Origin of the sequence: Sphingobium sp. ZW T5_29 (genome assembly GCF_044987515.1) — a bacterium.
Classification (GTDB): Bacteria; Pseudomonadota; Alphaproteobacteria; order Sphingomonadales; family Sphingomonadaceae; genus Sphingobium.
Genome location: NZ_JBJDRM010000004.1, coordinates 1 through 54,307, shown reverse-complemented (window position 1 = coordinate 54,307; position 54,307 = coordinate 1). Strand labels below are relative to the sequence as shown.

The 54,307-nt window shown below is 62.1% G+C and carries 55 protein-coding genes and 1 tRNA gene (1 of these 56 cut by a window edge); 26 read left to right on the top strand and 30 right to left on the bottom strand.

The window, feature by feature from the left end:
- Together ACI3KQ_RS04130 and ACI3KQ_RS04125 are read right to left on the bottom strand one after the other, a co-directional pair.
- Positions 1 to 1,217 carry the 5' portion of a M48 family metalloprotease gene (locus tag ACI3KQ_RS04130; RefSeq protein WP_404955458.1) on the bottom strand. 133 nt of this gene lie to the left of the window's left edge, so the window shows 1,217 of its 1,350 coding nt (coding positions 1–1,217); it begins with the start codon at positions 1,215 to 1,217; the stop codon falls past the left edge of the window.
- Between the two features lie 177 nt (positions 1,218 to 1,394).
- Positions 1,395 to 4,067, bottom strand: a complete 2,673-nt coding sequence (locus ACI3KQ_RS04125; protein WP_404955075.1) for a ribonuclease E/G — start codon at positions 4,065 to 4,067, stop codon at positions 1,395 to 1,397.
- 459 nt (positions 4,068 to 4,526) lie between these two features.
- Between ACI3KQ_RS04125 and ACI3KQ_RS04120 the strand changes: the two genes are divergently transcribed.
- The 5 genes from ACI3KQ_RS04120 (at position 4,527) to ACI3KQ_RS04100 (ending at position 10,452) form a co-directional block, all read left to right on the top strand.
- Positions 4,527 to 5,456 (top strand): N-acetylmuramoyl-L-alanine amidase, encoded by a 930-nt coding sequence (locus tag ACI3KQ_RS04120; RefSeq protein ID WP_404955456.1) that lies wholly within the window; start codon positions 4,527 to 4,529, stop codon positions 5,454 to 5,456.
- A 65-nt stretch (positions 5,457 to 5,521) separates the two neighbouring features.
- Positions 5,522 to 8,059 carry a penicillin-binding protein 1A gene (locus ACI3KQ_RS04115; RefSeq protein WP_404955073.1) on the top strand — a complete coding sequence of 846 codons (2,538 nt, stop codon included), beginning with the start codon at positions 5,522 to 5,524 and terminating at the stop codon, positions 8,057 to 8,059.
- A gap of 119 nt (positions 8,060 to 8,178) precedes the next feature.
- On the top strand, positions 8,179 to 9,306 hold the full coding sequence (prfB, locus tag ACI3KQ_RS04110) for a peptide chain release factor 2 (protein ID WP_404955071.1): 1,128 nt from the start codon (positions 8,179 to 8,181) through the stop codon (positions 9,304 to 9,306).
- The gene (locus ACI3KQ_RS04105; RefSeq protein ID WP_404955069.1) at positions 9,306 to 10,040 is read left to right on the top strand and encodes a class I SAM-dependent methyltransferase; all 735 of its coding nucleotides are present in this window, start codon (positions 9,306 to 9,308) and stop codon (positions 10,038 to 10,040) included. Before prfB ends, ACI3KQ_RS04105 begins: the two co-directional genes overlap by 1 nt.
- 100 nt (positions 10,041 to 10,140) lie before the next feature.
- A complete protein-coding gene (locus ACI3KQ_RS04100) occupies positions 10,141 to 10,452 on the top strand; it encodes a PilZ domain-containing protein (protein ID WP_404955067.1) in 312 nt (103 codons plus the stop codon).
- A 12-nt stretch (positions 10,453 to 10,464) separates the two neighbouring features.
- On the opposite strand, the gene ACI3KQ_RS04095 is transcribed toward ACI3KQ_RS04100, so the two are convergent.
- The 3 genes from ACI3KQ_RS04095 to ACI3KQ_RS04085 all read right to left on the bottom strand — a co-directional run bounded on the left by ACI3KQ_RS04095 (position 10,465) and on the right by ACI3KQ_RS04085 (position 12,621).
- Positions 10,465 to 10,620: a hypothetical protein gene (locus ACI3KQ_RS04095; RefSeq protein WP_404955066.1), complete on the bottom strand. Its 156-nt coding sequence runs from the start codon at positions 10,618 to 10,620 to the stop codon at positions 10,465 to 10,467.
- Positions 10,621 to 10,637: 17 nt separating this feature from the next.
- Positions 10,638 to 11,315 (bottom strand): hypothetical protein, encoded by a 678-nt coding sequence (locus tag ACI3KQ_RS04090; protein WP_404955064.1) that lies wholly within the window; start codon positions 11,313 to 11,315, stop codon positions 10,638 to 10,640.
- Positions 11,316 to 11,403: 88 nt separating this feature from the next.
- Entirely contained in the window at positions 11,404 to 12,621 is a 1,218-nt protein-coding gene (locus tag ACI3KQ_RS04085) for a toxic anion resistance protein (protein WP_404955062.1), read from the bottom strand.
- A gap of 199 nt (positions 12,622 to 12,820) precedes the next feature.
- On the opposite strand from ACI3KQ_RS04085, the gene typA reads away from it, so the two are divergent.
- Both typA and ACI3KQ_RS04075 read left to right on the top strand, forming a co-directional pair.
- Positions 12,821 to 14,638 carry a translational GTPase TypA gene (gene typA, locus ACI3KQ_RS04080; RefSeq protein ID WP_404955060.1) on the top strand — a complete coding sequence of 606 codons (1,818 nt, stop codon included), beginning with the start codon at positions 12,821 to 12,823 and terminating at the stop codon, positions 14,636 to 14,638.
- A 127-nt stretch (positions 14,639 to 14,765) separates the two neighbouring features.
- Positions 14,766 to 15,818: a DUF1176 domain-containing protein gene (locus tag ACI3KQ_RS04075; protein ID WP_404955058.1), complete on the top strand. Its 1,053-nt coding sequence runs from the start codon at positions 14,766 to 14,768 to the stop codon at positions 15,816 to 15,818.
- Between the two features lie 16 nt (positions 15,819 to 15,834).
- Here the strand turns inward: ACI3KQ_RS04075 and ACI3KQ_RS04070 are convergent, their stop codons facing one another.
- From ACI3KQ_RS04070 to gluQRS, 3 genes are read right to left on the bottom strand one after another with little or no spacing between them, the layout of a single operon-like run.
- Positions 15,835 to 16,404 carry a cob(I)yrinic acid a,c-diamide adenosyltransferase gene (locus tag ACI3KQ_RS04070; protein WP_404955056.1) on the bottom strand — a complete coding sequence of 190 codons (570 nt, stop codon included), beginning with the start codon at positions 16,402 to 16,404 and terminating at the stop codon, positions 15,835 to 15,837.
- A 28-nt stretch (positions 16,405 to 16,432) separates the two neighbouring features.
- Entirely contained in the window at positions 16,433 to 16,666 is a 234-nt protein-coding gene (locus tag ACI3KQ_RS04065) for a twin transmembrane helix small protein (RefSeq protein ID WP_404955054.1), read from the bottom strand.
- 9 nt (positions 16,667 to 16,675) lie between these two features.
- Complete coding sequence (gene gluQRS / locus ACI3KQ_RS04060; protein ID WP_404955454.1) at positions 16,676 to 17,554, bottom strand: tRNA glutamyl-Q(34) synthetase GluQRS; 879 nt, start codon at positions 17,552 to 17,554, stop codon at positions 16,676 to 16,678.
- A 122-nt stretch (positions 17,555 to 17,676) separates the two neighbouring features.
- Here gluQRS and ACI3KQ_RS04055 point away from each other — a divergent pair, with 122 nt between their 5' ends.
- A complete protein-coding gene (locus tag ACI3KQ_RS04055; protein WP_404955052.1) occupies positions 17,677 to 18,243 on the top strand; it encodes an HNH endonuclease in 567 nt (188 codons plus the stop codon).
- Positions 18,244 to 18,260: 17 nt separating this feature from the next.
- On the opposite strand, the gene ACI3KQ_RS04050 is transcribed toward ACI3KQ_RS04055, so the two are convergent.
- The gene (locus tag ACI3KQ_RS04050) at positions 18,261 to 18,995 is read right to left on the bottom strand and encodes a Crp/Fnr family transcriptional regulator (RefSeq protein WP_404955050.1); all 735 of its coding nucleotides are present in this window, start codon (positions 18,993 to 18,995) and stop codon (positions 18,261 to 18,263) included.
- Between the two features lie 209 nt (positions 18,996 to 19,204).
- Here ACI3KQ_RS04050 and murA point away from each other — a divergent pair, with 209 nt between their 5' ends.
- Positions 19,205 to 20,488, top strand: a complete 1,284-nt coding sequence (gene murA / locus ACI3KQ_RS04045; RefSeq protein WP_404955048.1) for a UDP-N-acetylglucosamine 1-carboxyvinyltransferase — start codon at positions 19,205 to 19,207, stop codon at positions 20,486 to 20,488.
- Complete coding sequence (locus tag ACI3KQ_RS04040) at positions 20,481 to 22,007, top strand: sensor histidine kinase (protein WP_404955046.1); 1,527 nt, start codon at positions 20,481 to 20,483, stop codon at positions 22,005 to 22,007. Before murA ends, ACI3KQ_RS04040 begins: the two co-directional genes overlap by 8 nt.
- Here the strand turns inward: ACI3KQ_RS04040 and ACI3KQ_RS04035 are convergent.
- From ACI3KQ_RS04035 to ACI3KQ_RS04025, 3 genes are all read right to left on the bottom strand, one after another.
- Positions 21,952 to 22,389: a response regulator gene (locus ACI3KQ_RS04035; protein WP_404955044.1), complete on the bottom strand. Its 438-nt coding sequence runs from the start codon at positions 22,387 to 22,389 to the stop codon at positions 21,952 to 21,954. The genes ACI3KQ_RS04040 and ACI3KQ_RS04035 overlap by 56 nt on opposite strands.
- 94 nt (positions 22,390 to 22,483) lie before the next feature.
- Positions 22,484 to 22,711 (bottom strand): DUF2188 domain-containing protein, encoded by a 228-nt coding sequence (locus ACI3KQ_RS04030; protein WP_404955042.1) that lies wholly within the window; start codon positions 22,709 to 22,711, stop codon positions 22,484 to 22,486.
- A gap of 3 nt (positions 22,712 to 22,714) precedes the next feature.
- Positions 22,715 to 23,332: a DNA-3-methyladenine glycosylase family protein gene (locus ACI3KQ_RS04025; protein WP_404955040.1), complete on the bottom strand. Its 618-nt coding sequence runs from the start codon at positions 23,330 to 23,332 to the stop codon at positions 22,715 to 22,717.
- 77 nt (positions 23,333 to 23,409) lie between these two features.
- On the opposite strand from ACI3KQ_RS04025, the gene ACI3KQ_RS04020 reads away from it, so the two are divergent.
- A complete protein-coding gene (locus ACI3KQ_RS04020) occupies positions 23,410 to 23,727 on the top strand; it encodes a 2Fe-2S iron-sulfur cluster-binding protein (RefSeq protein WP_404955038.1) in 318 nt (105 codons plus the stop codon).
- An 18-nt stretch (positions 23,728 to 23,745) separates the two neighbouring features.
- Here ACI3KQ_RS04020 and ACI3KQ_RS04015 read toward each other — a convergent pair whose 3' ends face one another.
- Together ACI3KQ_RS04015 and ACI3KQ_RS04010 are read right to left on the bottom strand one after the other, a co-directional pair.
- Positions 23,746 to 24,480, bottom strand: a complete 735-nt coding sequence (locus ACI3KQ_RS04015) for a hypothetical protein (protein WP_404955036.1) — start codon at positions 24,478 to 24,480, stop codon at positions 23,746 to 23,748.
- Between the two features lie 122 nt (positions 24,481 to 24,602).
- A complete protein-coding gene (locus ACI3KQ_RS04010) occupies positions 24,603 to 25,343 on the bottom strand; it encodes a TrmH family RNA methyltransferase (RefSeq protein ID WP_404955034.1) in 741 nt (246 codons plus the stop codon).
- Positions 25,344 to 25,447: 104 nt separating this feature from the next.
- On the opposite strand from ACI3KQ_RS04010, the gene ACI3KQ_RS04005 reads away from it, so the two are divergent.
- The 3 genes from ACI3KQ_RS04005 (at position 25,448) to ACI3KQ_RS03995 (ending at position 27,870) form a co-directional block, all read left to right on the top strand.
- Positions 25,448 to 25,534, top strand: a tRNA-Tyr gene (locus ACI3KQ_RS04005).
- An 80-nt stretch (positions 25,535 to 25,614) separates the two neighbouring features.
- Entirely contained in the window at positions 25,615 to 25,935 is a 321-nt protein-coding gene (locus ACI3KQ_RS04000) for a DMT family transporter (RefSeq protein WP_404955032.1), read from the top strand.
- Positions 25,936 to 25,998: 63 nt separating this feature from the next.
- On the top strand, positions 25,999 to 27,870 hold the full coding sequence (locus ACI3KQ_RS03995) for an ABC-F family ATP-binding cassette domain-containing protein (RefSeq protein ID WP_404955030.1): 1,872 nt from the start codon (positions 25,999 to 26,001) through the stop codon (positions 27,868 to 27,870).
- A gap of 24 nt (positions 27,871 to 27,894) precedes the next feature.
- Here the strand turns inward: ACI3KQ_RS03995 and ACI3KQ_RS03990 are convergent, their stop codons facing one another.
- Both ACI3KQ_RS03990 and ACI3KQ_RS03985 read right to left on the bottom strand, forming a co-directional pair.
- A complete protein-coding gene (locus ACI3KQ_RS03990; RefSeq protein WP_404955028.1) occupies positions 27,895 to 29,040 on the bottom strand; it encodes an AI-2E family transporter in 1,146 nt (381 codons plus the stop codon).
- Between the two features lie 48 nt (positions 29,041 to 29,088).
- A complete protein-coding gene (locus tag ACI3KQ_RS03985) occupies positions 29,089 to 30,324 on the bottom strand; it encodes a YceI family protein (RefSeq protein ID WP_404955026.1) in 1,236 nt (411 codons plus the stop codon).
- 209 nt (positions 30,325 to 30,533) lie between these two features.
- Here ACI3KQ_RS03985 and ACI3KQ_RS03980 point away from each other — a divergent pair, with 209 nt between their 5' ends.
- Complete coding sequence (locus ACI3KQ_RS03980; RefSeq protein WP_404955024.1) at positions 30,534 to 30,971, top strand: acyl-CoA thioesterase; 438 nt, start codon at positions 30,534 to 30,536, stop codon at positions 30,969 to 30,971.
- Positions 30,972 to 30,982: 11 nt separating this feature from the next.
- Here ACI3KQ_RS03980 and ACI3KQ_RS03975 read toward each other — a convergent pair whose 3' ends face one another.
- Positions 30,983 to 31,366 (bottom strand): DUF983 domain-containing protein, encoded by a 384-nt coding sequence (locus ACI3KQ_RS03975; protein WP_404955022.1) that lies wholly within the window; start codon positions 31,364 to 31,366, stop codon positions 30,983 to 30,985.
- A gap of 97 nt (positions 31,367 to 31,463) precedes the next feature.
- Here ACI3KQ_RS03975 and pabB point away from each other — a divergent pair, with 97 nt between their 5' ends.
- From pabB to msrA, 5 genes are all read left to right on the top strand, one after another.
- Complete coding sequence (gene pabB / locus ACI3KQ_RS03970; RefSeq protein ID WP_404955021.1) at positions 31,464 to 32,639, top strand: aminodeoxychorismate synthase component I; 1,176 nt, start codon at positions 31,464 to 31,466, stop codon at positions 32,637 to 32,639.
- Positions 32,640 to 32,670: 31 nt separating this feature from the next.
- Positions 32,671 to 33,294 (top strand): aminotransferase class IV, encoded by a 624-nt coding sequence (locus ACI3KQ_RS03965; protein WP_404955019.1) that lies wholly within the window; start codon positions 32,671 to 32,673, stop codon positions 33,292 to 33,294.
- Between the two features lie 121 nt (positions 33,295 to 33,415).
- Complete coding sequence (locus ACI3KQ_RS03960; protein WP_404955017.1) at positions 33,416 to 34,618, top strand: pyridoxal phosphate-dependent aminotransferase; 1,203 nt, start codon at positions 33,416 to 33,418, stop codon at positions 34,616 to 34,618.
- Between the two features lie 266 nt (positions 34,619 to 34,884).
- Positions 34,885 to 35,058, top strand: a complete 174-nt coding sequence (locus tag ACI3KQ_RS03955; protein ID WP_404955015.1) for a hypothetical protein — start codon at positions 34,885 to 34,887, stop codon at positions 35,056 to 35,058.
- A complete protein-coding gene (msrA, locus tag ACI3KQ_RS03950; RefSeq protein WP_404955013.1) occupies positions 35,045 to 35,716 on the top strand; it encodes a peptide-methionine (S)-S-oxide reductase MsrA in 672 nt (223 codons plus the stop codon). The genes ACI3KQ_RS03955 and msrA overlap by 14 nt, the downstream gene beginning before the upstream one ends.
- Before the next feature lie 12 nt (positions 35,717 to 35,728).
- Here the strand turns inward: msrA and ACI3KQ_RS03945 are convergent, their stop codons facing one another.
- From ACI3KQ_RS03945 to ACI3KQ_RS03905, 9 genes are all read right to left on the bottom strand, one after another.
- Positions 35,729 to 36,226: a protein tyrosine phosphatase family protein gene (locus tag ACI3KQ_RS03945; protein WP_404955011.1), complete on the bottom strand. Its 498-nt coding sequence runs from the start codon at positions 36,224 to 36,226 to the stop codon at positions 35,729 to 35,731.
- Between the two features lie 139 nt (positions 36,227 to 36,365).
- Complete coding sequence (gene infC, locus ACI3KQ_RS03940; protein ID WP_167304001.1) at positions 36,366 to 36,899, bottom strand: translation initiation factor IF-3; 534 nt, start codon at positions 36,897 to 36,899, stop codon at positions 36,366 to 36,368.
- A gap of 126 nt (positions 36,900 to 37,025) precedes the next feature.
- Entirely contained in the window at positions 37,026 to 39,008 is a 1,983-nt protein-coding gene (gene thrS, locus ACI3KQ_RS03935; protein WP_404955452.1) for a threonine--tRNA ligase, read from the bottom strand.
- A gap of 127 nt (positions 39,009 to 39,135) precedes the next feature.
- Positions 39,136 to 39,501, bottom strand: coding sequence for a peroxiredoxin (locus tag ACI3KQ_RS03930; RefSeq protein ID WP_404955450.1), 366 nt, complete (start codon positions 39,499 to 39,501; stop codon positions 39,136 to 39,138).
- Positions 39,489 to 40,271 carry a HesA/MoeB/ThiF family protein gene (locus ACI3KQ_RS03925; RefSeq protein ID WP_404955009.1) on the bottom strand — a complete coding sequence of 261 codons (783 nt, stop codon included), beginning with the start codon at positions 40,269 to 40,271 and terminating at the stop codon, positions 39,489 to 39,491. Before ACI3KQ_RS03925 ends, ACI3KQ_RS03930 begins: the two co-directional genes overlap by 13 nt.
- Complete coding sequence (gene dut / locus ACI3KQ_RS03920) at positions 40,268 to 40,732, bottom strand: dUTP diphosphatase (RefSeq protein WP_404955007.1); 465 nt, start codon at positions 40,730 to 40,732, stop codon at positions 40,268 to 40,270. Before dut ends, ACI3KQ_RS03925 begins: the two co-directional genes overlap by 4 nt.
- Positions 40,707 to 41,909 carry a bifunctional phosphopantothenoylcysteine decarboxylase/phosphopantothenate--cysteine ligase CoaBC gene (coaBC, locus tag ACI3KQ_RS03915; RefSeq protein WP_404955005.1) on the bottom strand — a complete coding sequence of 401 codons (1,203 nt, stop codon included), beginning with the start codon at positions 41,907 to 41,909 and terminating at the stop codon, positions 40,707 to 40,709. Before coaBC ends, dut begins: the two co-directional genes overlap by 26 nt.
- Entirely contained in the window at positions 41,906 to 43,447 is a 1,542-nt protein-coding gene (ubiB, locus tag ACI3KQ_RS03910) for a 2-polyprenylphenol 6-hydroxylase (protein WP_404955003.1), read from the bottom strand. The genes coaBC and ubiB overlap by 4 nt, the downstream gene beginning before the upstream one ends.
- A gap of 6 nt (positions 43,448 to 43,453) precedes the next feature.
- Positions 43,454 to 44,185, bottom strand: a complete 732-nt coding sequence (locus ACI3KQ_RS03905) for a class I SAM-dependent methyltransferase (protein WP_404955001.1) — start codon at positions 44,183 to 44,185, stop codon at positions 43,454 to 43,456.
- Positions 44,186 to 44,277: 92 nt separating this feature from the next.
- Between ACI3KQ_RS03905 and mutM the strand changes: the two genes are divergently transcribed.
- The 4 genes from mutM (at position 44,278) to ACI3KQ_RS03885 (ending at position 47,960) form a co-directional block, all read left to right on the top strand.
- Entirely contained in the window at positions 44,278 to 45,090 is an 813-nt protein-coding gene (mutM, locus tag ACI3KQ_RS03900) for a bifunctional DNA-formamidopyrimidine glycosylase/DNA-(apurinic or apyrimidinic site) lyase (RefSeq protein WP_404954999.1), read from the top strand.
- Between the two features lie 118 nt (positions 45,091 to 45,208).
- Positions 45,209 to 45,472, top strand: a complete 264-nt coding sequence (gene rpsT, locus ACI3KQ_RS03895) for a 30S ribosomal protein S20 (protein ID WP_167303993.1) — start codon at positions 45,209 to 45,211, stop codon at positions 45,470 to 45,472.
- A gap of 428 nt (positions 45,473 to 45,900) precedes the next feature.
- Entirely contained in the window at positions 45,901 to 47,316 is a 1,416-nt protein-coding gene (gene dnaA / locus ACI3KQ_RS03890) for a chromosomal replication initiator protein DnaA (RefSeq protein ID WP_404954997.1), read from the top strand.
- A gap of 38 nt (positions 47,317 to 47,354) precedes the next feature.
- A complete protein-coding gene (locus ACI3KQ_RS03885; protein ID WP_404954995.1) occupies positions 47,355 to 47,960 on the top strand; it encodes a peptidylprolyl isomerase in 606 nt (201 codons plus the stop codon).
- Positions 47,961 to 48,022: 62 nt separating this feature from the next.
- Here the strand turns inward: ACI3KQ_RS03885 and ACI3KQ_RS03880 are convergent, their stop codons facing one another.
- The 4 genes from ACI3KQ_RS03880 to secB form a co-directional block, all read right to left on the bottom strand.
- Entirely contained in the window at positions 48,023 to 48,667 is a 645-nt protein-coding gene (locus tag ACI3KQ_RS03880) for a DUF4136 domain-containing protein (RefSeq protein ID WP_404954993.1), read from the bottom strand.
- Between the two features lie 155 nt (positions 48,668 to 48,822).
- Positions 48,823 to 49,827 carry a tryptophan--tRNA ligase gene (trpS, locus tag ACI3KQ_RS03875; protein WP_404954991.1) on the bottom strand — a complete coding sequence of 335 codons (1,005 nt, stop codon included), beginning with the start codon at positions 49,825 to 49,827 and terminating at the stop codon, positions 48,823 to 48,825.
- 3 nt (positions 49,828 to 49,830) lie between these two features.
- Positions 49,831 to 51,423: a murein biosynthesis integral membrane protein MurJ gene (murJ, locus tag ACI3KQ_RS03870; protein ID WP_404954989.1), complete on the bottom strand. Its 1,593-nt coding sequence runs from the start codon at positions 51,421 to 51,423 to the stop codon at positions 49,831 to 49,833.
- A 112-nt stretch (positions 51,424 to 51,535) separates the two neighbouring features.
- Complete coding sequence (secB, locus tag ACI3KQ_RS03865) at positions 51,536 to 52,039, bottom strand: protein-export chaperone SecB (RefSeq protein WP_404954987.1); 504 nt, start codon at positions 52,037 to 52,039, stop codon at positions 51,536 to 51,538.
- Positions 52,040 to 52,227: 188 nt separating this feature from the next.
- Here secB and ACI3KQ_RS03860 point away from each other — a divergent pair, with 188 nt between their 5' ends.
- Positions 52,228 to 52,884: a Tim44/TimA family putative adaptor protein gene (locus ACI3KQ_RS03860; RefSeq protein WP_404954985.1), complete on the top strand. Its 657-nt coding sequence runs from the start codon at positions 52,228 to 52,230 to the stop codon at positions 52,882 to 52,884.
- On the top strand, positions 52,881 to 54,143 hold the full coding sequence (locus ACI3KQ_RS03855; RefSeq protein WP_404954983.1) for a murein transglycosylase A: 1,263 nt from the start codon (positions 52,881 to 52,883) through the stop codon (positions 54,141 to 54,143). Before ACI3KQ_RS03860 ends, ACI3KQ_RS03855 begins: the two co-directional genes overlap by 4 nt.
- Positions 54,144 to 54,307: the final 164 nt, after the last annotated feature.

The window sequence follows — 54,307 nt, the reverse complement described above, 5'->3', positions numbered from 1 at the left end:
TCACCCATCATCGCATAGCGTTCGGCGGTCGCCAGCGCGGCGCGTGGGATGTCGCCGCGCCGTTCATAGACAATGCCCAACTGATACCAGGCGAACGGATTTTCCCGATCCCGCGCCACGGCAATACGCAGGACCTGCTCGGCCTCAGCGAAATTCCGTTCATCTTCGGTCGCGATCAGGGCGTGGGCCAGCAATGTCCCGATCAGCGGCTGGTTGGTCGCCTTCACCGCTTCGCGCAAAGGCGGGATCGCGTCGGCGGGCTTGCCGCTTTCCAGCAATATCTGGCCCTTCAGCTCCAGAAAATAGGGATCATGCGGCGCCGCCCGCAGCAATGCCGCCACTTCGGCCATCGCCTTGTCAGGGTAGGCGCTCTTGTGCCAGGCATAGGCGCGGGCATAATGCGCCGGGATCGACTGGTCGCTTTCAGGATATTTGATCAAAGTCTGCCTGGGTTCGGACACATAGCCGACCAGTTTGGCCCTGATCCGTTCGAACCGCGCCTCCAGTCCAGGGTCGACAGGCCTGTCCCACGCCGGATCGACCGTGTAGACTTCCCGCAGCACATTGATGCGCTCGCCCGATAGCGGATGGGTGCGCCCGTAACTGTCATCCTGCGGGATGGCGAGCCGATATTCCTGGTTCTGCAGCTTCTTGAAAAATTCCAGGCTGCCCTTGCCCGACACGCCTGCCGTGCTCAGATAGCGCGCTCCGGCAAGGTCCGCCGAACTTTCCTGCGCGCGCGAAAAGGCAAGGAATTTGCTCATCGCCGCCTGCTGGCCCATGCCCAAGATGCCCATGCCCGCTTCCGCCCCGCCAGCGGCGATCGCCGCCGCGCCCAGCACCAGGCTGAGCAGGGTTATGCCGGTGGCCGCCTTCATTCCTTCGGACGACCGGATGACGTGCCCGCCCTCGATATGGCCCAGCTCGTGCGCGACGACGCCCTGCAACTGGTTCACATTGTCGGCAGCGGCGATCAGGCCGCTATGCACCCAGACATATTGACCGCCCGCAACGAACGCGTTGATTTCCGGGTCGCTGATGACCAGCACTTCGACATTGCGAGGGGACATGCCCGCCGCTTTCACCAGCGGCGCGGACATGTCGGCCATGAAGGCTTCGGTTTCCGCGTCGCGTAATATCTGCTGCGCCATGGCCGGGCGCACGGTCAGCGCCACGCACATAGCGGCGATCGCGCCCATGCGGAGCCAGCGCCGCATCATCAAGGGATGCTCCGATATGGCATGGGGTTCAGCATCGGCGGCAACCGATGCCTGCTTCGGCATGAACTTGGCCTGAAGCAGCAGCGCCGCCACTTCCCGGCGAAATCCGGTGAAATGGCGGCGCTGCTCCACATGGTCCTGACTCTTCTTACTGGTCGATCTTATCGACCGATCTTACTGGCCGAAAGTGCGCTGCCACCATCCACGACGGGGGGTGGATCCGTCATCTTCGGTCTGGACGTCGCTGCTTTCGGCGCTGTCCACCACCACTGGCGCGGCGACACTGGCGCTCATGTCCTTGGGCGCCGGAGCGACGTCGGCAATGGGCGTAGCGGCAGCGGGCGCGGCGGCGACGGGTTCGGCATCCGCCTTCTTGCGACGCGTCCGCTTGGGCTTGGCAGGCGCTTCGGCTTCAGTTTCGACCGGGGCAGGGGTCGGCGTTGCCGCCTCAGCCTCTATATCGGCCTTTTTCCGGCGGGTCCGCTTCGGCTTGACCGGTGCTTCTTCGACGGCCGCTTCAGCGGGCGCTTCGACAGGTGCTGCTTCAGCGATTTCGGCTGCGGGGCTTTCCTTTGCCTTGCGCGCTCGCGGGCGGCGACGCGTCTTGGGTGCGTCCTCCTCGACTGGCGCTTCGGCGACGGTATCGGCCACAGGCGCGGCTTCTACAGGCTGCTCGTCCGAAACCGGTTCGACTGCGGCTTGCCCGGCATCGGCCAGAGCTTCCTCCGCCACGCCTTCGCCACCTTCGCGCCGACGACGGCCACCGCGACGCCCGCGACGTCCGCGACGACGGCCCGGCTCATCGCCTTCGTCGCCATTGTCGGCAGCCGCCTGAACCTCATCGGTTTCGGCTTCAGCGTCGCCTTCCTCCGCCGGTTCGGCACCCTCGGCCTGGACGTCATGTTCGCCCTCACCTTCGGCACGGTCGGCACCGCCGCGACGGCGACGGCGACGGCGACGGCGGCGGCCACCTTCGCGCTCTTCGCCACGGTCGCCACGGTCGTCGCGTTCGGTTGCGGCTTCGACCTCTTCGATCTCTTCTTCGTCCAGTTCCTCGACGACGTCGATGTCGTCATCATCCTCGACCAGCGGGGCATAGGTGACGACGCGTTCGGGGCGCGGCCCGCTGGCCTCGACCGACATGCGCGCGCCTTCGACTTCGCCATCGGGCAGGATCGCGATGGTCACGCCATAACGCTGCTCGATCTCGTCCAGTTCGCGGCGCTTGTTGTTGAGGACGTAGAAAGCCGCTTCCTGGCTGGCGCGCAGGGTGACCATGTCGCCCCGGCCCCGTGCCGCTTCTTCTTCCAGCATGCGCAGCGCCGACAATCCCGCCGACGACGCGGTGCGGACCAGGCCCGTGCCTTCGCAATGCGGGCATTGGCGGGTCGATGCTTCCAGCACACCGGTGCGCAGGCGCTGGCGGCTCATTTCCATCAGGCCAAAGCCCGATATGCGGCCGACCTGGATGCGGGCGCGATCGTCCTTCAACGCCTCCTTCATCGCCTTCTCGACCTTACGGATGTTGGAGTTCATCTCCATGTCGATGAAGTCGATGACGACCAGGCCCGCCATGTCGCGCAGGCGCAGCTGCCGGGCGATTTCGCGCGCGGCTTCCAGATTGGTGGCGACGGCGGTCTGTTCGATGCCATGTTCGCGGGTCGAACGGCCAGAGTTGATGTCGATCGACACCAGCGCCTCGGTCGGGTTGATGACCAGATAGCCGCCCGATTTCAGCTGCACGACCGGATTATACATCGCCGCCAGCTGATCCTCGACGCTCGCGCGCTGGAACAGCGACACCGCATCGGCATATTGCTTCACCCGGCGCGCATGGCTGGGCATCAACAGCCGCATGAAGTCCTTGGCGGCCTTATAGCCTTCCTCGCCCTCGACGATGACCTCGTCGATATCCTTGTTGTAGATATCGCGGATCGCGCGCTTGATCAGGTCGCTGTCATTGTGGATCAGCGCGGGCGCGGCGGATTGCAGAGTCTTTTCGCGGATCTCGTCCCACAGGCGGGCGAGATAGTCGAAATCGCGCTTGATCTCCGGCTTGGTGCGCTGAAGACCTGCGGTGCGCACGATGCAGCCCATGCTGGACGGCAGCGCCATTTCGGCGATGATCGTCTTCAACCGCTTGCGGTCCGCCGCGTTGCTGATCTTGCGCGAAATGCCGCCGCCATGCGACGTGTTGGGCATCAATACGCAATAACGGCCCGCCAGCGACAGGTAAGTGGTCAGCGCCGCACCCTTGTTGCCGCGTTCTTCCTTGACGACCTGCACCAACAATACCTGACGGCGCTTGATGACGTCCTGAATCTTGTAACGGCGGCGCAGCGCCATGCGCTTGCGGCGCAGTTCCTCGGCGGCATCATCGCCTTTTCCACGACGTCCGCGACCATTGCGGCCATTTTCCGCCGCTTCGCCGCCTGGGGCCTCGCCTTCATGCTCCTCATCGTCATGATGATGCGTGGCTTCGACCAGTTCCAGCCCGTCGTCCGCGCCATGTTCCTCGTCATCGTCGAAATCGGCGCGCAGCGCGGCCTCTTCCTCGGCATGCTCGCGTTCTTCGCGCAGCAACGCCTCGCGGTCCTCGCGCGGGATCTGATAATAATCAGGATGGATTTCGCTGAACGCCAGGAAACCGTGGCGGTTGCCACCATAATCAACGAAGGCCGCCTGCAGGGACGGTTCTACGCGGGTGACCTTGGCCAGGTAGATATTGCCTTTGAGCTGTTTGTGCTCGGCCGATTCGAAGTCAAATTCCTCGATCCGGTTTCCCTTGACGACCGCGACCCGGGTCTCTTCCCGGTGGCGCGCATCGATCAGCATACGCATTGTCATTTATGTTTCTCCGGCGATGACCGCCAACGGCGCCAGGCCGGGCAGTCATGCGATAAAATAGGGACGACAGCGATTGCGCCGCCAGCGGCGTGGATCGCGGCATCGTCCGGTTCTGTTGGATAATATGCGCGTCTGCTGCTTTGGCAGGGCCGGGCAATTCGCCGGTCCGAACCATCCACGCCGCATCGCCCGGGATCGGGTCAAGCGGGGGATGGAAATCATGCCTCATGCAGCGTCAACCTGTTGCGACATCGAATTCGGGCGTCGTTCGCCCGCCGATGCGATCTTGAAATCTTCCTGAGCGCCTTGTCGAAATTTGGTTGCCGAAATTTGGACAGGCTTTCAGGAATATGAATGGGTAGCAGTCAAAATGCGCCCTAGCAACGTCTGGCCGAAATAATGTTTCATGTGGGGGCAGTCCTTTGACACGGATCGAAGGTCGAACGCTGCGCCGCTCATATTTGGCTGGACGATTGCGGGTCCGCGCGGCACAAGCGCGCGATGTTCCACGCTCTTGTCCTGGTCGGCGCGATTTTTTCCGCTGCGCCCGGCAATGACGGCGGCGCCGCGCTCGACCCGGTCGCGCAGATGGCGCCTCGTCCTGCAAAGCGGGTGCACAGCATCACCGTTCCCATCCCTCCCGCGGGGCGCGGCCTGGAATTGCCCCGTGTGGACGGCCCCCGCGACGCATCGCGTCCTCTAGTCGTCATCGACGCTGGTCATGGCGGCCATGATCCCGGCGCGATCAATGCAAAGCTTGGAAAGCAGGAAAAGGACCTGACGCTCGCCATTGCGCAGGCGATCCGCGACGCGCTGGTAAAGGCCGGACGCCTTCGCGTGGCGATGACGCGGGACGACGACCGCTTTCTCGTCCTGCAGGAACGCTATGACATTGCGCGGCGGCTGAACGCGGACCTGTTCATCTCCGTCCACGCCGATTCCGCCGATAATGAACAGGCGCATGGGGCCACCGTCTACACTTTGTCGGAAATCGCGTCCGACCGCGAAGCCGCGCGCCTCGCCGCTCGTGAAAACAAGGCGGACATCTTGCACGGCGTCAATCTGGGCGGCCAGCCGGATGATATATCATCTATTCTTATCGACCTGACGCAACGCGAAACCATGACTGTTTCAGCGACCTTCGCGCGCGTCCTGAAACGGGAAGCCTCCCCCTACATGGATTTCCGAACCCCCTATCATCGCTTTGCTTCACTCATGGTTTTAAAGGCCCCCGACACACCATCGGTGCTGTTCGAAACCGGCTATCTCAGCAACAGCGACGATGCCGCTTTCCTTTCCTCCCGCGAAGGCCAGGCACGCATCGCACGCGGGGTAACGCGCGCTATCGAAGTGCATTTCGCCCGCAATGTAGCGCTGACGCCGCGTTAGGCGCAGCGCATCCCGTCGATCCGCTCTGGCGCTGCGCCTATTTTGACCCTAGAGCCTCGTTCGTCATGGAAGAGGCTCGCCCCGATACCGCATCATCGTCCTCCACCCGCCGGTTACGCGACCGCGTGGGCAATTTGCGGGAACGACTTGCCCCGCACTGGGACCGACGATGGGTGCGGTGGATCGCTATCGGCCTTGGCGGTCTTATGGCGGCGTTTTTCCTCTTCTGGCTGATTTTCGCGCGCGGCCTTCCCGATGCCGCGACGCTGCTGGAATATGAACCGCCGCTGCCCACCATCGTGCGCGACATCAACGGTCAGCCGGTGCATAGCTATGCCCGCGAACGTCGGGTCCAGCTGCAATATAGCGATTATCCACCGCTTCTGATCCGCACCTACCTGTCGGCGGAGGACAAGACTTTCTTCGACCATCACGGAGTCGATGTTCCGGGTTTTTTCGGCGCGGTGTTCGACTATGTGACGAAGATCGGATCGGGCCAGCGTGCCAGGGGCGGGTCCACGATCACCCAGCAGGTGGCCAAGAATCTGCTGATCGGCGATGAATATTCGCCCACCCGCAAGGTGAAGGAGATGATCCTCGCCTACCGCATGGAAGACGTGCTGACCAAGCAGCAGATCTTGGAACTGTATCTCAACCAGATATTCCTGGGTCGCAACGCCTATGGCGTCCAGGCGGCCTCACGCGCCTATTTTGACAAGGATGTGGCTGACCTCAAATTGCACGAAATGGCCTATCTTGCCATCCTGCCGAAGGGGCCGGCCAATTACCGCCCGGAAAGCCCGACCGGCCATGAGCGTGCTTTGGAGCGCCGTAACTGGGCTCTGGGTGAGATGGTCAAGAATGGCTGGATCACCGACGCGCAGCGGAACGAGGCGCAGGCGCAACCGCTGGGCACCGTGCAGGCGCACGGATCCGGCTACGACGCGCGAGCTGGCGGCTATTATATGGAAGAGGTGCGCCGCCGCCTGATCGAACGCTTTGGCGAAAAGGCAGAGGATGGCCCCAACAGTGTCTATGCTGGCGGTCTTTGGGTGCGCAGTCCCTATGATCCCAAGATGCAGGACCTGACCGCCACAGCGTTGCGCAACGGCCTTCTGCGCTTCGATGCGGGCAAGGGCTGGTCCGGGCCAGTGGGCAAAATCGACATCGGACGGGGATGGCGACGCGAATTGGCTGCCAGCTATGTCGGGGTTGATTATGCGTCGTGGCGCGTAGCGGTGGTGATCAGCCGCAATTCGTCTTCTGCAGAAATCGGTTTTTCGGATGGTTCCACCGGCACGCTGCCCGCAGGCGCCGCGCAAATGCCATACCGCCGCGCGGGCGGCCCTGCGTTCAACAGCATGAAGCCGGGCGACCTAATCGTGGTGACAGGCAACGGGTCCAGCTGGGCCTTGCGCAATGTGCCTGAAGTTTCCGGCGGCATGGTCGTCGAAGAAACTCATTCCGGCCGCATCCGCGCGATGCAGGGCGGGTTCGACAGCCGTCTTTCCTCCTATAATCGCGCCACGCAGGCGATGCGCCAGCCCGGGTCGACCATCAAGCCTTTCGTCTATGCCGCAGCACTGGACAGCGGCATGACGCCTGCTTCGATTATCGTTGATGGGCCGCTGTGCGTCTATCAAGGCGCAGGGCTGGGACAAAAATGCTTCCGCAATTTCTCCGGCGGCAGCGCAGGACCGCAGACCATGCGGTGGGGTGTGGAACAGTCACGCAACCTCATGACCGTCCGCGCCGCAAGCCAGACGGGCATGGATCGGGTCGTGCGCACGATCAAGGCGATGGGTATCGGCGATTACCAACCTTATCTTTCCTTCGCGCTGGGGGCGGGCGAAACCACGGTGGAGCGGATGGTGAATGCCTATGCAACACTCGCCAATCACGGGCGGCAAATGTCGCCCAAGGTCATGGATTATGTTCAGGACCGGCATGGCAAGGTTATCTGGCCTCTGAGATGGCGGCCTTGTGAGGGGTGCAACATGGCCAACTGGGATGGCAAGCCCATGCCCCGGTTCGGCTTTGAAGGGCGGCAGGTCATGAACCCCATGACTGCCTACCAGGTCGTGCACATTACCGAAGGGGTGATCCAGCGCGGCACCGCGACCGTGCTTGCTGACCTGAAGCGCCCGCTTTTCGGCAAGACGGGCACCACAAACGGTCCGACCAATGTGTGGTTCGTGGGCGGCTCTCCCGACCTCGTTGCGGGCGTTTATATCGGCTATGATCAGCCGCGCAGTCTAGGCGGCTGGGCGCAGGGTGGTCGCATCGCCGCGCCGATATGGAAGGCGGCTATGAAGCCCGTGCTTGAAACCATGCCCAAGACGCCGTTCGTTGCTCCGGCTGGCATCCGTATGGTCACGATAGACCGCCGATCGGGCAAGCGTGTCTATGGCGTCTGGCCTACCGACGAGCCAAAGCCTGCCATCATATGGGAAGCGTTCAAACCCGAATCCGAACCCCGCCGATCGATCCGCAAGGAAGAAGTCGCGGCCCAGGAAAAAGCCGCTGCCCAGCGGAACGCGGTGCGCCAGGGTGCTCAGCGAACGGATAGCGACTTCCTGCAGGATCAGGGCGGGATCTATTAAAGGCCATACTCCGCGACAGGATTGAATCTTCCCAAATCGGCCACCCTCGGATAGGGGCAGCGGTTTAGTGCGTTTTCGTCCTGGCGAGCGGAAGCGCCCGATATTTTTGGAGAGTTCCCATGCGCGCCGAAGCGCAGCAACATATCGACCGTATTGACGCCGCGCTGGACCTGCTGCGCCGTTTCCTCGACTGGGATCGCGCCTTGCGCCGTCTGGACGAACTAAACGCGCGCGTCGAGGATCCGACGCTGTGGGACAACCAGAAACTCGCGCAGGAAGTGATGCGCGAACGCACCCGGCTTGACGCTGCGATCGGCGCAACGCGCGCGATCGAAAGCGAAAAGACCGACACCGCCGAACTCATCGAAATGGCTGAGGCTGAGGGTGATGAGGATATGGTCAACGAAGCCATTGCGTCGCTGAAGGCGCTGGCGGACCGCGCTGATGAGGATAAGATCAAGGCGCTGCTGGCGGGCGAAGCTGATGCGAGCGACACCTATCTGGAAATCCACGCTGGCGCAGGTGGCACGGAAAGCCAGGACTGGGCCGAAATGCTCAGCCGCATGTACCGCCGCTGGGGCGAGCGACGCGGCTACAAGGTGGAACTGGTCGACTATCAGGCGGGTGACCAGGCGGGCATCAAATCCGCGACTTTTCTGTTCAAGGGCGAAAATGCCTATGGCTACGCCAAGACGGAAAGCGGCGTGCATCGCCTTGTGCGGATCAGTCCCTATGACAGTTCGGCACGGCGGCACACCAGCTTCTCATCCGTTTGGGTCTATCCCGTGATCGACGACAATATCGAGATTGAGGTGAATGAAGGCGACCTCAAGATCGATACCTATCGCGCGTCCGGCGCGGGCGGGCAGCACGTCAACACCACGGACTCGGCGGTCCGCATCACCCACATTCCGTCAGGCATAATCGTGGCCTCGCAGAATGACCGGTCGCAGCACAAGAACCGCGCGACTGCGATGAACATGCTGAAAGCCCGCCTTTACGAAGCGGAGCTGCAAAAGCGCGAGGCAGTGGCTTCGGGTGAATATCAGGCCAAGACCGAAATCGGCTGGGGACATCAGATCCGCTCCTACGTCCTCCAGCCCTATCAGCTGGTGAAGGACCTGCGCACTGGTGTCACTTCCACTTCGCCCGACGACGTCCTCGACGGGGCGCTTGACCCCTTCATGGCCGCTGCCTTGTCGCAAAAGGTCACGGGCGAAAAGGTTGATGTGGAGGACGTCGATTAATGAAGCCTCTGCCGGTGACAGGGGTGGCGCTGGCGGGAGTGGCGCTCCTGCTAACGGCATGCGGACCTTTTTCATCGAGCCAGCAGAAGGACCGCCCCGCGGCGGCGAAGGAGTTTCCACGTGCTGACCGCCCGGTCGCGCCCGTCGTGTCGACGCGCTGGTCCAGCGAAGAGGCGCGCGATCGGGTCAATGAAGCGGATGACATCATGGATAAGGCTGGCATTCGGCCCGGAATGACCGTGGCCGACATCGGCGCGGGCGAGGGCTATTATACCGTGCGGCTCGCCGATCGCGTGGGGCCGAAAGGACGGGTCCTCGCCGAAGATATCATGCCAGAGGTGATTGAGGCGCTGTCGCGGCGTATTACGCGGGAAGACTGGCGCAATGTCAGCGTTCGACTGGGGGCGCCCGAAGACCCGAAACTGCCTACGAACAGCTTCGACCGCATCTTCATGGTCCATATGTATCACGAGATTGCGGAACCCTATGCCTTTCTGTGGCACCTTAGCCCGGCGCTTAAGCCTGATGGTGAATTGATCGTCGTCGATGCCAACCGCCCAACCGACCAGCACGGCACTCCGCCAAGGTTGCTGGCCTGCGAACTGGCGGCCATGGGCTTTCGGATGGAGGAACTGATTCCCAAGCCGACGGCGGGAGGGTATTTCGCCCGTTTTCGTCGGATCGCCGCTCGTCCCTCACCCGGTTCAATCGTCCCCTGCGCGCTGCGATTTTAATCGCGCGACCGCTCGGAAAGCTGCTTGGTCGACTGTTAACCATAATATTGGTGACGAAATTGATCTTTTGATGATTGAATAGCGGAAGGGAGGGGCTGGCATGACCGACCCATATGATTCTCCGATCACCGGTGCCGCGCAACGGCGGCACGCTCCGCGGCATAAAATGTTCGAACCGGTGGCGCTCACCCTGAGGGGCGCCGAGCTGCGCGCTCATTTCCTGGACTTGTCATCTACCGGCGCTTTGGTCCATTGCGAAGTCCCGCCAAATGCCGGCAGCTACGTCATTATTCACGCGCTCGACCTCGAAACGAGCGGAAGGGTGAAATGGGCAAAGGGAAAGCGTTTTGGCATACAATTCAGCCAGCCCCTGACGCAGGCGATGATGGATGTTCTGATCCGTCAGGGCTAAAAGGATCGGCGTCTAATCGCGACGCCGCCATTTCCTGAAAATCGACAGCCCCAGCACGCCACCGCCCAGCAGCGCAGCGATTGCCCCGCCTGCCGATGCCAGTGCCCATGCACCCGCGACGAGCAGGCCGGTCAAAAAATCGACGATGATGAGCGTGAGATGGATCATGGGGAAAGGACGGGGGACTAATGCCCCAGTTGCCTTGCCTCCTGATATTTCATTTCAAGGAAACGGTTTTGGATGGCCAGCCGGTTCAGGTCACCGCTGGCCAGGCCTTCGCTCATCCTTGTTATTTCCGCATCAATGACACTCAACCCTTCGATGAGCTGTTGTTCGGGGACCCGACCGTTGCGCTCTTCGCGCCTCAGCGGCTGTGGGATTGACTGGTAGCCGGTGACGAGTTCGGGCAGATGGTCTGCCAGCAGCTTGCGCACCTCTTGGGCGGCAGGTTCCTGATCGGTCAGCCGTTCAAGCTGCGGAGCAAGGGTTTCCAGCTTGACCCCAATACTGTCGACAAGCGCTGCTGCTGGTGTCGGAAGTCCCTTTCGCTGGTTTTCCAGCCAAATTTCGGTTTGCAGTGGCAAAGCGCTGAGCGAGGTTCTCGAAAGGGCTTCAACCTTCACGGAACGCTCAGGCGGCATGGCGATGATCAGCAGCACCGCCGCCAGCATCACCCCCAGCGTGACCATCACGCCTGTAATGCCCAGCGGAATGAAGAACCCCGCCACGATGCTCGCTACCAGCACGGCCAGGATCGTCCAGACGGCATATCTCAGCTTACGCATCGCAGCGGCAATGCGCCGCTGGCGAGCACGGGCGGGCAGGCTCTGTCGCCGCTTTCCCTGGCGGTCGAACCGGTTCATCACCGGACGCTGCCCTTGTTGTCAGATCGCCAAAGCAATCCATCCAGATCCGATATTCCGACAAGAGAACAAGCGGCATCGATCAATGTCACGCCTCCAGCGAGCTTAGCAGCGGATTGTCCGGGCGGGCCTCTTGCGCGGCCTGTGCCTGACCTTCGGCACGCGCGATATAGCCTTTGGATTTTTCCACCTCGTCAGACAGCGTGTTCACAGTCGTCTTCATATTTTCCAAGGCCTTGGCTTTGAAGGTGTCGATGCTGTCCATCGTGTCGTAGATATTCTGAAATGCCCGGCGGAGGGTTTCGATCGGGATGGTGCTGGCCGCAGCCTGTTCGTGAATCGCGGCGGTCTGGCTCTTTAGCATCTCCCCGGTCGAATCGATCATGTTGGCCGTTGTCGTGTTGAGCGCCGTGATCTGTTCCAGCACCAGCTTCTGTCCGGCGAGCGCCTGGGCGACGGTCACTGCCGTCCGCAGGGCCGCAACGGTCGTGGTGCTGGCGCGATCCACACCCTTGACCAGCTCGACATTGTTCTTTTTGACGAGGTCGAGCGCCAGATAACCCTGCACCGTCACAGCCATCTGCGTCAGCAGGTCCTGGCTGCGCTGACGAACATAGAAAAGCGCGCTGTCGCGGATCGCCTTGGCCTTCGCCGGATCGGTCGAATCCAACTCCAGTGTCTTTGCCTCAAGCTGGGCGTCAAGTGTTTTGGAGATGTGGATCATCTGCTCAAGCCGACCCATCGTTGCCCACATATTCTGCCGCTCGACATCGATCGCGGCATTGTCCTTGATCAGGACGTCCTTTCCGCTGGCGAGCGATCCCAAAATGGAGTTGATGTGGCCCTGCGCGCTTTTATAGCCGTCGAAATAGTCGCGCAGACGATTGCCGAAAGGAATGATGCCGAACAACTTTCGGGGCGCGAGGAGGTTGCCGCGCTTGCCGGGGTCGAGGTCCTTGACCGTGCGGCGCAGTTCGGCCAGATCGACGCCGACCTTGTTATCGCTGTCCATAGCTCGCACCGGCCGGTCGAGGAATCGGTTGGAGTGGCCTGCCGCCTCCGCGATTTCCTTGCGTCCCATGCTCGTCAACTGATCGACGCGCACGCCGAATTCCGGGGAATTGGCGTCCTGCGCCACCAGATCGGCAACGAAAGCGCCGACCTTTTCGTCCAGCTTTGACCGCTTCTCATCATCCAGCGGCACGAGACCGGCGGCCTTGTCGCGCGCGACTGGTGGCACTGGGTCTGGAGGAGTCAGATTTAGCGTGTCTGTTGCCGTGGCCGTAATGGGGGAGGTGCTTGCCATATTGTCTCCTCGAACTGCCATATGCGACTATAACAGCGATCTTCGATGTGGAATATGGTCTCGCTAGGCCGTGGATGCAAACGTGAGGGGACAAGTCGCCGCCCTTGCCGCAACGCGTCATTTCCTGTAGGGGCGCGCCCGATACTCTGGTCAGGCGCGGTGCCGGCCGGGAAAACGAAAAATCCCAAAGGCATTATCCATGTCCCTGCGTAACATCGCCATCATCGCGCACGTCGACCATGGCAAGACCACTCTTGTCGATCAATTGTTCCGCCAGTCCGGCACTTTCCGAGACAATCAGCGGGTCGAGGAACGGGCGATGGATTCCAACGACCTGGAAAAGGAGCGGGGGATCACGATCCTGGCGAAGCCGACCTCCATCGAATGGAACGGCACCCGCATCAATATTGTCGATACGCCCGGCCACGCCGATTTCGGCGGCGAGGTGGAACGCATTCTCTCGATGGTGGACGGCGTGATCCTGCTGGTCGATTCGTCGGAAGGCGCGATGCCGCAGACGAAGTTCGTGACCGGCAAGGCGCTGGCGCTGGGCTTGCGCCCGATCGTCGTCGTCAACAAGGTCGATCGCCCCGACGAACGCATCCAGGAAGTGCTGGATGAAGTGTTCGACCTGTTCGTGACGTTGGAAGCGACCGATGAGCAGCTCGACTTCCCCGTGCTCTACGCGTCGGGCCGTAACGGTTATGCGAGCGATAATCCCAGCCGCCGCGAAGGTACGCTGGAACCGATGTTTCAGAAAATCGTCGATCATGTGCCGCCGCCATCGCTGGATCAGGACGCCCCGTTCAGCTTCCTGGTGACGTTGCTCGACCGTGACAATTTCCTGGGCCGTATCCTGACCGGCCGCGTTCAGTCGGGGACGGTCAAGGTCAACCAGCCGATCCACGCACTGGACATGGATGGCAATGTCATCGAAACCGGCCGCGCGTCGAAGATCATGTCCTTCCGTGGCCTTGATCGCGTCCCGGTTGATGAAGCAAAGGCGGGTGACATCATTTCGCTCGCCGGTCTCACGGTCGCGACCGTCGCCAACACGATCTGCGACACGTCGGTCACTGAACCGATCCAGGCGCAGCCGATCGACCCGCCGACCCTGTCGATGCGTTTTGCCGTCAATGATTCGCCCATGGCTGGCCGCGAGGGCAGCAAGGTGACGAGCCGAATGATCCGCGACCGTCTGGCACGTGAAGCCGAATCGAACGTCGCCATCAAGGTCACCGAAAGCGAAGACAAGGATAGCTTCGAAGTCGCCGGTCGTGGTGAATTGCAGCTGGGCGTTCTTATCGAGACCATGCGCCGCGAAGGCTTTGAACTGGGTATCTCACGTCCGCGCGTTCTGTTCGGTGAGGACGAGGCTGGTAACAAGACCGAGCCTTATGAAATCGTCGTCATTGATGTGGATGATGAATTTTCCGGCACGGTCGTCGATAAGATGAACATCCGCAAGGCGGAGCTTACCGATATGCGTCCGTCTGGCGGCGGCAAGACCCGCATCACCTTCTCCGCGCCCTCGCGCGGCCTGATTGGTTATCATGGCGAATTCCTGTCCGACACGCGCGGCACTGGCATCATGAACCGCCTGTTTGAAAAATATGGCCCCCACAAGGGCAAGATCGAAGGCCGCAAGAATGGCGTGCTGATCTCCAACGGCTCGGGCGAGGCCAATGCCTATGCTCTGGGTCCGCTCGAAGAGCGCGGCATTCTGATGGTCGGCGTTGGCGAGGCGCTCTACGAAGGCATGATCATTGGTGAGAACGCCAAGCCCGAAGATCTTGAAGTCAACCCGATGAAGTCGAAGGCGCTGACCAACTTCCGCGCTTCGGGCAAGGACGATGCCGTTCGCCTGAGCCCGCCGCGCAAGCTCACGCTGGAACAGGCGATTGCCTATATCGACGACGACGAAATGGTCGAAGTCACGCCGAAAAATATTCGCCTGCGCAAGCGCTACCTCGACCCGAACGAGCGTAAACGCATGTCGCGCGCCAAGGCGGCCTGATTTCAGACCGACAAAGAGGAGCCTGATCCACCCGGATCGGGCTCTTTTTTTGTGCAGGCTTGCGGATCATTTTGCTCGCGCAATGATGCCACTACACCCCAGACGCAAATTGCGTTATGGTTAAGGCATGGGGGCGAAACGCATATTCACGCTGGCAGCTATGCTGTCGGCGATCATAGGTCTGGCACCTGCATTGGGGGGAACGCCAAGGCCCGGATCACTCGAAACCTACAAGGACTGGACCATCGGCTGCGACAATCGCGGACGATGTGAAGCTGTGTCCCTTATGCCCGAAGGCGGCGACTGGCCCGACGATCCGGTGACCGTCGGCATCGTGCGGGAAGCAGGCGGATCGAGTGAGCCGGAAATCTGGATCAGTCGCGACGGCAAGGGCCGGGAGCAGCTTGGACTGGTCATCGACGACCGCAAGGTCGCCACTGCAATCAGCGAGGAAGGCGAGGCAAAGCTGCAAGGTGCCCAAGCCGCGACGTTGGCCATGGCTATCGCCCGTGGCAATCGGATGGATGTGCGGGTCGGCGCGAAGCTGGTCGGGCAACCCTCGCTGGCCGGCGCGGCGGCGGCGCTGCGCTATATGGACGCGCGACAGGGTACGGCTGGCACTCGTGCCGCTCTGGTGGCGAGGGGGCCGCTGGCGCGCAGCGTTGTGCGGTCAGCGCCTCCGTCGATCATTATCCGTCGAGCAGACATCCCCCCAGGCCCAGCCCCGCAGCCCCTGTGGCGGGAGGAGCGAGCGGCATTGGGCAGGCTGACGGGCTGCGCTGATGAGATGCGCGATGCTTCCCCGCCGGAACTTCATCGCCTGTCCAGGACCGAGTCCCTGGTCCTGACGCCATGCGGGGCAGGGGCCTATAATTTCACTTCGGTGCCTGTCATCGCTAGCGGCATTGCCGGTCGGCGGACCTTCCGCTTTGCAAGCTTCGACCATCCGCCGGGATGGAGCGAAAACGCCAATCATCCCATGCTGGTCAACGCGGCATGGTTGGCGGACACCGCGACGCTGGAAAGCTATGCAAAGGGGCGTGGATTGGGCGACTGTGGCGGCAGCGAATCCTATGTGTGGGATGGGACACAATTCCGCCTGGCCCAAGCCAGCGCGATGGGGGAATGCCGTGGCGCGCGGCAATGGATCAAAGTCTTCACGGCCGATGTGGTGAAGTAGCACTCCCTTCAGGGGTTCAGCGGGACGCGCCGGGCACCCATTTTACGTCGGCGGCGCCGTTGTCGTTCACGCGGCGGGCCAGGACGAACAGCAGATCGGAAAGCCGGTTGAGATAGGCCAGCGCCTGTGGGTTGAGGGCGGTCTCTACCGCGGCTGCGGTGGCGCTGCGTTCGGCGCGTCGCGTGATGGCGCGGGCCAGATGCACTGCCGCCGCTGCGGGCGATCCTCCCGGCAGGATGAAGCTGTCGAGCGGGGCAAGATGCGTATTCATGGCGTCGATCTGATCTTCCAGCCGCTTGACCTGCGAAGCGACGATGCGGAGCGCCCAGGGTTCATCATCGCCATCCGGGATCGGGGTAGCGAGGTCCGCGCCCAGATCGAACAGATCATTCTGGATCGTGGTCAGCCATGCCCCTTCGGGCGTATTGCCGATCGCCAGAACGGCAAGGCCAATGGCGCTGTTCGCTTCATCCACATCGCCCACAGCCTGCATGCGCGGCGCGTGTTTGGGCAGGCGCGATCCGTCGACAAGACCCGTCGTGCCCGCATCACCCGTGCGGGTATAAATCTTGTTGAGCTTCACCATGCCGCGCGCACCTTAACAGGTTTCAAGGTCAGCCATTGCCCTTCATCAGAAGCAGGATGGCGACGATGATGACGGCGGCTGCCTGGAACAGGATACGGTTCATCATCATCTTGTTCTGTTTCAGGCTGGATCGGCTGGGTCCGCTTTCGGGCGAGTTCAACTGTTCCTTCGTAGCCTGAAGGAAGGCGATGATCCCCCGCACCAGCGCGAAAAGGGTGGCGCCCATCGCAAGGATGAGGACGATGACGAGGACTGTGTTCATCCACCGAAACTAGGCGCTGGCCAGCGAAATGCCAACCGGAAAGCGCGCCGCGTGCAAATCCTGCGCAAGCTGGCGAGGGTCCATGCCCTGAGCGCGCAGATCCGCCAATGCGATGGACCCGTCCCGCTTCGCCAGCCTTTTCCTGTCTGCCCCCACCAGCAGTGGATGATGGCAATAGACGGGGGACGGCAGGCCGAGCAGGGCCTGGATCAAACGGTGGACATCGGTGGCGGCGCGCAGGTCTTCGCCCCGCAGGACATGACTGACCCCCATATCGGCATCATCCAGTGTGCAGGACAGGTGGTAGGAGGCGGGCGCATCCTTGCGGGCGAGAACCACGTCCCCCGCCGCCAGCGGTTCAGCGTTCACGCGTCTGGCCTGAGCGCCAGGGTCGGGAGGGAAGGGCAGGGCGTCCCACGTCAACGGACCGCTTCTATCCACAGCGGAAACCATGTTGATGCGCCAGGCGTGTGCCTGTCCTGCGGCCATTCGCCGGGCGCCCTCGCTTTTGGATATGGCGCGACAGGTTCCGGGATAGATCGGGCCTTCCGGTCCATGCGGTGCACTTGCGCTGGCGGCTATGTCAGCACGGGTGCAGAAGCATGGATAGAGCAGCCCCATGCTGCGTAACCGTTGCAGCGCTGCCTCATAATGATCGAGCCGCGCGGACTGGAAGATGATGTCTTCGTCCCACTCGACGCCCAGCCATTGAAGGTCGCGAATGATGCCATCGACATGTTCGGGGCGGCTGCGGGTGCCATCAATGTCTTCAATCCGAAGACGAAACAAGCCGCCATTCCGGCGTGCCATCGTCATTGCCAGCAGCGCCGACCATCCATGCCCCACATGGAGCCGACCGGTTGGGCTGGGCGCGAAGCGCGTCACCATATGCTGTGGCGTAAACGGTGGAGTCACACTCGGCCTTGACGGACTGGGGTCGTTAATGCTGTCATGCTCACGTCACGTTCCTGGTCGATCAGAGCGTCGGCAAAGGGGGATAGAGGGTTCTTATGTACCATCCCGACCTGATACGGCATCCGGAAAACTGTCCGGCGCTGGTTTTGAACGCCGACTATACGCCGTTAAGCTATTATCCGTTGAGCTTGTGGCCTTGGCAAACCGCTATCAAGGCGGTTTTTCTGGACCGGGTGGACATCGTTTCCAGCTATGAACGGGAAGTCCACAGTCCCAGCCTGCAGATGAAAATCCCGTCCGTAATCGCGCTTAAACAATATGTGCGCCCGTCGGAACATCCGGCCTTCACCCGTTTCAACCTGTTCCTGCGCGACCGGTTCGCCTGTCAATATTGCGGGTCGGGGAATGACCTGACATTCGACCATGTCATCCCGCGCCGGGCGGGTGGCCGCACCACCTGGGAAAATGTCGCGACTGCATGTTCTCCCTGCAACTTGCGGAAGGGCGGGCGCACGCCACAGGAGGCGCGGATGCGCCTGCACGTCACGCCGATCCGCCCGACCAACTGGCAGTTGCAGGAACATGGTCGCGCCTTCCCGCCCAACTATCTTCATGAAAGCTGGCACGACTGGCTTTACTGGGACGTGGAACTGCTTGCCTGACGGCTGCCGCGCGTGGCTCACGGTTGGTTCGGAAACCAGTCGAAATCCATGTCCTTGTGGCGATTGGTATAATGGCCGATTTCTTCCAGCCTCTCCATGTCGAGCAGGGTAATGCGCCCATTGGTTCGGCTGATCAGCCGTTCCTGCTCCATCTGCCTCACCATTCGATTCACATGAACCGACGTGAGGCCGATAGCGTCGCCGATTTCCTCTTGAGTAAGCTTAAGGTCGAAACTGTCGATAATGCCGTCGTCCGTCACCCGTAGCCGATCGAAGATGTCGAGCAGGAACGACGCGACGCGAGCCTTGGCCGACGTGCGGCCCAGTGAAGCCAGCCTATCGGTAAGCGCTACCCTTTCGGCATTTGACAACAGGAACAGCAGCGCTGCAACGCGCGGATGTTCTTCCAGCAACCGGCGAAGCGCATGCTTGTCGAAAGGGCAAATCACCACGTCCGTCAAGGCCACCAGGGACTCCGGCGCCTTGCTGTAGATCGTGCTGGCCGACCCGATGAAGTCTCCGGGAAAATAGACCCGCAGAATCTGGCGGCTGCCGTCGGGCAGGAGGACGTAACTCATCGCCCGCCCTTCGCGCAGGACGAATAGTTCCGTGATCGTTTCGTTAATGCGCTGGATCATCGCGCCTCGTTTCACCTTGCGCGGATTTTCCTCTAGCCTGGAAAGCGCATTCTTTTCCGCATCGGACAGGGACACATGTTTGCCTACCCTTTCCGCGAAGCAACTTGTTGCCACTCCACACACCTTCTACTGAACATTGTCGTTACGGTGACAGAACGCCCCGCCTGCCTTTTGGCTGCATTTGCAGCGCGTGCACTAAACTCGATCAATATCGTGCGCAGGATCGTACAAATGTTTCCGGGGACGGCAGCAACGGCGCGTTGTCGGCCCTGGCGAGCGTGTCGCGCCTTGCGCGTGGCGCAATTAACGTTAAGACCCAGCCGATGGATCGTATTCATATTCGCGGCTGCAATCCGCTCAACGGCCGTCTTCCCATCTCCGGCGCGAAAAACGCTGCGCTGACCCTGTTGCCTTGCGCATTGCTGACGGACGAGCCGGTAACGCTGCGCAACCTGCCTCGCCTTGCCGACGTGGACAGTTTTGGTCATCTGCTGAACCAGTTGGGCGTGTCGACGATGATCGAAGGCGCGCGGCCAGAGGATTTCGGCCGCGTCATGACGCTGCGCGCGGGCCGGGTCACGTCAACGGAAGCGCCCTATGACATTGTGCGCAAGATGCGGGCATCGATCCTGGTTCTGGGACCGCTGCTCGCCCGCGCGGGCGAAGCGCGCGTGTCGCTGCCGGGTGGCTGCGCCATTGGCAACCGACCGATCGACCTGCACCTGAAAGCGCTTGAAGCATTTGGAGCGGTGATTGAGATCAGCGCGGGCTATGTCCGCGCGAGTGCGCCGGATGGCGGGCTGCCAGGCGGCATGTTCACTTTCCCGGTGGTGTCGGTCGGCGCGACGGAAAATGCGTTGATGGCGGCGGTGCTGGCAAAGGGCACCTGCATCCTGGAAAACGCCGCGCGCGAACCGGAAATCGTCGATCTGTGCAAACTGCTCGTCGCGATGGGCGCTGATATAGAAGGGATCGGCAGCGACAAGCTGACCATATATGGCCGGGACCGGCTGCACGGCGCGACCTACAGCGTCATGCCCGACCGGATCGAAGCGGGCAGCTATGCCTGCGCGGCGGCGATTGCCGGCGGGTCGCTGGAACTGGCCGGCGCGAATGCGGACGACATGCATGCGATTCTGGCCGCGCTCCGCGATGCGGGCGTCGATGTGCAGGAAAGGAAGGGCGGCATCACCGTGTCGTCTGATGGGAAGCTAAAGCCTCTCAACTTGTCCACGGCGCCTTTTCCGGCTTTCCCCACGGACATGCAGGCCCAGTTCATGGCGATGCTGACCAAGGCCGATGGCGCGTCGGTATTGACGGAAACTATCTTCGAAAATCGCTACATGCACGTTCCCGAACTGGCCCGCATGGGTGCAGACATCAGCGTCAACGGTCGCACTGCCGTGGTGCGGGGCGTCGATCGCCTGGTTGGTGCGCCAGTGATGGCGACCGACTTGCGGGCGTCGATGAGCCTGATCCTGGCCGGTCTGGCGGCGGAAGGGGAAACGCAGGTAAACCGCGTCTATCATCTTGACCGCGGCTATGAGCGGCTGGAGGAAAAGCTGTCGGCTGTGGGCGCCGACATTGAACGGGTCAGCGATGGCTGACGGCGGCGGCGGGCTGGAGACTGATCGTGCTGCGTTGCTGGCGGGATACGATCTGGATGCCGGCGGGTTTATTGCGTTGGACCAGATCACGGACTTCGCGGCTGCCCTCTGCGCTTCGCCGATCGCCCTGGTAAGCATCGTCGAGGATCAGCGGCAGCGTTTTCTGGCGCGCACCGGGTTGGACGCCGAAGAAACGCCGCGCGACCTGTCCTTTTGCGCCCATGCGATGCTGGACGACGCAATATTCGTCGTTCCCGACGCCACGCGGGACGCGCGCTTTCAGGATAATGCGCTGGTCACGGGGCCGCCATTCATTCGCTTTTACGCTGGCGCGCCCTTGGTGGGCAGGGAGGGCGTGCCGTTGGGCGCGCTGTGTGTGATCGATGATCAGCCACGTCAGGATCTGACCCCGCTTCAGCGTCAGGGGCTTGCCCTGCTGGCCCGCCATGTGATGGTCGAACTGGAAGGACGCAGGCGGGATCAGGATGTGATCGCCCGGCAGATCAAGGACGCCGAAGTGGTGGCGCAAAGCGACCGGCTGTTTCGCACCCTGGCCGATACGATGCCGCAAATGGTCTGGTCCACGTTGGCGGACGGCTATCATGACTATTACAATGCGCGCTGGTACGAATATACCGGCGTGCCGGATGGATCGACGGATGGCGACGGTTGGAATGGCATGTTCCATGTAGATGACCGGGAACGAGCCTGGGCATGCTGGCGTCACTCGCTTGAGACAGGCGAGCCCTATGATGTCGAATATCGGTTGAGGCATCGCAGCGGTGAATATCGCTGGACGCTGGGACGCGCCCTGCCGATCCTGGATGCGGAAGGCCGGGTCACGCGATGGATCGGCACCTGCACCGAAATTCACGAACAGAAGCTGATGTTGGAAGAGCGTGAGATCATTGCGCATGAACTGTCCCATCGCATCAAGAATATCTTTTCGGTGATTTCCGGCCTGATTGGCCTGTCGGCCCGCGCTCATCCGCAGATTAGCGATGTTGCCGATGATCTGCGTGACCGGATCATGGCGCTTGGCCGCGCCCATGATTTCGTGCGGCCTCATGGCAATGACGGTGGAGCCACCGCGCTGGAGGGCGGGCTGCGCGGCATATTGGATCAGATTTTCGCGCCTTATCAGGATCCGGCTCGGACCCGCATTATCTTTTCGGGCGAAGACCCGGCAATCGACGATCGGTCTGCGACCCCGCTGGCGCTATTGTTCCACGAACTTGCCACCAATGCGGCAAAATATGGCGCTTTGTCCGTCCCGGAGGGGCGCGTCGATATCGTCGTTGAACGCCAGGACGGCGACGTTCATATCATCTGGCGAGAGAAAGGCGGCCCGTCCGTCACACCCGCCAGTGCCGAAGGCTTTGGCAGCCGCTTGATGCAGCTTAGCGTCGAACGTCAGTTGGGCGGTGATATGGTGCGGGACTGGCGACCGGAAGGTTTGACGATCAGGCTGCGGATCCCGTTCCATTCCATGAGCCGGGCAGCGGCCGGAAAGGCGTAAAGCCGACAATCTCTGCGGCTTCCAGCGCTGCGCTGTCATCGGCGATAAGCTGCAGCGTGGCGGTGATGCTGTCGGCGCGGAAAGGTTTGGCGATGACGCCCAGCGCCGCTTCCGCTGCAGCGCCGATCTGTGCGGGATTGGCGGTTATGTAGATGACTTGGACGCCGAACTGGCTGGCCAGTTCCATGCCTATGCCAGGGCCGGTCGGGCCATCACGCAGGTTCAGGTCGACGAGCGCGATGTCGCAGCCCGCCGCCGCCGCCAGGGCAGCTTCCCGGTCGGCAGCGATGGCGCCTACCTTGAACCCAGCATCTTCAACGATCTGTTCGATTTCCAGTGCGACGAAAATTTCGTCTTCGATGATCAGGACAGTCTTGTTCATGTCTTTGCCAGAGGCCCCCGGAGGCGTTAAATGCGCAAGGACAGCTCTGGTTCCCCGCTTGATCCAGAATGCCGCCTTCGGTTGTGCCATTGGGCTAGGGTGCTGGATTGGAATCGGTAGTCCACAGGGTTTCGAATTTTGTCCCCTGCATCAACAGGACGCTCGCGGGATAGCCGTCCTCACCAGCTTTGCGGGCGGTCCCGGTCGCACTGTCGACAGCGGCCTGCTGAGTGGCGAAGGGGCCATAATAGCGATTGTCGAGATTGATCTTCCATTCGCCCTCATGTTCAAGGACGATGTAACGTGCATGGGGTAGGGACATGGGTCAAATAACCTCCGTATTATAATGGTGCCAAGCCAGGATGGCGGCCGCGCCGCGATGGGGTCGCCATCTTTCCGCGACCTCGCGGGTCTGGCGTTCACTGGGCCGGCCCGGCAAGCCCAGGATGCGACCGACCTCGATCTGCACCGCCAGGTCGCCGGCTGGCCAGATGTCCGGTCGTCCTTCGGCGAATAGCAGGTAGATTTCCGCTGACCAGCGCCCAATACCCTTGATGCGTGTCAGCAACTCAATCGCTTCCTCATCATCTTCGGGCAGGGCGTGAAGGTCGATAGCGCCGCTGGTCACCATTTCGGCAAGGCTGCGGGCATAGCCCTGCTTCTGCCGCGACAGGCCGCAGCTTCGCAACGCGTCGAAATCCCGTTCCAGCAGGACGTCCGGCACGCAGCCTTCGCCCAGTTCCGCTTCCAGCTTGCGCCATACGGCGGCGGCGGCGGCGACGCTGACCTGTTGCCCGACGATGGTGCGCAGCAATGTTTCATATCCTGGTTCCCGCACCCTGGGCTGGGGATAGCCCACGCGCCCTATGGCCGCGGCAAAACCGGGTTCGAGCGCCGCGATTGCGTCCAGGCTTTCACGCAACCTTTCTGCTGTCGTCACCATCGCACTGACCTTCCCGCTCTTGATTTATTGGCGACCCAGCCTATGAGCGGCGAGGAAGTTTTAGGGGATTTGAGTACATGCCCAAGCTGATTGTGGTCAACCGATCAGGTGAAGAACAGGCCGTTGAGGGCGACACTGGCCTGTCCGTGATGGAGGTCATTCGCGACAATGGCTTTGACGAGTTGTTGGCGCTCTGCGGTGGCTGCTGTTCCTGCGCGACCTGCCATGTCTATGTCGATCCCGCATTTGCAGGCAAGCTGCCGGAAATCGGTGAGGATGAAAATGATCTGCTGGACAGTTCCGACCATCGCAACGAAACCAGCCGCCTGTCCTGTCAGCTCACGCTGAACGATGATCTGGATGGCCTGCGCGTCACCATCGCGCCGGAAGACTGATACCGCCTGCAAAAGCGCCTATCGGCTGACGCGCAGCGTCGCCGTTGGCGCTTCGGTGGTCAGTGGCGTGATCTTCCACAATATCCGCTTTCCTTGAGCCACGGTCTGCGCGCCGTCTTCCTGATTCTGGCTGACAATCTCTGCGTCGGTCGTCAGGGTAAAGACGCCGTCCAACGCCTTCGCCGCGTCGTTGCCAGACCCGCCTTGCGCCATGGGCGGTGCGCTTTGGTCGAAATCGCTGGAATATCCCGGTGCCTTCACACGCACCCGGTCGTCGCCGCGCAGTTCGACGGCGACAAATGGCAAAATGATCTTTGCATCGCTGTTGAATGGGAACAGGAAGCTGTGGGTTAATCGCCCGCTGATCGCATAATCGATCTCGAAACGGTTGCGCCCCATATAGCGCACCGAACGAAATCCCTTTTCCTTTGAAAGGGCAGTGGCGATTCCCTGCATCTGCCTTTCGTCGCCATGCACATTGCTGGCGTCAAACCGCTCTTCCTGCCCCGCGGTGAACGCGGTTTTTGTATAAGCGCTGTCTTTCGGTTGGGGCTCTGTTTCTTCCACCGGGGTGGCAGGAGAGGGTTCCAGACCCTTCATGTCCGACGCGAGTATCTCACCTTTGTAGGTGAAGCTGAACTGGCGATCGGCCCGGATGTCCAGCGTCGATTCGAACTTGCCCGGCGTCACCAGGCAGGCGGACAGCGCCAGAAGAGCAGCCATTGCGCCCAAGGAGCGGAAAAGAACAGCCATTGAAAACCCCCATCTCCATGGTCCCGGCGGCGTCGCGCGCCAATCGCCCGCGCCGCTGCCAGAACCAGCCTATTGTTGTTAGTGCGTTTTCGAAGCCGGGGGAATCACCTAGTGGAGTGGCTCTATCGACTGGCCGTCGCATAAAGTGCGATGGCCGCGGCATTGGATACGTTCAGGCTTTCCATGCGTGGGCTGATCGGCAGCTTTGCCAATATATCGCAGTGGTTCATACTGTTATGGCGAAGCCCTTCACCCTCTGCGCCGAGCACCAGCGCTACCCGCGATTCGCCGATCGCCTCGCCCAGGGTCGTGTCTGCCTCTCCATCTAGGCCGATGCGCCAATAGCCAGCTTCCGCGATTTCATCCAGCGCGCGGGCCAGGTTCACGACACGCACCCATGGCATGATTTCCAGCGCGCCAGAGGCCGCGCGCGCGAGCACCCCCGATTCGGGCGGTGCATGCCGATCCTGAGTCACGATGCAGAGCGCGTCAAAGGCGGCGGCCGAACGCAATATCGCCCCGACATTATGAGGATCGGTCACCTGGTCGAGCACCAGAACCGGGCGACGGTCATCCTGCCCTGCCTCCAGCGCGTCGCCCAGCCAGACGTCGTCCAACGGCTCGACTTCCGCCACAATGCCCTGATGTGGCGCGTCGGATGGCACCATGCGCCCCAGGTCAGCGACATCGGCATAGACGATGGGCAGCACCGGCGGCAGGTCCAGCGCGTTCAGCGCCTCACGCGTGCCCCAGATCTTGCGAACGGTGCGGTTGGGATTGGCAAGCGCCGCGATCACGGCATGGCGACCGTAAAAGCGGGGGAAGTTGCCCTTGGGCTTGGATGTTCGATGTCCTTTTTTCATGGACCGCTCTTTTCACATCGGACCATTGACAGGCAAGCGTCCTTTCGCCATTGAGCGCGCCTCCAGCGCGGTGACATCATCTTTGTCCACCGTGTCAGGGCACTGGACAGGTGGCCGAGTGGTTAAAGGCAGCAGACTGTAAATCTGCCGGGGTTTCCCCTACGTTGGTTCGAACCCAACCCTGTCCACCACCCTTGCGGATGCGCCGCCTCTTTCGGGTTTCCGGCTTGCGCATCCTTCTTTCGAGCCCGCCTGAAAAAGGAACGCTGATATGGCGTGGCTCATCCTTGGCATCGCTGTGATATCCGAAATCTGCTGGGCGCTCAGCCTTAAATGGGCGGCCACGATCGCGACGTGGCAGGCGTCGGTGGTGCCGATCAGCCTCAGTTTCCTCAACATGGGCTTGCTGGCGTTGGCGATGAGGGGCCTGCCCGCTGGCACGGCCTATGCCGTGTGGACCGGCCTGGGCGCTGTGGGTGTCATCATTGGCGGGGTGATTCTGTTCGGCGACAGGGTAACGGCGGTTCAGGCCGCTTTCATGGCGCTGACGGTCGTGGGCGTCGTTGGGACCAAGTTGTTCGCCTCTGCATAAGTGGTCATGCCGCACGTGCAGCAAAGGGCTGACCCTGCGCTGTTCTCCTGCTAAGGGCCCCGCATGTTGAACCTGAAAGACATCACCGTGCGCCTGGGTGGCCGCACCATTCTCGACCGCGCGAGCGCCGCTTTGCCGCCGCGCAGCCGCGTGGGGCTGATCGGCCGCAATGGCGCGGGCAAATCGACGCTGATGAAGGTGATGATCGGCCAACTCGACCCGGATGAGGGCAGTTGCGACATGCCCCGCGATACACGGCTTGGCTATATTGCGCAGGAAGCGCCCACCGGCACCGCCACACCATTCGACACGGTGCTTGCCGCCGATGGTGAGCGCGCGACCTTGCTGGCCGAATCGGAACATACCGAGGACCCGGATCGGCTGGGACATATCTATGAGCGGCTGAATGCCATTGACGCTTATACCGCCCCGGCGCGGGCGGCGCGCATTCTGGTCGGCCTGGGCTTTGACGAGGAAATGCAGGGGCGACCCCTCGACAGCTATTCGGGCGGTTGGAAGATGCGGGTCGCGCTTGCCGCGTTGCTCTTTTCGGAACCTGACCTGCTGCTGCTTGACGAACCTTCCAACCATCTCGACCTGGAAGCGACGCTGTGGCTTGAAAATTTCCTGAAGGCCTATCGTGGCACGGTCGTCGTGATCAGTCACGAACGGGACCTGCTCAACAATGTCGTCGATTATATCCTGCACCTGGAAGGGGGGAAGATCACGCTTTACCCCGGCGGCTATGACGCATTCGAACGGCAACGCGCCGAACGGCTGGCCCAGCTGGAATCCGCGCGCGTCAAGCAGCAGGCAGAGCGGGAAAAGCTGCAGGACTATGTCGCCCGCAACTCGGCGCGCGCATCGACCGCAAAGCAGGCCCAGTCCCGCGCCAAGGCGCTGGCCCGGATGCAACCGATCGCCGCCGCAATCGAAGACCCCAGCCTGGCTTTTGCTTTCCCCAGCCCGCCCGAATTGCGCCCGCCGCTGATCACCATGGACATGGCGTCGGTCGGCTATGGCGACACGCCCGTGCTGAAGCGAGTGAATCTCCGCATCGATCCAGACGACCGGCTGGCGCTGCTAGGTCGCAACGGTAACGGCAAGACGACGCTCGCCCGGCTGATCGCCGCCCAACTCGCACCCATGGAAGGGGCGATGGCCAGTTCGTCCAAGATGAACGTCGGTTATTTCACCCAATATCAGGTGGAGGAACTGGACATCACGGACACGCCGCTGGACCATATGACGCGGGTGATGAAGGGCGCGACCCCCGGCGCGGTGCGCGCGCAACTGGGCCGCTTCGGCTTTTCGGGCGAGCGCGCGACGCAGAAGGTGGGCAGCCTTTCAGGGGGAGAGCGGGCGCGGCTTGCGCTGGCGCTGATCACCCGCGACGCGCCGCACCTCCTGATCCTGGACGAACCGACCAACCATCTGGACGTCGATAGTCGGGAGGCGCTGGTCCACGCGCTGAACGATTATTCAGGCGCGGTGGTGATCGTCAGCCACGACCGCCACATGATCGAACTTGTGGCCGACCGGCTGGTGCTGGTCGATGGCGGAACGGCGCAGGAATTTGCGGGCAGCCTGGACGATTACACCAGCATCGTGCTGCGCAAGGCGGACGGCAATGGTGGTGGGGGAGGCGACGCGCCCAAGGCCGACCGGAAGGCGGAAAAGCGCAATGCGGCGGAATGGCGCGAAAAGCAGAAGGGCCTGAAGGCTGCGGTCAGCAAGGCGGAAAAGGAGATGGCGTCTCTGGCCGCCGAACGCAGCCGGATCGACCAGGCTCTGTTCGATCCCAAGGGTGCATCGGGTGCCGAAGCAAAGATGACGATGACCGATCTGATGGTGAAACGGGCGGCTGTCGACAAAAAGCTGGGAGCGATTGAGGAAAGCTGGATCGAAGCGAGCGCCGCGCTGGAAGCGCATTAAAGCGTTTTTCCTTGCTCAAATGCCTTAGGGTTTGAGCGGCCCGCTCTCATAAGGGTGGGGGTGATCTTGTGGAACTGCGCCCTGGGTCGTTAGCGGCCCTTCAATTCCGTCGCCCGTCCGCATCCGTGTGACGATGTTCCACGTCGCAATGAACAGGGCTGCGATTACCGGCCCGATGACGATGCCGTTGATGCCGAACATGTCTATCCCGCCCAGCGTGGAGATCAGCACGACATAATCGGGTAGGCGCGTATCCCGTCCGACCAGGATCGGCCGCAGCAGATTGTCGACCAGGCCAATCACGAACACGCCGCAAGCGATCAGTATCACACCTTTGATGATCGCTCCGGTCGCCAGAAGGTAAAGCGCGACCGGCACCCACACCAGCCCGGTGCCGACCGCCGGGATCAGCGAGAAACAGCCCATCAGCACGCCCCAGAGCAAGGGAGCCGGTATTCCCAGCGCCCAGAACACCGTGCCGCCTATCATCCCCTGGACGATGGCGACGACGATGCTGCCCTTGATGGTCGCGCGGGTAACGACGACGAACTGCTGCATGAGCGCGCGCCTGTGCGTTAAACGGAGCGGCGCGGCCCGATCAAGCCGGACCGCCAGCGACGGCCCGTCGCGCAACAGGAAAAAGGTGAGGTAGAGCGTAACGCTGAGCGCTACGAAGAAACTGAACGCGCTCTGGCCGATCTGGAACAATTGCGCAGCAACCGCGCGGAAACTGGTGGCTATGCCCGCGCTCAACATTTCCCGTACGGCGGCGAAATTGGTGATGCCCAGCCGTGCCAGGAATGCCGAAGCCCAATCGGGAAGGCGGGCCTGAAATTGGGCAAAGACCTGAGCGATGTTGATTTCGCCCGACTCTACTCGACCGTAGAACAGGGTCGCTTCCTGCACCAGCGCGACGCCCAGGATGATGGCGGGCAGGATCACCACGGCAATGATCAGCAGAAGCGTAAGCCCGGCTGCGCTGTTGGGGCGGCCCGGCATTTTTTCCAGCAGATTCTGGTTGAACGGCGAGAACAGGATTGCAGCGATCACCCCCCACAGGATCGCCGCAAAAAAAGGTTCCACCACCAGGGCGAACGCGATCGAAACGACCAGTACGAAGCCCAGAAAGACCCCATCTTCGATACGGACGTTCTGCGGCTTGTGGTTCATGCTAGCGGTTTGGCAGAAGTCGGGCCGCAAATCCATGCGCAGCTGACGTCACTGAGCGCGGGCATTGAATTGAAAGGTGACAGCCACGCGCGGGGCCAGACCGCCGCTGCTTTCGCCGTTGCCCACGCCAAAGGGCAGGCGGGCAATGCTGGCCGATCCTGCGACCTTGCGGCTGTCGCCGGTCCCGGAAAGGGTGAAGCGGATGGATTGCGGGCGGCTGGCCCCTTTCATGCTGAGCGTGCCCACCGCGCGATAGCTGTTTCGTCCTGTCCTTTCCGCTCCCTTGGCGGTGAAGATGGCCCTGGGGTGGGCGGCGGTGTCGAAAAATTCTTCGCCCGCCAGCATCCCGTCCTGATAGGCGTCGCCCACGGTTGCGCTGGCAAGATCGATCTCCACGCGGATATCGGCGCTGTCCGGGCGATCGGGGTCCATGACGATCTTCGCGGTCCAGCGGGAAAATCCACCGCTGATCGTTTCGCCGCTATTATCAACCGAAAATCCGACGCGTCCGCCGGGCTGCACCGTCCATCCTGGTGGCGGCGGGATTGCTTCTTCTGCCTGCGCCGGTGCGTCGTCAGGAGCGACCGCAGTTTCGACCGCATTGGCGACACTGATGTTGGTGGGCGAGGGCGGGGCGATTTCGTCCTGCGTCGCGGGCGCAGCGGGTTGCGGTCGGGCGACCTCCGCAACCGGCTCCGGCAGGATCGCTTTCCCCAGCAACAGCCCCACCAGCATCAGGCCGGGCAGCGCCACCAGCAGCATGGGCGATCGCGCGGGCATCATCCGCCATATCAGTCCATCGCGCAGCATCATGTGGTGGCGAATTGCACCTGCAACGTGCAGCAGGAAAAGGGCGATGCCCAACCACGCCAGCAGCCCATGTCCCCCTTCGGCCCATTGATGCGCGTCAGCGGGCAGGGGAAGATGGGGGATCGGGATGATGCCGAACAGCAAGGTCGGCACCTTGACCCGCGCCGTAGATACCAGTGCCCAGCCCGTCAGCGGCGCGCCCAGCATGAACAGGTACAGCCCGCCATGCACAGCGCTGGCGAGTGCGCCTTGCCAGCCGCTTTCGATCCGAACGGGCCGTGGTTTCCAGAAGCGCACGGCCAGACGGATCAGCGTCAGGACAAGAATGCTGATCCCCACCGACTTATGCAGCTGGTACAGCGAAAAACCCCCCGCGCCGAGATCCTCCAGCGCCCATCCGACGCTGATCTGGAAGGCGAGCAGGGCGGCGATCGTCCAGTGCAGGAAGATGGCGATCAGGCTGTAGCGGCGCATGGTATCTCCGGCTGGGGACGGGTGCGAAACTATTGGGCGTCCTGCCCAATGTCCATTGCCGCCGATGGAAACGCTGGGTTGATCAACTTGGCTTGAATCCCGTGGGCTGTGTCAAAAAGGTCGCAGTGCGGTCAATTTTCCCCGCCTCATTGAATCCGGGCCTGCACAGGCTAAGACACATAAAAAATAGCGCATTGGAAGAACAGGACATGGCCAAACCAGAAGCTTGGCGTCTGACCCCGGAAGCGTACAGCTTCATCACCACGCTCGATACGCGCTTTCAGGATATCGACACGATGGGCCACATCAACAATGTGGCGATATCCGGCATATTCGAAACCGCGCGGATCCGTTTCCACCACCATCTGGGTCGCCATCCGCAGGAACAGGGTGTGCGCTGGCTGGTCGCGGCCGTTTCCCTCAATTTCGTGGAAGAGTCGCATTTTCCCTACCCGTTCGAAGTGCATTGCGGGATCGGCCATATTGGCCGCACCAGTTGGACGGTCAGTTCCGCCGCATTCCAAAAGGGCGTGTGCGTCGCGACCTGCGACACGACGGTGGTCACCCATGGGGCGGAAGGGCGCCGCGTGATCGATGAAAGCCTGCGTGAGGCAATGGAACAGAATTTCCTGCGTCAGCCCGACTGAGTCGAAGGGTGTCAGGCGAAGCCGTCCATCCGCCGCGACCATTGGAAGGCGATGACTGCGGCCTTGGCGGGCTGAATCATGAGCAGGGCCAGGATCACCGCCAGACAGGGCCATAAAGCAGCTTGCACCCCCAACGGAATGGCAAGCGCGCTGTTCACTTCGATCATCAGCGGCACCAATATGTGGCCCAACAGCAAAATGACGATATAGGCGGGGAAGTCGTCCGCCCGGGATTTGTCCCAACTTGCGCCGCAATGGTCGCAGCAGGGTGACGGTTTAAGGAAATGGCTGAACATCCGGCCTTCGCCGCACGCAGGACAGCGGCCACGTAGCGCCAGCGCCAGTGCGGGACGCAAGGGGCGGTCGAGATTGCTGGCCGGGGGCGTATCGTTCATGGATCGCGTCTATGATCCACTGCCCGGCGCGGCGCAACTGGAACGATAATCGCTTCGCTGCTCTTCCGCCCGCGCGAAAGGCTGTTAAGACGCGACGATGCGCCTGCCGGGTCCCACCGAAGCCTTTGTCCTGTTCGACGATGCGCGGGAGCGCAACGCTGCTCCCGCCCGGCTGTATCGCGACCCCGTGTCGATCATCGCCGCTTATCGGCTGGAAGAAGTGCAACCCGCGCTTGATCGCATCGCTGAAGCAGGGGAGGCCGGTCTCCACGCCGCCGGTTATATGAGCTACGAGGCAGGTCTTGCGCTGGAAGACCGGCTCGCTCCCCTGGCCAGGCGACATCACATCCGTCCGGGATCGGCGCCACTCCTGTGGTTCGGTCTGTTCGACGGCCTGAGGTTCATCAAACCCGAAGCGGTGCAGGCGCTGCTGCCCGATCCGTCCGGGGTGCGGATCGAACCGCTGCGGCCCTTGATCCAGGAAGACGCCTATTACGCCGCATTCGACCGAGTGCAGGAATATATCCGCGCGGGTGACATCTATCAGGTGAACCTGACCTTCCCCTGCGCCACGCGCTTTCACGGCGACCTCATGGCCCTTTATGCCGCTGTCCGGCCGCGCCAGCGTGCGGGCTATGGTGGCGTGATCCGCACGGGCAGTCATGACATCCTTTCCTTCTCGCCCGAACTGTTCTTCACTTGCGTTCGCGGCCAGTTGACGGCGCGCCCGATGAAGGGGACCGCGGTCCGCAGCGCGGATGCCCGACGCGATGTGATGCTGGCTCGCGAACTGGAATCCGACCCGAAGCAGCGTGCCGAAAATTTGATGATCGTCGATCTTCTGCGCAACGATCTGTCCCGCGTGTCGCGCGCGGGAACGGTGACGGTCCCGGACCTTTTTCATGTGGAAAGCTATCCTACCGTCCACCAGATGGTATCGACGATACGCGCCCGCCTTCTTCCCGGCCTGTCGCCTGTGGACGTGCTCCGGGTGCTCTTTCCATGCGGATCGATCACCGGCGCGCCCAAGGTCAGGGCGATGGAGATTATTGGCGAGGTCGAACCCTTCCCCCGCAGTGTCTATACCGGGGCCGTGGGGTGGATCGATCCCGATGGGGATGCCGCCTTCAATGTTGCCATCCGAACGATTTGCGTCGAAGAAGGAAGACCGGAAGGGCTTTTGGGGCTGGGGTCGGGGATCATCGCGGATTCCGACGCAGCGTCGGAATGGGCGGAATGCCTGGCCAAGGGGCGCTTTCTGGCGGGGGCTTGATTTTGGGCTACAGGGGGCTTGAATAGTTTCGATGTCGGTGGCTGACGGACGGTTCGACCTGCTGGAAACCATGGCTTTCGACCCGGTCGATGGCATCAGGTTGCTGGAATTGCATCTGGAACGGTTGAGGGCCAGCGCGACGGCGCTGGATTTCGCTTTCGACCGGCACGATGTCCGCAACGAACTGCAGGCCGCGACCTTTCGCCTGCGGGAACGCAGCCGTCTGCGGTTGCTGGTGTCGCGCCGTGGATCAACGGCGATCGAGGTGCGCGAACATCGCACCTGGCCGAATGCGATCATGCAGGTGGCGCTGGTGTCCCGGAACGCCGGCGCTCATGACCCGCGCTTGTTGCATAAAACGACGGATCGTTCGCTGTATCGCGACATTTTGAACCGTGGCGGCACCTATGAAGTGCTGATAACCGATTCCGAAGGCTTCCTGACCGAAGGCTGCTTTTCCTCCATCTTTGTCGAGCGTGGCGACAAGCTGGTTACGCCACCCTTGTCCCGCGGCCTCCTGCCCGGCGTGTTGCGCCGCAGCCTGATCGAGATGGGCGAAGCGGTGGAAGGCGACTTGCGGCCGAGCGATCTGAGCAAAGGCTTCTTCATCGGCAACGCCGCACGTGGGATGGTGGCCGCTTCGCTCGTCAAATAGGCTATTTGGCCCGCCGCAGATCGCATTGGCCAACTGGCGGTTGCCCCGTCCTTCATACCGCTTTAAGGAGCCTCGCGTCCGCTTTGCGCGGGCATGAGGATATTTCAGAAAGAGTGTTACGATGAGCCAGACTTCCGCTGCCCTCGGTCGCATCCAGCCGTCCGCCACCCTGGCGATGAGCGCGCGCGTGAATGCCCTTAAAGCCGAAGGCGTGGACGTGATTGGCCTGTCCGCGGGCGAACCGGATTTCGATACCCCCGATTTCGTCAAAGAGGCTGGCATCGCCGCCATCCGCAAGAACCTGACCCGCTATACCGATGTGGACGGCACCGCCGAATTGAAGGACGCGGTTGCGTTTAAGTTCAAGCGCGACAATGGCCTGACCTACAAGCGCAGCCAGATCAGCGTGAATTCCGGCGGCAAGCACACATTGTTCAACGCGCTGGTCGCGACGGTGGATGCTGGCGACGAAGTCATCATCCCCGCGCCTTATTGGGTCAGCTATCCCGATATCGTGAACTTCGCTGGCGGCACGCCGGTGTTCATCGAAGCACCCGCCAGCCAAGGTTACAAGATCACGGCGGCGCAGCTTGATGCTGCGATCACTGCAAAGACGAAGTGGGTCATCCTGAACTCACCCTCCAACCCTTCGGGCGCCGCCTATTCGGCAAGCGAGCTCCAGCAGCTGGGTGAAGTGCTGCTGCGCCATCCCCATGTGCTGGTGATGACCGACGACATGTATGAACATGTCTGGTACGCGCCCACCCCGTTCGCCACTGTCGCGCAGGTATGCCCGGATCTGTATGATCGCACCCTGACGGTGAATGGTTGTTCGAAGGCCTTTTCCATGACCGGCTGGCGCATCGGCTTTGCCGGTGGTCCTGAATGGATGATCAAGGCGATGGGCAAGCTTCAGTCGCAATCGACCAGCAACCCCTGTTCGATCAGCCAGGCTGCCGCCGTCGCCGCGCTGACCGGCGAGCAGGACTTTCTGGTCGGACGGAACGCGGCTTTCCAGAAGCGCCGCGACCTTGTCGTTTCCATGCTGAACGACGCGCCCGGTCTTAATTGCCCGACGCCAGAAGGCGCATTCTACGTCTATCCCGACGCAAGTGGCGTCATTGGCAAGACGACCCCGAAGGGGCAGCTGATCGACAGTGATGAAACGCTGATCGGCTATTTCCTCGACGAAGCGAAGGTCGCTGCTGTTCATGGTGCCGCCTTCGGCCTCTCGCCTGCCTTCCGCATCAGCTATGCGACGTCGGAAGAGGTTTTGGCCAAGGCCTGCACACGCATCCAGGAAGCCTGCGCCGCGCTGAAATAAGCAGGTTCCCTCCCGGTTCGAAGACGGGGACCAGTCATGGCTGGTATCGGGGCTAGCGGCAGGCGCGCATCACCGCCTGCCGCCTCTTGCTCTCAATAAGCGTCGGAAGCGAATTTTCGTGCTCGCTACTCTTGCAGGGCAGGTGTCGCGACTTATATCCCGTTTCAATATGAAACTTGTAAGTCAGATGCTTCCGTTAACCCACGGCTAAGCAGGCGACTGCTAATCATCGCCCTTTCCGGGGCCAGGATGGAAGGAAGAAGGCCATGGTGGCATTCTTGAAGTCTGACCTTTTTCTCCGCTTTTTCGGCGGGTTCATACTCGGCTCTGTAGGCATGTTCGCGCTCCATCCCAGTGAGCCGCCTGCCTTGGTCAGCCCGGCCATGGCTGCGTCTGGTGACGCCGCGCCAGCCGATAGCCAATCCAATGCGGCGCTCTGACGGCATAGGCCTTGCTGTCCTTGCGGCTGTTTTGGTCGCATCCCCTCTGCGTGCTGAGCGACCGGTGCTTGCACCCGTGCCCAGCGTTGATGCTTCATCCCGCCAGGCCCGCGAAACTGCCATCTTTGCGGGTGGCTGCTTCTGGGGCGTGGAGGGCGTTTTTTCGCACGTGAAGGGCGTCCATTCGGTTGTTTCCGGGTTCGCGGGCGGGCCCAAGGGGCGCAAGGTGAATTACGGGCAGGTCACCAAGGGCGATACGGGCTTCGCCGAATCCGTGCGCGTGACCTATGATCCCGCGCAGGTCAGCTATGCGACGCTGCTGCGCGTCTTCTTTTCCGTGATCGCCGATCCCACCACGCTCAACCATCAGGGTCCCGATCGCGGCACTCATTATCGCAGCGCGCTTTTCCCGTTGAATGCTGGGCAGGACAAGGCGGCGCGCGCCTATCTGGCACAATTGGGCAAGGCAAAGCTGTGGCGTGACCCCATCGTCACCCGTGTTGAACGATTTACGGGCTTTCAGGCGGCGGACGCCTATCACCAGGATTTCATGTCCAAAAATCCCCGCCACCCCTATATTCAGCGCTGGGATGCCCCGAAACTCGCCGCGTTCAAGGCGATGTTTCCTGACCTGTATCGGCCAAAGCCAGTCAGCTGAACGGGGCTGGCATCAGTAATCGCGCCCTGCATAAAAGTGAGGCGATTCTACCCGCTGCTCATCCCCGATAAAGCCAGCCCACACGCCACCGGGCCGCCAGATGTCTTCCATTTGGCGGCGTGCGTCCTGCTCGGCGATGTGCAGTACATCGCGCTGGTAACGATAGAGGAACGCCGACACGCGGAAGTTGGCGATGCAATGGATATGGATCGATTCGCCTTCAAGGTCACGCATGGTTGCAGCGAACTGCGCAAAGTCTGCCTCCGCCGGGGCATCGAACGCGACGGGAATATGGATGTAGGTCATTCCCAGCGCGCCGACCGTTACCGCTTCATCGGGCAGGGCCTTTTCATGACTGTGCAGACCCAGGTTTACGACATGGGTGACGCCTAGCGCCTTTATGGCTGCGATCTGGGCTTCGCTGGGCTGGCCGGAGGTTGTGACCCGATCGTCCATGCGCCGCCACATGAAGATGTCCGCAGGATCATTCCGATACAGATCCTCGCCCATGTTGCCACTCCCACTGATGATCGGCCCGGTCGTCCGCGACTATCCCGCAACCGACGGCATTCGAAAATAGCGCGCAACGCAATCGGGCGGAGCCTGGTGCCAGACCCCGCCCGCTAAATGCGTCAGTCGTGACGACGGCTTATTTCGGCGCCAGCACCATCAGCATCTGGCGGCCTTCCATACGGGGATAGGCTTCGACCTTGGCGATTTCGCCTACATTTTCGGCTACGCGCTGCAGCAGTTGCATGCCAAGCTGCTGATGCGACAATTCGCGACCGCGAAAACGCAGGGTGATCTTCACCTTGTCCCCGTCGCCTATGAAATCGTGGACCTTCTTCATCTTCGTATCATAGTCATGATCGTCGATGTTCGGACGCATCTTGATCTCTTTGAGTTCCTGCGTCTTCTGGGTCTTGCGGGCGATATTCGCCTTCTTCTGGGCTTCGTACTTGAACTTGCCGATGTCCAGAAACTTACAGACCGGCGGATCGGCGGTCGGCGATACTTCGACCAGGTCCAGCCCGATCTCGTAAGCGCGCTCCATGGCCTCCTGCGTAAACATCACGCCCAGATTTTCGCCTTCGTCGTCGATCACGCGCACCTTGGGCACGGTGATAAACTCATTGTAACGGGGACCGGACTTAGGCGGCGGCGCCAGCGGGCGGCGCATCATTGGGGGACGTATAGCGGCTTCTCCTATTGTTGCTTACAAAACGGCTCTGGCGGCCTTTAGCGCAAAGCCGAAAGGGGCGGCAAGTCCGCAGTTGCGGATTCACCGGCCCCATGTGGCATTGCTGCCTCAGCGCATATCGGGGGCCTGGCTTTCCTTTGCAAGGCGTTCGACCACATCCTGTATCGAAAGGACGCTTTGCCCATCCTTGCCCAGTTCGCGCAGCGCCACCGTGCCTTCGTCGGCTTCGCGGCGGCCTACGACCAGCAAATTGGGCACTTTCGCCAGGCTATGTTCACGCACCTTATAGTTGATTTTCTCGTTACGCAGATCGACTTCGGCCCGGATTCCGGCGGCCCGCAACTGCTCGACCAGCTGCTGTGCATAGCTGTCGGCGTCCGATACGATGGTCGCGACCACCGCCTGGACCGGGGCCAGCCATAGCGGAAATTTGCCCGCATAATGTTCGATCAAGATGCCGATGAAGCGCTCATAGGACCCGAAGATCGCGCGATGGAGCATGACCGGCCGATGCCGTTCGCCATCTTCGCCCACATAGGATGCGTCGAGTCGTTCCGGTAGAACGCGGTCCGACTGGATGGTGCCGACCTGCCATGTCCGACCGATGGCGTCAGTCAGATGCCATTCGAGCTTTGGCGCATAGAAGGCGCCTTCGCCCGGTAGTTCTTCCCAGCCATATTCTGGGGTGTTGAGGCCAGCGGCGGCAACGGCGTCGCGCAACTCATTCTCTGCCTTGTCCCACATCTCATCGCTGCCGAAGCGCTTTTCCGGGCGCAGCGCCAGCTTGATCGAATAGGTGAAGCCGAAATCATTGTAGATGCGGTCGGCGAGCGCGCAGAATGCCCGCACTTCCTCGACAATCTGGTCCTCGCGGCAAAAAATGTGCGCGTCGTCCTGCGTGAACTGGCGCACCCGCATCAACCCGTGCAGCGCCCCATGCGGCTCGTTGCGATGGCAGCAGCCATTTTCGTAGAAGCGCAACGGGAGGTCGCGATAGCTCTTGATCCCCTGGCGGAAGATCAGGACATGCGCGGGGCAGTTCATGGGTTTCAACGCCATCCAGTCGGCGCTGTCGGACACCAGCGGACCTTCATCCTCTGCGTTCGGCACTTCGTCGGGGATGACGAACATATTCTCGCGATATTTGCCCCAATGGCCGGACTGCTCCCACTGGCGAGCGTCCATCACCTGCGGCGTCTTGACCTCGCGATAGCCCGCCGCGTCGATCGCGCGACGCATATAGGCTTCCAGCTCGCGCCAGATTAGATAGCCTTTGGGATGCCAGAAGACGCTGCCATGCGCTTCCTGCTGAAGGTGAAACAGGTCCATCTCCGCGCCCAGCTTGCGATGGTCGCGCTTGCCTGCCTCCTCCAGCCGCGTCAGATGCTCGGCCAACTGCTTCTTGTTGAGCCAGCCGGTGCCGTAGATGCGCGAAAGCATCGCATTCTTCTGGTCGCCGCGCCAATAGGCACCCGACACGCGGGTCAATTTGAACGCCGCCGGATCGAGCTTGCCCGTCGAGGCCAGATGCGGCCCCCGGCACATATCCAGCCAATCGCCGCCTGACCGGTATACGGTCAGTTCCTCACCCTCCGGCAGTTCGGCGGCCCACTCGGCCTTGAAAGTCTCGCCCTCGGCCCGCCAGCGCGCAATCAGGTCCTCGCGCTGCCACACCTCGCGCTGCAGCGGTTTGTCGGCAGCGATGATGTCCCGCATCTTCGCCTCGATGGCAGGCAGGTCCTCTTCAGTGAAGGGCCGGTCCTTCGGTGCGAAATCATAATAAAAGCCGTCGTCGGTCGAAGGACCGAATGTGATCTGCGTGCCCGGAAACAATGCCTGTACCGCTTCGGCCAATATGTGCGCAAAGTCGTGCCGCGCCAGTTCCAGCGCGTCGGCTTCATCCTTTGACGTTACCAGCGCCAGCTGCGCGTCCTGCTCCAGCGGCCGCGTAATGTCGCGCAGCTCGCCATCGACTCGCGCCGCGATGGCGGCCTTTGCCAGGCCCGGCCCGATCGCCGCCGCAATGTCCGCCGGGGTAGTGCCGGGCGCGACTTCACGCACGGAACCGTCGGGCAGGGTGATCTTGAGCATGGCGGACAAGGGGGAGTCTTTCTGTAACTGAGGTGGAGCGGCGCAAAATTCCGCGCTTTCCCCATAAATGGGCAGCCCCCGCTGTCAATAGAAGCAGGCGCCAACGCGGCCTCTCCGCCAGGCGGGTTCAGATTACCAGCAACCGCGCCTGATCGTCGGTCGCTTGCAGAAAAGACACTGGCCCGCCAATGTCCACGCCCTTGGGAAGGTCCCCGGCAGTGAGCTGGCAGAGGGTGAGCCCGCTTTGGCAGGCGGTCAGCACGACGCCCAGGTTCAATGCCTCGTCGATCAGTGTCGCAAGGGTGGGCAGGCCCGCTGCTTGATGGTTTGCATCCTGCGGTGCGCTGATCGGGAGCTTCAACAGCCCCACCGCATCGAGTTGGAAGAACAGGCTCGCCTGGCCGCCCAAAGCTGCTTGAGCGCAGGCCAGCACCAGGGAACCCCGCAGCCGTTCGGCATCCCCAGTCGTGACGAGGACCTTCAGGTCGCGCATAATATGACGGCGCATCCAGGACAGGCGGGGTCCTTGGCGATGCTGACTGTGCGGAAACGCATGGACAAAAGGTCGGCGATCATCAGCTTGCCTGCCATGGCCGCGCCAAATGGCACCAGGGCACGGATGACTTCCAACGCCGCCATGCTGCCAATGATGCCCGTCAGCGCGCCGATTACACCGGTTTGCGCGCAGTTGCGTTCCGGCGCGTCTTCCGGGTTGCCGACCAGGCAGCGATAACAGGGCTGGTCTCGCTCCCATCCACGATAGGTGGCCAGTTGCCCTTCGAATGGCCCCACCGCAGCCGACACCAGCGGAATTCGGAGCCGCTGAGAAGCATCCGCCACAGCAAGCCGCGTGGCGAAACTGTCGCAGCCATCCAGCACCACGTCAGCGTCGCGCAGCATTAGTGCAGCGTTTTCAGCATCGATCCGTGCATTGATGGGGATCAGCTTCACGTCCGGGTTGATCCGCGCCACGGCTGTCATAGCGCATTCCGCCTTCGGTGCGCCGATATCGATGGTGCCGAACAATATCTGACGCTGCAGGTTGGACAGCGCGACATGGTCATCGTCGATGACCCGGATCGTGCCGACCCCTGCCGCCGCCAGATAGAGGATTGCCGGGCTACCGATCCCGCCCGCGCCGATCACCGCGACATCTGCCGACAACAGCCGCGCCTGTCCCGCCCCGCCAATTTCCTTAAGCACGATATGGCGCGCATAGCGCTCCAACTGCTCATCGGAGAGAACGGGGGCGGGTGGGTTCATGATGAACTGACGCCAGTCGATCCGAAGCCGCCCGAACCCCGGACCGTTTCGTCCAATTCCTCCACCTCGGTGAAGCGGGCCATCTGAACTGGCGCGGCGACCAGTTGCGCGATTCGATCACCACGCGCGATGACGAACGGTGCGTCGCCCAGATTGATCAGGATGACTTTCAATTCGCCGCGATAGTCGGCGTCGATCGTGCCCGGCGTATTCGGCAGGCTGATCCCGTGCTTCAGCGCCAGGCCCGAGCGGGGGCGGACCTGTACTTCATAGCCAACCGGGATTGCCATGGCGAAGCCGGTGGCGACCGCATGGCGGTCGCCCGGTTGCAGCGTCACATCTTCGGCGGAAACCACGTCCATCCCCGCCGCGTGCTGGGTTGCATAGCTGGGCGCGGGCAGGCCCGCTGCATGGGGCAGGCGCTTCAGACGGATTTCAATCGGAGCAAGATGCGAGGGCATGAGCGACCTTTTCGATGATGCGGGTGGCGACGGCGTCCTTGGGCAGATGATCCCAGCTTTCCACGCCAGCGGCAGTGACGATGTGAACGCTGTTGCTGTCGCCGCCCATTACGTCACCCGACACGTCATTGGCGACGATCCAGTCCGCGCCTTTACGCTGCAGCTTTGCCTGCGCATATTCGGTCAGCTTGTCCGTTTCGGCAGCGAAGCCGATGAGCAGGCGGGGGCGCTGCGCATGGCGGCCCAGCGTGGCCAGGATATCGGGATTCTCGACCAGCGTGAGCGGCGCTGGCTTGCCGGACCCATCCTTTTTCAACTTTTGTCCGGCGGCGGTGTCCGTGCGCCAGTCCGCGACGGCGGCCACCATGATGGCGGCGTCGGCAGGCAGCGCCGCTTCTACCGCCGCCAGCATCTCGCGCGCGGTTTCAACGTCGACGCGATCGACGCCCGGCGGCGTAGGCAGGCGCACCGGACCTGCGACCAAAGTCACGCGCGCGCCCGCTTGGGCTGCCGCCGCTGCTATGGCGAAACCCTGCTTTCCTGACGATCGATTGGCGATGTAGCGCACCGGGTCGATCGGCTCATGCGTTGGCCCGGCGGTGATGAGAATGTGCCGTCCCTTCAAGGTCTTAGATTTGCTAGACAATAGGCGCTCAATCTCCGCCGCAATCGCTTCGGGTTCGGGCAGGCGCCCCTTGCCGAACTCACCACAGGCCATTTCTCCGTCGTCCGGCTCCATGATGTGGACACCGTCGGCGCGCAGCTGGGCAAGGTTGCGTTGCGTCGCAGCGTGATCCCACATCCGCACGTTCATCGCGGGCACGGCCAACACCGGCTTGTCGGTGGCAAGCAGCAGCGTGGTGGCAAGGTCATCGGCGATGCCTGCCGCCATCTTTGCCAATATATTCGCTGTCGCAGGCGCAACCACCACCAGATCGGCCTGTCGCGACAGCTGGATATGCCCAATCTCGCGTTCTTCCTTCAGGTCGAACATGTCGCCATAGACGTGATCTTCGGTCAGTACGCCCATCGCCAAAGGCGTCACGAACCGGCTCGCGCTGTCCGTCAGCACCGCGCGCACAGCTAAGCCGCGCTTCTTGAGCAGGCGCACCAGTTCCAGCGATTTATACGCGGCGATCCCGCCGGAAACGATCAGAAGGATGCGAGCCTTAGTCATAGCTGAATATGTAGCAGCGCTGTCGTCAGCGCTCCAGCCACTGCTGCCAGGCCCGCGACCGCTGCATAGCGCCAGCCTCCACCGACGCGGATCAGCCTGACTTCGGTCAGCGGCGGCGGCGGTGGCGCACCGCCCTTTTCAGGAAATGCTTCCTCAATCCGTCGTACCAGGCCGGGAAGGCGTTGAAGCGTGCGCCAATTTTCGATCAGCGCGTCCGCCACCTTTGCCTCAGGACCCAGTTCGGAACGCAGCCATTCCTTCACATAGGGGCCGCTCGTCTCCCAAAGGTTGATGTCGGGATCGAGCGCGGTCGCAACGCCTTCCACCATGACCATCGTCTTCTGCAACAACAGCAGATGTGGCTGGGTCTGCATGTCGAAATCGCGGGTGATCGCGAACAGCCCGTCCAGCATCCCGCCCACCGACAGCTCGCGCACGGGCTTGCCCCGCATCGGTTCTCCCACCGCGCGAAGGGCGGTGGCGAACTCATCCACATTATGGTGGCCGGGCACATATTGCGCCTCGAAATGGATTTCCGCCACGCGCTTATAATTGCCGGTGATCAGGCCATAGAGGATCTCCGCCAGCCACATGCGCGCGCGCCGGTCGATGCGGCCCATGATACCGAAGTCGATGGCGACGATGTCGTTGTTCGCGGTGACGAACAGGTTTCCCTGATGCATGTCCGCGTGGAAGAAACCTTCGGCGATGGCCTGACGCAGGAACGCGTTGACCAGCCGGGATGCCAGGTCCTTCACATCATGACCGGCGGCGATCAGGGCGTCGCGGTCGGAAATCTTGACCCCGTCGATCCACTCCATCGTCATGACCTTGCCGGTCGTGCGATCCCAGTCGATCTGCGGTACGCGATAACCCGGCATCGCCTGCATCGCTTCGGCCAGTTCCGACGCCGATGCCGCCTCACGCCTCAAATCCAGTTCGCGCGCGGTCCAGCGCTTCATATTGGCGATGACCAGCCGTGGACGCAGTCGTGCGATTTCGCCACCCAACATTTCGGCATGGGCGGCGGCCCATTCATAGGTCTGGATGTCGCGGTTGAACTGATCGGTCACGCTGGGGCGAATGACCTTCACCGCGACCTCGCGCCCGTCGATCGTCACGGCGCGATGCACCTGCGCGATCGATGCCGCGCCTACCGGATCTTCATCGAAGCGACTGTAGACCGATTCCAGCGGTCGTCCGAAACTCTGTTCGATCTGCGCCCTTATGGTCGGGAATGGGACGGGCGGCAGTGCATCCTGCAGGCGCAACAGGTCATTGGCGGCCTCCTCACCCACCAGGTCGGGGCGTGTCGCCAGCGTCTGCCCCAGCTTGATAGCGGCAGGACCGATCGCCTGGAATGCGTCGGCATAGCGCGGCTGGCGGGGAACGCGCGCACCGATCCGCGCCAGTTTCACCAGCCGCCGCACTGGCGATGGTGTGAGCGGGTCGCGTTCGATCCCCCGCAGCGCCCCATGGCGCGCCAGCGTGCGGCCCCATTTCAGCAGCCGCCAGATATGCGTCACATGGGAAGGCACGGCCGCTTAAATCTTCCAGCCGCTGTGAATCGCGACCATCCCGCCCAGGATCGGCTCCACCTTGGTCTGCACAAAGCCGGCCGCGCGGATCATCCTTTCAAATTCCGGCATGGGCGGAAACCTGCGGATCGATTCGATCAGATAACGATAGCTGTCCTCATCATCGGCCAACAGCTTACCCAGCTTAGGCACCAGCCGGTGCGAATAGGCGTCGTAGACATCGGCGAAGCCTGGCCAGGTGGTGGTGGAAAATTCCAGGCAGAAAAAGCGACCACCATATTTCAGCACCCTGTGCGCTTCCCGCAGCGCCTTGTCGATGTGGGTGACGTTTCGAATGCCAAAGGCGATAGTGTAAGCGTCGAAGCTGCGATCGGAGAAACTCAATTCCTCCGCATTCTGCTGCGACCAGACCAGGCCTTCCAGCCCCTTCTTGCGCGCGCGCTCCACCCCTACGGCCAGCATTTCGGGATTGATGTCCGACACGGTAACCTGCGCGCCATGCTTGGCCATGCGAAAGGCGATGTCGCCCGTGCCGCCCGCCATGTCCAGAATGGCCTCGTCCCGGCGCGGCTTCACCCGGGCCACGAACTGGTCCTTCCACAGGCGATGCGCGCCGACCGACATCGCATCGTTCATCAGGTCATATTTGGATGCGACGTTGGAAAAGACGGCGCGAACCATCCCCTGTTTTTCAGTAGCATCGACGTCGCGATAGCCGAAAGATGCGGTCTCGTTCATGGTAGCACGCTCTAGCCACAGATTGGCCGCCTTGCCAGCCGCCTTTTCACGACATGCTTCTCTCCCGCGCGCCGAACGCCTAGATGGACGTGATGCCTGAACTTCCCGAAGTTGAAACCACCGTCGCTGGCCTGCGCTCTGTCCTGGAAGGCCGGGTGCTGACCCGCGTCGAACCCCGGCGCGCCGATCTACGTTTCCCGATACCGGTCGACCTGCGCCAGCGGCTTACCGGGGCCAGGGTAACCGCATTGTCCCGCCGTGCGAAATATGGCCTCATCGAAACCGATCGCGGCGACATGATGATCTTTCACCTGGGCATGTCGGGTCGTTGGCGAATCGCGCCGACGGAGATTGGCGTGCATGACCATCTGCTGATCGAAACGGACAGTGGACTGCTGCTGTCTCTCAATGATCCGCGTCGTTTCGGATCGCTGGATCTTGTGCGCAGTGAAGCATGGCGGGCCTATGGGCCGTTCACGCGCATGGGACCTGAACCGCTGGGGCCGGATTTTTCCGCCACTGCTCTGGCGCGCGCGCTCGAAGGCAAGACGGCGTCGATCAAGACCACGCTGCTGGACCAGCGCGTGGTGGCGGGTCTGGGCAACATCTATGTGTGTGAGGCGCTCAACATGGCGGGCATAGCGCCTACACGTCCCGCCAGACGTATCAGCCGCGCGCGCCTTGTCCTGTTGGTGGATGCGATTCGGGATGTGTTGACGGCGGCCATCGCAGCTGGCGGATCGACCTTGCGAGATTATGCGCGGCCCGATGGTGAGCTGGGCTATTTTTCCAAACAGTGGCGAGTCTATGGGCGTGAGGGGGAAAATTGCGCATGTGGCGGCACGATCCAGCGCCGGACCGACGGCGGTCGATCGACATTCTATTGCCCCGGATGTCAGAGGTAAGCGCGGCGCTGCCGGTTGACGATGATACTGATCCCCTGTAAGGGGCGCACCTTCACGGGGCTGGCAGGCGAATCCGGCTGGCCCACTTTCCGAGATTTGACGAGACCGAGGACTGTAAATGGCCAATACGCCGCAAGCCAAGAAGCGCATCCGCCGCAACGCCCGCCGCGCCGAAATCAATGGCGCCCGCATCAGCCGGATCCGCACCCTGGTGAAAAAGGTGGAAGCCGCCCTTGCCGCTGGTGACAAGACGGCTGCAGCCACTGCGCTTCAGTCCGTGCAGCCTGAACTGGCGCGCGGCGTGGCCCGTGGCGTAGTTCACAAGAACACTGCGGCCCGCAAGTTCGGTCGCCTGACAAAGCGCGTCGGCGCGCTCGCCTGAACCACATTTAACTTCAGCGTCAGATCAGGAAGGCCCGACCCGCATAAGCGGGGCGGGCCTTTTTCATTGAGCCGTCACATATCGGCACATCGGTCCGCAAATCGAGCAAGGCCGGATTCCCGCGATTCGAGGATTATCTGCTCGATGGCGTTCGAATTAAGCCACTGAAAAATATGAAGTTTTTCATTTACGACGCATTTCCGCGGGTTTGCCGAGTCAACGGCTTTATTTCACATTTTTGACCTGCGATGCCCTTGATCAGGCAGAGAATGCCTGTCTATTTTCCCTTCTCTGGCCGCCCACGAATCGATCTGGCGGTCGTTATACGGTTAGTTGGCACGTGTGTGTTGGAAGGGCGCTGCTTTTCCAGACGGTTCACTGCGTCTTAAAGCTCCGATCGGGGCACAGTTGATGGGGGTCGGCTGTTTATGAAGGATATAGCGGCATTGACAGGAAGTTTGCCCGTTCAGGATGCGCAGGAACATGCGCGTCTCGCAGCGGCCTGGGACGCCATCCGCGCTGGTCTGCGCCGCGACATTGGCGCGCGCATGTTCGACCAGTGGCTGAAGGCGGCCCGGCTGGGCGAATATTGCCCAGAATCGCAGACGCTTGATCTGCTGTTCACGTCCGATTTCACCGCGAATTTCGTTTCGGGCCATTTTGGCGATCGGCTTTGCATGGCGTGGCGCTCTGCCGGGGCAGGGGTGCGCGAAGTTCGCCTGCGGCGTGCGCCTAATGCTGTGGGTCCGCGCCTGCTGGAAATCGTTGCCACGCCAGAGCTGTCTGACGCGTCTGAGGTGGACTCGCACGAAGGTCCCGCCGCCTGCAATTTCCAGCCGCGCCATGGATTTGAAGATTTCGTAACGGGCGAAACCAACCAGCTTGCCTGTTCGGCGGCGCAAGCGATGGCTGGCGAAGCGCAGCCCCGGTACAGCCCGCTGTTCATCCATGGCGGCACCGGCCAGGGCAAGACGCACCTGTTGCACGCAATCGCCCGCGCCTTTTCCGCTCACTCCCCGACGGCGCCGGTGCTCTACATGTCGGCAGAACGGTTCATGATGGAATTCGTGAACGCGATGCGCGCCAACGACACCATGAACTTCAAGGCGCGACTGCGCGCGGCCCGGCTGCTGCTGATCGACGATATTCAGTTCATCGCGGGCAAGGGATCGACGCAGGAGGAGTTTCTCCACACGATCAACGACCTGATCGATTCGGGCGCCCGGATCGTGGTGACCGCCGATCGCGCTCCGCAACTGCTCGATTCGATCGACCCGCGCATCCTGTCGCGCCTAGCGGGCGGCCTGGTCGCCGACATCCGCCCCGCAGGCCTAGACCTGCGCCTCGCCATATTGGAAGCCAAGCGCGCCTTTGCAGGCGATCCACCGGTCCCTGACGCCGTCATCGATTTCCTGGCCCGCTCGATCCGCTCGAACGTCCGTGAACTGGAAGGCGCTTTCAACAAGCTGATCGCCTATGGTCAGCTGACCGGCCGCTCCATCGACCTGGAATTTGCCCAGGGCATGTTGGCCGACGCCGTGCGGGCCAATGCGCGCCGCATCACGGTCGATGAAATCCAGAAAGTCTGCGCCGCCCACTACAAGATCGACGCCGCTGAGATGCGGTCCAAGCGCCGCGCCCGCGCGGTCGCCCGCCCGCGTCAGGTGGCCATGTATCTCGCCAAGAAGATGACACCACGCTCTCTGCCCGAAATTGGCAGGATTTTCGGCGGCCGCGATCACAGCACGGTCATTCATGCCGTAAAGACGATCGAAGGGCTGCGCCAGACAAGCCCTGATATGGATGCCGACATTCGCGCGTTGCAGCGCCAACTGGAGAGCTGATTCTTCGCGGCAGCAATATGGAAGTAATCGCCCGACGCATGATCCGGCATCTTGCCCTGCTGCTCGCGGTGATCCTGTGGGTGGCGCCGGGGTTGGCGCAATCGTCCAGTGCTGCTGTACCTTCCGATGTGCGCGTGGTCCTGGACACCACCGCAGGGCGGATCGTAGTGGCGGTCCACCTCGCCCAGGCGCCGGTGACCGCCGCCAATTTCCTGCAATATGTCGACAGGAAGCGGTTTGACGGCGTGCTCTTTTATCGGGCGGTGGGGTCAGCGGACTATGGCTTCGTCCAGGGTGGAACGCAAAATGATCCGGCGCGAATCCTGCCGCCGATCGCACATGAGCCAACTACGCAGACTGGCCTGACCCACGATGATGGCGCGCTGTCCATGGCGCGCTATGCGCCGGGCAGCGCCACCGGCGACTTTTTCATTGTGCTGGGGCAGATGCCCGGCATGAACGCAAATCCGCAAGCATCGGGTGACAATCAGGGCTTTGCCGTTTTCGCCCATGTGGTCGAGGGCATGGACGCAGTTCGTCAGATAGTGGCCGCGCCGAAATCTGCGACAGCGGGCGAAGGCGTGATGAAGGGGCAGATGCTCGAACAACCGGTCCAGATCATCACCGCCCGACGCATTCCCTGAAATATAAAGACGCCCAGCGGCATAGGACCGCCAGGCGTTCATTCATCGTAAACAGGCTCTCTTCAGCCGCGCTTCTCAGGCGGGAGCGTGATCTTCACCTGTTCTCCATTCTGACCAGGGAAGTCGGTAAACATCGCATCGACCAGATTGGGCACCAGATAGGTCAGCCGGTTCGACAGCGATTGGGCCGATGCCCTGCCTTCAAACAGGCGGCGATTGTCAGCGGCGCGATCGATTTTCATGCTCAGGTCACTGGTATAGACGGTGTAGCTGCTGACGTCGGTATAGCCGGGGCCAAACAGCCAGGGATCATAGAAGCCATAGCCCCAGGGACGCCCCCACCGACCGCGCCACCCCCAACCGCCATAATAGAAGGGGTCGGCTCCGAAATTGGTCGAACGCACCCTCTCACGCCCATTGTCGACGCCATATGCGACGCGCACGATCAGGTCCGCACGGGCAGGATCGTTCGCGGGCACGTAACCGGTTTGGCTGAGCCGCTGCCCGATCAGGCTGGCATATTGAGCAAATTCGAGGCCGCCAGCCAGACCGGGGTCATCTGCCACGATGGTGAAACTCTGCCCGGCGGGGGCGGGTAGCTGCTGGAACCGGGCAACGTCCGCCTTGAAGGACGTTGCGCAACCCGAAAGGGTCATGAGCGCCAGAGCGGGCGCTGCGATTAAGCCGATCTTGTTGAAACGGGTCATAAATTCGCGTCCTGTAACAGGCGAATGCCTAGGGCATCATTATTGCGCTCCGTAGTAGCAGAACGCAACTGAACATCATTTGAACGCTTCATAGGGGCAAATGGACGCATGCCATGCCCGCCCTCAAGCGCGAGGCGGGCGGATATGGTGGCCGATCAGCGCATCAGGCCCATCGCATCATAGGCCGCGCGCAAGGTCGGTTCGGCGGCGGCCCTTGCCTTGGCCGCACCCTTTTCCAGAATGGCGTCCAGCGCGGCGTCGTCGGTCCGCAATTCCATGAAGCGGGTGCGGATGGGGCGCAGCGTTTCGACCAGCAATTCGCCCAGGGCGGGCTTGAACGCGCCAAAACCCTTGCCGGCAAACTCGGCGCACACGGCGTCCATGCTCCTGCCCGCCAGCGTGGCGTAGATACCGATGAGGTTGTTTGCCTCCGCGCGTCCGGCCAGACCTTCTGCACTGTCGGGCAGCGGTTCGGGGTCGGTCTTGGCCTTCTTCACCTTCTGCATGATGGCATCGTCGTCATCGGTCAGATTGATGCGGCTCATATCCGACGGGTCCGACTTGGACATTTTCGCGGTGCCATCACGCAGGGACATGATCCGCGCCGATTCTTTCGGGATGATCGGATCGGGCAGGGTGAACAGGTCGACGCCGAAATCGGTGTTGAACTTGGTGGCGATGTCGCGCGCCAGTTCCAGATGCTGCTTCTGGTCTTCGCCCACCGGCACATGGGTCGCGTTGTAGGCAAGGATGTCGGCGGCCTGGAGCACCGGGTAGACGAACAGGCCGATGGACGCGCCTTCGCGATCCTTGCCCACCTTGTCCTTGAACTGGGTCATGCGGTTGAGCCAGCCGATGCGCGCGGTGCCATTGAGCAGCCAGCACAGCTCTGCATGCGCCGGAACGCGCGCCTGGTTGAACAGGACCGACCGGTCCGGGTCGATGCCCGCCGCGACCAGCGCCGCCGCCATGTCGCGCACGTTGCGGATGCGCTGCTCGCGGGCTTCGTGCACGGTAATGCTGTGCATGTCGGCAAGGAAGAAGAAGCACTGGCTTGCCGCGTCCATCTCATCCTGCATGCGCACCCAGTTGCGGATCGCGCCCAGATAATTGCCCAGGTGCAGATTGCCGGTCGGCTGGATGCCGGAAAGGACGCGCATATTCTATCCGTTCTCTATGTTGCTGGTGGCCCCTCTTCGGCGGATCAGCGCCTTGAGGTCGGACACCCGATAAGCGCCCGTAAGGAAACAGGCTACCCCGTAAAGTGCGACACCCGCGCCGACAAGCAAGGCCAGCGCCGCATAGCGCGTGACCATCGCGCCGCCCAGCCATGGCTCCAGCAACCCTTCTCCCGCGAACAGGACGCCGCCCATCGCGACGGCTGCTGCCGCCAGGCGGGGCAGCCGACGGCGCAGTTGCGTGTCCGCCGCGAAATGCCCACGCTTGACCAGCGTTGAATACAGCATGACGACGTTGACGGTGGAGGCCAGGGCGGTCGCCAAAGGTGGCCCAACATGGCCCACCAACGGGATCAGAGCGAAATTCCCGATGATGTTGATGAGGATCGACAGCATCGCATAGCGCACCGGCGTTCGGGTATCGCCGCGCGCATAATAGCCGGGCGTCAGCACCTTCACCAGGACATAGGATGGCAAGCCGATCGAGAAGGCGGACAGCGCCCAACCGCATCGTTCCGCATCTTCCGCGGTGAACAGGCCATATTGGAACAGGCCGCGCACGATCGGTTCGGCCACGGTCAGGAATGCGACGGTCGCGGGCAGCGTCAGGAACAAGGCCAGTTCGATGCCGCGATTCTGGGTTTCCATCGCCACCTGTTCCTGGCCGGTCGACAGCAGGCGGGATATCGTGGGCAGCAATATGGTGCCCAGCCCGATGCCGATCAGCCCCAGGGGCAGCTGGTTCAACCGGTCGGCGTAATAGATGTAGGTGATCGAACCGGACGCCAGCAGCCAGCCGGACAGCGCCGTGGAAACGAGCAGGTTGATCTGCTGCGCGCCAGCTCCTGCGGCTGCGGGCACGATCAGGCGCAACAGTTCACGCACGTCGCCGTCCAGGCGCGGTCGCCTGATCCGTAGCGAAACGCCCGCGCGGCGGCAGGCCCAGATCAGCCAGAGCAGCTGCAGCGCGCCGCCTACGGTAACGGATATAGCCTGCACCCGCGCGGTTTCATATTCGTCCGCGCCGTGAAAGAACCAGAGGCCCGCGATCATCGCGACGTTCAGCAATATGGGCGCGGCGGCATTCGCCCAGAATTTGTCGAGTGAATTCAATATGCCGCCCAGCAGGGAAGCCAGGCTGATGAGCGCCAGATAGGGCAAGGTGATGCGCGACAGTGCGACGGCGAAGGCGAACTGGTCCGGCGTGGGGTTCTGCCGCGAAAACCCGCCTGAAAGAAGCCAGGTGATCGGCCATGCCGCAATGATGAGCGCGACGGTGAACAGGATCAGCACGGGCAGCAGTACGGCCAATGCACGTTCGGCGAATTGATACCCCGCGCTGACGCCGTCAGGTCCCGCTGCCTTGCGGTTGAACATGGGAATGAAGGCAGCCGAAAATGCGCCCTCTGCAAACAGGGCGCGAAACATGTTGGGCAAGCGGAAGGCGACGCCGTTGAATGCGTCCGAAGCAAAACCCGCGCCCACATATCGGGCCGCGAGGGAGTCGCGCACCAGTGCGAGCACTCGGCTGGCGAGCGTCAGCCCACCGACCGAGCCAAACGCCTTGACGAGCTTCATGGTCGACCGTTCCCTATCGTCAGCCGGGAGACTGTGGGAAGGCCGCTATTTCCAGATGGCAAGCGCGGCGCTTCGACAATGTCAGCCCGATCGGGAACGGCGATCATGGCTCTTAGGCGTGGCCTGCCGGTTCACCCGCGGTCTGGTTCATCGCTTCAGCCTGCTGCATGTACAGTGTGCCGAAGTCGATCGGGTCAAGCAGCAGCGGCGGGAAGCCGCCGTCGCGGATGGCATCCGCCAGCACGCGGCGGGCAAAGGGGAAGAGCAGGCGGGGGGCTTCGGCCAAAACGAACGGCTGGACCTGATCCTCGGGCACGTTGCGCATGCCGAAGATGGCGGCGTAGACCAATTCCACCGCAAAGGCGGTGCCCTGCGGCGCAGTCGCCTTGACGTCGATCTTCAGCGATACTTCGACCACCTCTTCGCCGACCTTGTCTGCGCCGATGTTGAACTGCACGTCGATCTGCGGCTGATCCTGCCACTGATATACGGCGGGCGCGTTCGGATTTTCGAACGACAGGTCCTTGGTATACTGGCTGATGAGAGCGATCTGCGGCCCGTTGTCGGCGCCGTTGCCCGTGCTGGCGGTCTGGATGATGTCGGCTTCGTCGGCCATGTGCTCTTCCTGATGATCCCGGTTGACGCCGGGCGGCATTGCACCCCCCGGTTGATGGGGCGTGCGTCTAGCAGGGGCGGCCGGGCAGGGCAATGGCGGCAGGCGGAAGGGCATTTGAATATGAGGGGAAACATGCCTATGTTGGCTGCGTTATTGTTTTTCGCGCTAGCCAAAGGGTGTCTTGCCCCGTGTATGTGATCGTTATCCTCGCGCTGATCGCCGGTTTCCTGGCGTTGCGGCTCTACTCCGTGCTGGGCAAGCGGACCGGCCATGAGCAGGAGCCAGCACTGCGTACGGCGGAAGACCGCGCCAAGGTGGCGGTGCTGCAGCCCCGGCCCGTTACTGACATGCCGGGTGATTCGTCCCGCCTGTCCGACGCCTTTATCGCCCCAGGGGGAGAAGGCGGCGTCCGGGCGCTGATTGCCGCCGATCGGAATTTCGACGTTCCCCAATTTGTGGAAGGTGCGCGAAGCGCGTATCGGATGGTTCTTGAAGCTTTCTGGCGGGGCGACCGCCAGGAACTTGAGTGGCTCTGCGACGCCGACGTGCTTGCCTCTTTTGAAGACGCGATCGCGGCGCGGGACAGCGCGGGCCATGTTCTCGACAACCGGCTTGTTCGTATTGAAAAGGCGCAGATCGTCGATGCCAGCGTCAATGGCAGCGTTGCCGAAGTATCCCTGCGGTTCGAAGCGGACATAGCCGCGGTCACCCGCGACAAGGATGGCAATGTCGTCGCTGGATCGTTGACCGACGCCGTCAGCACCAACGACATCTGGACCTTCACGCGCGATCTGCGCAGCACCGATCCGAACTGGAAGCTTAGCGAAACCGACGAGGCGGCATGACGCTGCGCCAGTCGGGCGGCGTGCTGCTGACGGCGTTGCTGCTGTCCGCCTGTGCGGGCGGCGTGATCCCGCCGGGAACCAGCGGTCCGGCGCCGTCTCGGCCTGTCCAAAGCGGGGCCGCTTCTGGCGGTGCGGTGCGTCCGGTTCCCGCCACTCCTCGTCCGCCCCTGCCGGCTACGCCCCCGGCCAGCCCGGTGACCGCGGTCGGCACGGCGGCGAGCGTCGGCGTTGCGCTGGGTCCCGCTATCGCCGATTTGATCCCGTCGGGCGAACGGTCGCGAAAGGCATTGCAGGCATTTCGCATATCCTGCCCGTCGCTCATGCGCCGCACCGATCAAAGTGGCCTGACGCGCGGGTCTGATTGGAATAATGCCTGTGCCGCCGCGTCGAGCTGGCCGGAAACAAGCGCCAGCGAATTTTTCTCACGCTATTTCGAAGCGGTGCAGGTCGGCGACGGCACTGCCTTCGTCACCGGCTATTATGAGCCGGAAATTGCCGGGTCACGCACGCGGCAGGCCGGATATGACGTGCCCATTTACCGACGCCCGCCCGATCTGATCGACGTCAATCTGGGACTGTTCAGCGACAGCCTGAAGGGCAAGACAATTCGCGGCAAGGTGCAGGGCAGCAATTTCGTCCCGTTCGATGAACGGGCGCAGATCGTGTCGGGTTCGCTGGCGGGCCGGGGCCTGGAACTTGCCTGGGCGGCTGATCCGGTCGAATTTTTCTTCCTGCAGGTGCAAGGCAGCGGCAGGCTGCTGCTGCCCAATGGCGATGTCATGCGGATCGGCTATGATGGGCAAAATGGCCGCGACTATGTGGGCATCGGCAAGCTGATGAAGGACCGTGGCCTCATCCAGGCCGGGTCGATGCAGGACATCATGCAATATCTGCGCGCTCATCCGGCGGAGGGCGCGGCGATCATGGATGAAAACAAGAGCTTCGTCTTCTTCCGCGAATTGACCGGCTCTGGTCCGCTGGGCGCGATGGGCGTGCCGGTGACGGCAGAGGCCAGCGTCGCCGCCGATCCCAAATATGTGCCGCTGGGCGCGCCCGTGCTGTTGTCGCTTGATCGTGCGGAACCCAACGGCATCTGGATCGCGCAGGACACGGGCGGCGCGATCAAGGGCGCGAACCGGTTCGACAGCTTCTGGGGCGCGGGCAGCCGCGCGCGCGGCATAGCAGGCGGCATGTCCGCACGGGGCAGCGCGCTGATCCTGCTGCCGGTCGGATCGGCGGCACGCCTGGCGCGTCAATAAAGGTTTCCTGCCATGGCGCGGCGACATCTTTCGTCGGATGAACAGGCGCTGTGGAACGCGCTTGCCCGTTCGGTGCGCCCGTTGCGGCCCGGCGCGCGGTCGTCTGAAACCCCTGCGGCGCCGCTACCACTGTCCAGCCCGCCCGCCCGCCTGAAGGCCCAGCC

What these genes read in the sequence shown, in the direction of transcription:
- ACI3KQ_RS04125 (WP_404955075.1), bottom strand. Translation starts at nt 4,067, where the DNA reads ATGACAATGCGTATGCTGATCGATGCGCGCCACCGGGAAGAGACCCGG.
- ACI3KQ_RS04115 (WP_404955073.1), top strand. Translation starts at nt 5,522, where the DNA reads ATGGAAGAGGCTCGCCCCGATACCGCATCATCGTCCTCCACCCGCCGG.
- prfB (WP_404955071.1), top strand. Translation starts at nt 8,179, where the DNA reads ATGCGCGCCGAAGCGCAGCAACATATCGACCGTATTGACGCCGCGCTG.
- ACI3KQ_RS04105 (WP_404955069.1), top strand. Translation starts at nt 9,306, where the DNA reads ATGAAGCCTCTGCCGGTGACAGGGGTGGCGCTGGCGGGAGTGGCGCTC.
- ACI3KQ_RS04100 (WP_404955067.1), top strand. Translation starts at nt 10,141, where the DNA reads ATGACCGACCCATATGATTCTCCGATCACCGGTGCCGCGCAACGGCGG.
- ACI3KQ_RS04095 (WP_404955066.1), bottom strand. Translation starts at nt 10,620, where the DNA reads ATGATCCATCTCACGCTCATCATCGTCGATTTTTTGACCGGCCTGCTC.
- ACI3KQ_RS04090 (WP_404955064.1), bottom strand. Translation starts at nt 11,315, where the DNA reads ATGAACCGGTTCGACCGCCAGGGAAAGCGGCGACAGAGCCTGCCCGCC.
- ACI3KQ_RS04085 (WP_404955062.1), bottom strand. Translation starts at nt 12,621, where the DNA reads ATGGCAAGCACCTCCCCCATTACGGCCACGGCAACAGACACGCTAAAT.
- typA (WP_404955060.1), top strand. Translation starts at nt 12,821, where the DNA reads ATGTCCCTGCGTAACATCGCCATCATCGCGCACGTCGACCATGGCAAG.
- ACI3KQ_RS04075 (WP_404955058.1), top strand. Translation starts at nt 14,766, where the DNA reads ATGGGGGCGAAACGCATATTCACGCTGGCAGCTATGCTGTCGGCGATC.
- ACI3KQ_RS04070 (WP_404955056.1), bottom strand. Translation starts at nt 16,404, where the DNA reads ATGGTGAAGCTCAACAAGATTTATACCCGCACGGGTGATGCGGGCACG.
- ACI3KQ_RS04065 (WP_404955054.1), bottom strand. Translation starts at nt 16,666, where the DNA reads ATGAACACAGTCCTCGTCATCGTCCTCATCCTTGCGATGGGCGCCACC.
- gluQRS (WP_404955454.1), bottom strand. Translation starts at nt 17,554, where the DNA reads ATGGTGACGCGCTTCGCGCCCAGCCCAACCGGTCGGCTCCATGTGGGG.
- ACI3KQ_RS04055 (WP_404955052.1), top strand. Translation starts at nt 17,677, where the DNA reads ATGTACCATCCCGACCTGATACGGCATCCGGAAAACTGTCCGGCGCTG.
- murA (WP_404955048.1), top strand. Translation starts at nt 19,205, where the DNA reads ATGGATCGTATTCATATTCGCGGCTGCAATCCGCTCAACGGCCGTCTT.
- ACI3KQ_RS04040 (WP_404955046.1), top strand. Translation starts at nt 20,481, where the DNA reads ATGGCTGACGGCGGCGGCGGGCTGGAGACTGATCGTGCTGCGTTGCTG.
- ACI3KQ_RS04035 (WP_404955044.1), bottom strand. Translation starts at nt 22,389, where the DNA reads ATGAACAAGACTGTCCTGATCATCGAAGACGAAATTTTCGTCGCACTG.
- ACI3KQ_RS04030 (WP_404955042.1), bottom strand. Translation starts at nt 22,711, where the DNA reads ATGTCCCTACCCCATGCACGTTACATCGTCCTTGAACATGAGGGCGAA.
- ACI3KQ_RS04025 (WP_404955040.1), bottom strand. Translation starts at nt 23,332, where the DNA reads ATGGTGACGACAGCAGAAAGGTTGCGTGAAAGCCTGGACGCAATCGCG.
- ACI3KQ_RS04020 (WP_404955038.1), top strand. Translation starts at nt 23,410, where the DNA reads ATGCCCAAGCTGATTGTGGTCAACCGATCAGGTGAAGAACAGGCCGTT.
- ACI3KQ_RS04015 (WP_404955036.1), bottom strand. Translation starts at nt 24,480, where the DNA reads ATGGCTGTTCTTTTCCGCTCCTTGGGCGCAATGGCTGCTCTTCTGGCG.
- ACI3KQ_RS04010 (WP_404955034.1), bottom strand. Translation starts at nt 25,343, where the DNA reads ATGAAAAAAGGACATCGAACATCCAAGCCCAAGGGCAACTTCCCCCGC.
- ACI3KQ_RS04000 (WP_404955032.1), top strand. Translation starts at nt 25,615, where the DNA reads ATGGCGTGGCTCATCCTTGGCATCGCTGTGATATCCGAAATCTGCTGG.
- ACI3KQ_RS03995 (WP_404955030.1), top strand. Translation starts at nt 25,999, where the DNA reads ATGTTGAACCTGAAAGACATCACCGTGCGCCTGGGTGGCCGCACCATT.
- ACI3KQ_RS03990 (WP_404955028.1), bottom strand. Translation starts at nt 29,040, where the DNA reads ATGAACCACAAGCCGCAGAACGTCCGTATCGAAGATGGGGTCTTTCTG.
- ACI3KQ_RS03985 (WP_404955026.1), bottom strand. Translation starts at nt 30,324, where the DNA reads ATGCGCCGCTACAGCCTGATCGCCATCTTCCTGCACTGGACGATCGCC.
- ACI3KQ_RS03980 (WP_404955024.1), top strand. Translation starts at nt 30,534, where the DNA reads ATGGCCAAACCAGAAGCTTGGCGTCTGACCCCGGAAGCGTACAGCTTC.
- ACI3KQ_RS03975 (WP_404955022.1), bottom strand. Translation starts at nt 31,366, where the DNA reads ATGAACGATACGCCCCCGGCCAGCAATCTCGACCGCCCCTTGCGTCCC.
- pabB (WP_404955021.1), top strand. Translation starts at nt 31,464, where the DNA reads ATGCGCCTGCCGGGTCCCACCGAAGCCTTTGTCCTGTTCGACGATGCG.
- ACI3KQ_RS03965 (WP_404955019.1), top strand. Translation starts at nt 32,671, where the DNA reads ATGTCGGTGGCTGACGGACGGTTCGACCTGCTGGAAACCATGGCTTTC.
- ACI3KQ_RS03960 (WP_404955017.1), top strand. Translation starts at nt 33,416, where the DNA reads ATGAGCCAGACTTCCGCTGCCCTCGGTCGCATCCAGCCGTCCGCCACC.
- ACI3KQ_RS03955 (WP_404955015.1), top strand. Translation starts at nt 34,885, where the DNA reads ATGGTGGCATTCTTGAAGTCTGACCTTTTTCTCCGCTTTTTCGGCGGG.
- msrA (WP_404955013.1), top strand. Translation starts at nt 35,045, where the DNA reads ATGCGGCGCTCTGACGGCATAGGCCTTGCTGTCCTTGCGGCTGTTTTG.
- ACI3KQ_RS03945 (WP_404955011.1), bottom strand. Translation starts at nt 36,226, where the DNA reads ATGGGCGAGGATCTGTATCGGAATGATCCTGCGGACATCTTCATGTGG.
- infC (WP_167304001.1), bottom strand. Translation starts at nt 36,899, where the DNA reads ATGATGCGCCGCCCGCTGGCGCCGCCGCCTAAGTCCGGTCCCCGTTAC.
- thrS (WP_404955452.1), bottom strand. Translation starts at nt 39,008, where the DNA reads ATGCTCAAGATCACCCTGCCCGACGGTTCCGTGCGTGAAGTCGCGCCC.
- ACI3KQ_RS03930 (WP_404955450.1), bottom strand. Translation starts at nt 39,501, where the DNA reads ATGCGCGACCTGAAGGTCCTCGTCACGACTGGGGATGCCGAACGGCTG.
- ACI3KQ_RS03925 (WP_404955009.1), bottom strand. Translation starts at nt 40,271, where the DNA reads ATGAACCCACCCGCCCCCGTTCTCTCCGATGAGCAGTTGGAGCGCTAT.
- dut (WP_404955007.1), bottom strand. Translation starts at nt 40,732, where the DNA reads ATGCCCTCGCATCTTGCTCCGATTGAAATCCGTCTGAAGCGCCTGCCC.
- coaBC (WP_404955005.1), bottom strand. Translation starts at nt 41,909, where the DNA reads ATGACTAAGGCTCGCATCCTTCTGATCGTTTCCGGCGGGATCGCCGCG.
- ACI3KQ_RS03905 (WP_404955001.1), bottom strand. Translation starts at nt 44,185, where the DNA reads ATGAACGAGACCGCATCTTTCGGCTATCGCGACGTCGATGCTACTGAA.
- mutM (WP_404954999.1), top strand. Translation starts at nt 44,278, where the DNA reads ATGCCTGAACTTCCCGAAGTTGAAACCACCGTCGCTGGCCTGCGCTCT.
- rpsT (WP_167303993.1), top strand. Translation starts at nt 45,209, where the DNA reads ATGGCCAATACGCCGCAAGCCAAGAAGCGCATCCGCCGCAACGCCCGC.
- dnaA (WP_404954997.1), top strand. Translation starts at nt 45,901, where the DNA reads ATGAAGGATATAGCGGCATTGACAGGAAGTTTGCCCGTTCAGGATGCG.
- ACI3KQ_RS03885 (WP_404954995.1), top strand. Translation starts at nt 47,355, where the DNA reads ATGATCCGGCATCTTGCCCTGCTGCTCGCGGTGATCCTGTGGGTGGCG.
- ACI3KQ_RS03880 (WP_404954993.1), bottom strand. Translation starts at nt 48,667, where the DNA reads ATGACCCGTTTCAACAAGATCGGCTTAATCGCAGCGCCCGCTCTGGCG.
- trpS (WP_404954991.1), bottom strand. Translation starts at nt 49,827, where the DNA reads ATGCGCGTCCTTTCCGGCATCCAGCCGACCGGCAATCTGCACCTGGGC.
- murJ (WP_404954989.1), bottom strand. Translation starts at nt 51,423, where the DNA reads ATGAAGCTCGTCAAGGCGTTTGGCTCGGTCGGTGGGCTGACGCTCGCC.
- secB (WP_404954987.1), bottom strand. Translation starts at nt 52,039, where the DNA reads ATGGCCGACGAAGCCGACATCATCCAGACCGCCAGCACGGGCAACGGC.
- ACI3KQ_RS03855 (WP_404954983.1), top strand. Translation starts at nt 52,881, where the DNA reads ATGACGCTGCGCCAGTCGGGCGGCGTGCTGCTGACGGCGTTGCTGCTG.